Genomic DNA, 57,671 nt, shown 5'->3' with positions numbered 1-57,671 from the left:
TCAATAGGTGCAAACAACCAATACATTACGAAATAGAGTCCCATCAGTCCAATCGCAATGAATACTCTCTTTTCAACCCAGTCAGTAAAATGGAAATAAAATCCAATTGATACCAACTCTATTATATAAGTGATCTTTCAGCGGGAATTCAACATGCTGTAAGCAAGGTCGTGAATTGCTCCTGCATTAACAGACAGTCCCACCATCCATGGCGGTCGCGGATGATTGAAGCTAATAGTGATTCTATATCGAAAGCATCTAACGTAGCATAAAGTATATTGAAGCCCGCACTTTGTGAGCTTCTCAGACATTCCACTTCAGCGTTGCATTCATTTGAAAGGGATCACCATTACAGCATAAATGCGCCTTGAATTGAAAAGCCTGAGAAGCTCTGAATTGATCATCTATATAATAGAATTGGTATTACACCAATAACAACCGCAAGCATTTATACATCCTTGTTCTGGATAAAAATCAACATGAAATGATAGAGCTAAATCAATATAAAATGATACATTCTCCTGATTTTAATTCAAATATTAAGATTTCACAGCTGGATCTCGGCCACGCCAAGACATACCGACTGCCGCCATAAAAATGAATAAAAAACCCACATATGCATGCCATTGCAAGCTTCTATCATAAACAAACCAATCTAACAGAGCCGAAAAGACAATTGAAACATAGTAAAATGGCGTTAAACTGGCAGGCTTATTCACGTAACCGTAGGCCTTAGTCCGTAAAGATTGATTACTAATAGTAAATACGGCCAGTCCAAGAAGAATAAGCCATTGAACCTCAACATTAGGTGATACAAAAACATGCGCTAATGGCGTCAAATGACCAAACATAAGTACAATCATTAATGTATAAAAACTTGAAAAAGCAAACATCATTAGTGTCACATCAAAAGCCGATCCTTTTTTAGAAGAATAGTGCATTGTGACTTGTGAACATGCATTTAAAAAACCGGATAATAACCCTATAAACATCACCCAATTCATCTCACCCGAGGCTTGTAAAATAAGACTCACACCGATAAAACTGACCAATGTGGCCACTAACGTTTTCACTTTTATTGCGGTTCTAAAACATAAATAACTAATAAAAGGCAAAAAAAGTCCCGAAGTCGTAAAAAGTAAAGTGCCATTCAATAGCGAACCATGAAATAAATAAAAAAATAAACAATACTGAGAAGACACCGTCAGTAATGCGCGAAACAAATGCAGCCGCCACTGGCTCAAATCCCATTTTTCTTGTAATAACACAATCGCTATCCACAATAAAATAAGAAAAGGAATGAAAAACCGTAAAAAAATCAAAACAGGAAAATCAATTAACCCCGTTAACTCTTTACCCAGTAACGCGACTACCGACAAAGAAAAAGCCGCAAATAACATTAAAACGACACTGATTAAGAAATCATGATTTGAAATACGCTGTTCTGTCATATCGTCAGCTCCATTGCCCATTAAAATGATCCATATTTAATCATTATAAGAGCGTATTATGCTCTCAACCTGCTATAACGTCATTCACAGTGCTTAACTGAGCAAACCGAGATAAAAAACGCAAACTGGCTTTTTGCTCCTCATCCGTATTCGTTTCACATGCATCGGTCACAACCGTCACGTAATAATCTCTATCGTGTGCTTCTCGTGCGGTTAACTCAACGGCATTATTGGTCGACACACCGCATAAAATTAACCGTTCAATGCGATTTGCCCGTAACAGCACATCCAGCTCAGTACCATAGAAAGCACTCACGCGATGCTTAATGATACCCACATCCGTGACGTCGCGATTCAATGACTCACAAAATGCCCCTCCCCAGCTATCCAATACCAATGCATTATTCACCTTAGCACCAAGAAACAAAGGCGAGGCAGATGACACTTCTTTATGATTGGCTCGAAACCCCACACGCACATGACAAATTAAGTGCTCTTGTTCACGCCCCCATTGCGTCAATTGATTCGTATTGGCAATAATATGACGCGCTTCAATACGATCGGCATATTGAGCCAACTTCCCCTTTTCATGACAAATTTCATTGATTAAATCCAATGTGATAATAGCTGTTTTCATAATATCTCTTCCTATTTATTATTCATTAGAAACCGTCAAATAAAGTCATCACTAAGATGACATCGAACCCAATGAGGTAAAAATAAATTTCACTCTTTCTTCCACGCTTACAAAAGGAACTTCTATTAATGTATACCCAAAATAAGTATACGCTGCATACATTGCTTCATAGGTTTTTATCGCTTCTTTAAACCCTTGCTTTCTTTCTGTATCATTAACATAAATATCTTTCCAAGGTGGGAAAATAAAAACAGCCTGATGATATTTATTTTCCTTACAAGCTTGCACAAGTTCATCGGTGAACGCTAACTGTTCAAGCAAGGAATACCCATAACAGTCAATAATACCCCTATCAAAAAAGACCTTACCTGAACTATGCTGGTTGGTTTGGTAGGAAGAAAGTTCTGCTTTCAACATCTGATCTCGAAATTGCGTTTTATTCCCCCATGGAAGTGCTTGCCCTCCCTTTAACACTTCCGATTTAATGACTTGACGACCCACTTCCACGACACACTTTTCCCCTCCTGATGTTATCGTGTTAATAATACTGGTTTTTCCTGAGCTAGGCCCACCAGTGAATACAATTAGCTGCTGTTTATCATGCATAGTAACTCCCTCGTTATTGAAATGACTTAACCGTGATAACGTTTTTAAGGATATATTTTGATTGGATTTAATTGATAAAAGGGATATACCCAAGCCACTTGAAAGTGCATGTTTTCAGAGCCCGTAAAAAGGCTTAATTCAAGGCGCATTATTGAAAGAATGCTTATTGCCTTTTGAGGTGATGCAACGTAGAAGTTAGTCTTTTTACAGGCTCCCAACGGGCTGGTTTAAAACACTTTTATTCTGCGTTATTGAATATCAACTTAGAATAACTAAGCCCTCAATTCAATGCCTTGCCTAAACGCGTTTTAATTCCAGCTGAATCCTGCATCTTCAAGTGGTTTGGGTATATATAGGAAAAAGTCTTCAAAAGATAAAAGAAAAGATGTTGAAACTGTTGCCAAAAGAAACTCTGAAGGCATTTTTATTTAATGAGTAAGCCCTATCGATGGTTCGATAGGGCTTTTAACTATATAATTTTAAAAAAATATTAACTATTTAGCTTCACTTTCCAAATAGCGGGGCCGGTTTCGTGGGCATTAACTCCTTGTGAGTCGACTGCAACGGTCACAGGCATGTCTTTGACATCAAATTCATAGATGGCTTCCATTCCTAAGTCTTCAAATGCCACCACACGGGACTTCTTAATGGCTTTAGACACAAGGTAAGCCGCGCCGCCCACTGCCATCAAATACACTGATTTGTGTTGCTTGATAGACTCAACCGTCGCAGGACCGCGCTCCGCTTTACCTATCATGCCCATTAAACCCGTTTTATCCAGCATCAAATCGGTAAATTTATCCATGCGTGTCGCCGTCGTGGGGCCGGCAGGCCCCACCACTTCATCGCCAACGGGATCAACAGGACCGACGTAATAAATAAACTTACCGGTAAAATCAACACCTTCAGGTAAACCTTCGCCGCTTTCAATTAAGCTTTGAATACGTTTATGCGCCGCATCACGGCCCGTTAGCATTTTACCACTGAGTAAAATGGTGTCACCGCTCTTCCACTCTTCCATTTCAGCTTGAGTAATCGTGTTTAAATCCACACGGCGAACACTGTCACCCACTTCCCAAGTGATTTCAGGCCAATCGCTTAATGAAGGCGGCTCAAGATCGGCAGGTCCGGTGCCGTCAAGATGAAAATGCACGTGGCGCGTTGCCGCGCAATTGGGGATCATCACCACAGGTTTTGATGCAGCATGGGTCGCTGTCGACTTAATTTTCACATCCAAAACAGTGGTCACGCCGCCTAGGCCTTGCGCGCCGATCCCCAGTTTGTTTGCTCTGTCAAAAATCTCTAATCTGAGTTTTTCATCGGTTGTTTCAGCGCCGCGCGCTTGCAGTTCATGAATATCAATGGACTCCATTAACGACTCTTTTGCCATCACAGCCGCTTTTTCTGCTGTGCCGCCAATACCTATCCCTAACATGCCCGGTGGGCACCAGCCTGCGCCCATGGTCGGCAATACTTTTTCCACCCACGCGGCAATATCATCAGATGGATTGAGCATGGCCATTTTGGCTTTATTTTCCGACCCGCCCCCTTTTGCCGCGATCATCACTTCAATCTGATCCCCTGGCACCATTTCAACATGCACCACTGACGGCGTATTGTCACGGGTATTTTTACGGCTGCCAGCAGGATCGGCAACAATCGATGCACGAAGTGGATTATCAGGGTTGGTATACGCGCGGCGCACGCCTTCATCAACCATTTCTTGTACGGTTAAATCCGATTTATCCCATTGCACGCCCATACCAATTTTGACAAACGTCGTCACAATGCCCGTATCTTGACATAAAGGACGCTTACCTTCTGCTGACATACGTGAGTTAATCAGAATTTGAGCAATCGCATCTTTTGCCGCTGTGCTTTGCTCACGCTCATAAGCATCGGCCATCGCATCAACAAAATCTTTAGGGTGATAATACGAAATATATTGCAAAGCGTCGGCAACGCTTTCAATTAAGTCACTTTGTTTAATGACAGGTGTTTCTTTACTCACAGACACTTCCTCATTCACATTCATAGGGGCGCGTTCTCGTATCCGGCTTGGCATACGTATTTTATTTATAGACATTATGATACTCTTTCGCGACTTTGAGTTAAACAGCACTTTTTGAATAGGACTAATCGATGAGCGAAACGGCACATAATGCCTTATTCTTTCAACGTTTTGATTGTAATTTAAGCACAGAAGCCCTTTTTGATTATTTTTCAGACTCACCGTGGGCCATATTACTCGATTCCGCGAACGCTAATCACTGTGATGCCCATGTTGATATTATCTGTGCGGCACCGATCGCCACCTTAACAACCCAAGGTCAGACCAGTACAGTCGCTTATTTTGATACCTCTTCTGTACATTTACGGCAAAATGTTCACCTACAGCCTGACAGTGTGCAACGCTCTAGTGACGATCCCTTTTCATTATTAGAGCAAACCTTAACTCAGCTTTTTCCTGTTAAGAAAACCGCTTCTTTTCCTTTTTGCGGTGGGGCCATGGGCAGCTTTAGTTATGATTTAGGCCGCCACATAGAACACATTCCCCAAACAGCAGTGAAAGACATCGCCTTACCCGAAATGAACGTCGGCTTTTATACTTGGGCACTGATTTTCGATTACCAAGAACAAGCTTGGTATTTACTTCATTATGAAGGTGAAGCGGCAGCTAAAGCCTTATACGATGAATTACAGACAATTTTAGCTTTTCCCCCTAAAAAGGCTGCTGCTTTCGCCTTAACATCAACTTGGCAAAGCCAACTTACAGAAAAAGAATACCAACATAAATTTGACCAAGTACAAGCCTATTTACACAGCGGTGATTGCTATCAAATCAATTTAACCCAGCGCTTTAAAGCCACTTATCAAGGTGACGAGTACCAAGCCTATCAAACACTGCGTACCAGTAATGCAGCCCCTTTTTCGGCATTTATGCGATTACCCGAACAAGCAATATTATCCATTTCACCTGAGCGATTTATTCAGCTGCGTGATCGACATATTCAAACCAAGCCCATTAAAGGGACCATGCCACGTTTTATTGATCCCATTGAAGATGCTCAATCTGCACACACCTTACGCCACTCAATCAAGGACAGGGCCGAGAATGTGATGATAGTGGACTTATTGCGTAATGATTTAGGTAAAGTGGCGCAAGCGGGCAGCGTACAAGTGCCTCAGCTATTCAATATTGAAAGCTTTCCTGCCGTTCATCATTTAGTCAGTACTGTGACCGCTAAACTCAGCGATGATGCCAATTCAGCTCAATTACTGCGCGCAGCGTTTCCAGGAGGTTCTATCACAGGCGCACCTAAAATCAGGGCCATGGAAATCATCGAAGAGCTAGAACCCTCAAGACGAAGCCTGTATTGCGGCTCCATGGGCTACCTCAGTCAAGATGGACAAATGGACACCAGCATTACTATCCGTACTTTAATCGCCGAAAAGAATCAATTATATTGCTGGGCCGGTGGCGGTATTGTTGCAGACTCTATAGCGGAAGCTGAATATCAAGAAAGCTATGATAAAGTCAGTCAAATTTTACCGATCCTTGCAAACCGATAACCCCATTTTCAAGCCATCATAATTAAAAATAGTGAAAAAAGTTACGTTGGCTTGAGCATTAATTTAGGCGATAATATAAAAGAGTAAAGCACTATTAAGTAATGAAGGATGACGGCATGAATACAATGCAAAAAAAGATCAAATTAGATCATATCAAGCTAATCAATACTGGCAGCACAGCGTTCAGTATCCGCTAATGACATTAAATGAATTTACATTGCGCTATCATGTGCACACACTCCCCTCGCCTCATCCCTTAGTCGTGAATGCCCCCTTAACACCTGCGGCGGTGCTACTGGCCTTGCAACTCATTAACAACGAACTCCACCTAATATTCACCCGCAGGCCCACTCATTTACGCGCCCATCCCGGTCAAGTCAGCTTTCCAGGCGGCAAAGTTGAGCAAAGTGATAGCAACCTGATTGACACGGCCTTAAGAGAAGCAAAAGAAGAAATTGGTCTCTCAGCAGCGAATATTGACGTGATTGGACAGTTTCCGCCGCAACATACCCTCACAGGGTTTGAAATCACCCCCGTACTTGGGATCGTTAAAGCCCCTTTTACACCTCAAATCGATGCAGCAGAAGTCGCTGAATATTTTACTGTGCCTTTATCCTATTTACTGAATAAAACCCACAGAAAAATGCAGCCTTTTTCTCGAAAAGGGCATACTTACCCTGTCTATTTTATTCCTTATCGGCATCATCTCATCTGGGGTGCAACGGCGGCCATCATTGAGCTATTGTGCCAACATTTAGACACGCATTAACGAGAGCCTTGTTCATTTTGCTCATACTCTCATTTATCTCTGAATATAACCAAACAACAAATAAACGATAATGAATGAGAAAAGTACAATATGTCCTCTGTTTTATTGCAGTTTTTTGAACCAATCACCGCTTTAAACCTAATATCTGTCCTCTAATTGCAACTTACCTCAGTTTACACTTGAGAAAAGTCCTCAGCAGGGTAAGATGGACATCCTAATTTTAATTAACACTTTTCGTTGGAGAACTGAGCAACAATGAGCATTACATCTGTCGCTTCTGTATTTAAGGGTGACTTTGCGATTGGATCGCAAATCACGGTACGCGGATGGGTAAGAACCCGTCGTGATTCTAAAGCTGGAATTTCATTTTTAGCCGTCTATGATGGTTCCTGCTTTGACCCTATTCAGGGTGTAGTGCCTAATAATTTAGTCAATTATAATGACGAAATTTTAAAATTAACGGCCGGTTGCTCTGTTGTTATGACAGGAGAAGTGGTTGACTCACCAGGTAAAGGCCAGTCTTTTGAATTACAAGTGACAAGCATTGAAGTCACTGGCTGGGTGGACGATCCAGATACGTATCCAATGGCGGCCAAACGTCACTCGATAGAACATTTACGCGAGCTAGCTCACCTACGTCCAAGAACCAACATTATTGGCGCCGTTGCGCGTGTGCGCAACTGTTTATCACAAGCCATTCATCGTTTTTATCATGAGCAAGGCTTTATTTGGGTGTCGACGCCACTTATCACCGCATCCGATTGCGAAGGTGCCGGTGAAATGTTTAAAGTCTCAACCTTAGACTTTGAAAACTTGCCCCGTGATGAGCATGGCAAAGTCGATTACAGTGAAGATTTTTTCGGTAAAGAATCTTTCTTAACGGTTTCAGGCCAGCTAAACGGCGAAACCTATGCCAGCGCCCTGTCGAAAATCTATACTTTCGGTCCCACTTTTCGCGCTGAAAACTCAAATACGAGTCGCCACTTAGCTGAATTTTGGATGGTTGAACCTGAAGTCGCCTTCGCCGATCTTGAAGATGCTGCCGCCCTTGCTGAAGCCATGCTGAAGTATTGCTTTAAAGCCGTATTAGAAGAGCGTCGTGACGATCTTGAATTCTTTACTCAACGTGTCGACAAAACCGTCCTTGAACGTCTTGAGTCATTTGTCAGCAGTGATTTTGCTCAAGTGGATTACACTGACGCGGTAGAAATATTGAAAAACTGCGGTAAACAGTTTGAGTTTGATGTTGAGTGGGGTATCGATCTGCAATCTGAGCATGAGCGCTACTTAGCCGAAGAGCACTTTAAAGCACCTGTTGTCGTGAAAAACTATCCAAAAGACATCAAAGCCTTTTATATGCGCTTAAATGATGATGGCAAAACCGTTGCCGCAATGGACGTGCTCGCACCCGGCATTGGTGAAATCATTGGCGGGGCGCAACGTGAAGAACGTTTAGACGTACTGGATGCACGCCTTGCTGAAATGGAGCTGGATCAAGAAGATTACTGGTGGTATCGCGATCTTCGTCGTTATGGCACTGTGCCTCACGCAGGCTTTGGTTTAGGGTTTGAGCGTCTTGTCTCATATGTGACAGGTGTAGCCAATATTCGCGATGTGATCCCTTTCCCTCGCGCAGCAAAATCGGCTAATTTCTAAACACTCATATCTTAACAAAGATAAGCTAAGTCGATTACGAATAAAAACAGCTGTGCTTCCCAGCTGTTTTTATTTCTCCATTTACCGGCTATTTTCCTTGTTCAACCATGATCAATTCACGGGTATCAAAACCCAGAGCTTTAGATTGAGCAATGAAATCAGTCAATACCGCAGAAGGCACGGTTGGCGTCCGCGATAATAACCATAAATAAGAGAGATCCGGCCCAGACACAAAGGCATACTGATAATCTTGCTGACTCACTTTTTCGGGCAATAAATCAAAAATCACGTAAGAGCCATAAAAAGGCCCAAAGAAAGAGACTTTTAAATAGCCTTCATCGGTTGCTCCCACAAAATAGGCCTTACCATCCGCTTCTTTCCATTCATCACTTTTAGGTGAGAATCCGCGATTGATGACATTAACGCCACCATCATCACGTAAAGCATATTGCGCAGTCACTTGGGTTAACCCTCGCTCAAAGGAATGATCTAACCTTGCAATTTCATACCAAGTCCCCACATATCGATTCACATCAAAATTTTTCACCGGCGTCATATTTTGCGGCATGCCTAAACAACCATTGAGTAAAAACAATACGACCAATATCCATATTTTCTTCATGATAGCCTTTCAATCCCGTGAATTAAAATAATTGATAATATTAACATGTTAGCAGTCCAAAACGAGAGAACAGTAATGGTATAAGCATAGGCGCAATCACGAATAAAAAACCAATCCAATAATCGATAAAAAACTCAACGGCAATCAGACTTTCACCTCAATATCATCATATAAAGACAATTAAGAATATTGTGAACTAGGGCCTGTTGATCTTTGGTGATGTTTTCTGCAGCAGTTTGTGGGTTTTTATACAAGGCAGAGCTTGTGCGGTGTAGTTATTCTCGGCTTTAGTTCAAACATCGCTCTACCTCCCCCATCCATGGGGTCGTACATAAACAAGCGATAACGCCGTAGAAAGAAGCCACAAACGCTGTCCTCATTCTTTTATAAAGCAGGATCCGGCTAAACGTGTTTTACTCTTTGTTGGGAGAAATTTGCTTAGATTACTAGGCGTCATCCCTCTCGTCGCGATTAAAACACGTTTATCTCGGACATAATTCAACCACCAAAGATCAACAGGCCCTAATCATATCCTCCAGAAATGGCTCTTTTAGCCAACTGGAAGTAAAGCGGATCTTGATATTGTTGATATTCACAAAAACAGGTATAAACCAGCTTAATAACATGGGGCTCACAAGATAATATTACCTGAGCAATAATCGTCTCAAAGTCTACCTCTATTGGTTCTGCAGCGTTTTTAAGAGGATAAGCTGTCACATCAAAATAATGCAATCCAGTGCTTAAATAGGCTACCAATATGGCTTTCCATAATATTCTGACACTGCCTTCAATGTCGGTAAGATAAGGCATGATCGTTGAAAAAGCCTGGCACGTCGTCACTGTGTGCAACAGCGTAAAATCATTTTGGGCGTAAAATGCACCAACACAAAATTGCCTGACATCATCAAAGTCGATTTTTTTGGGCATACATACTGCTTTTCTTTGTCGCAATAAACTGACCATTTCATCCACTCTATTGACAATAATTCTCGGTTTAAAGCGATGCTCAGCACCTACGGGTGCCAATCTTGTCATAATAGAGCTTAATGTTTCAGAAGTGGTGCTATCACCCAGTTCTATAGCTTGAAACTCAGCGCACCAATACGCTAAAGCCATCGCCACTTCATGGTCATTATTGACTTGAATAGCATAAGATAATCGAATTAACCCATGGAAAGCTGAAGCCGCCAGCCCCGGTATTAATTGAGGTAAGAAACGATGTAATACTGTATGAGTTCCCTCTATTTGCAATTGATGTTTAAAATACTTCAAATACGCTGTAAATTCCCCCTTTCGCCTAAATGTGTCATGACATTGTCAATCACCTTGGTCTCTTCCAAACTTCCGATAAGTGTCAGCTTATCGGTACTCATCTGAAAAATTTGCTCTAATTTTTCATTTGACGCCCCTAACCCGTGCAGTGCGGTTAAAACCATAGGTAAATGAGTCGCTAATCCTCCTCGATAAACAGGGTGGTACTCCCCTGCTCGTTTAAGTAATGCATCCAATGTCTTCGATGTATTTAGCTCTCTCATAACTTCCCTTTGCTGTTAACGTCTTCTATTGACTTCCACTTAATCTCTCTGGTGCACTGTGTTTACTGCCCTATAGCAATTATTCACACATGGAATCTGATAGAATGGAGACGATAAGGCCCTATTCTTTATTACCACTGACAAGAGAAAGCTTAACCTCCCCTAAACAAGCACACTTTAAATCACATTTTCAGCCCTTTCACTTATCATTTCTATGACAAGAAAGCTCCCATTCAAACTCTCTATGTTACATATCTCATTACAAATAAAACAAGATAAAACTTAAACATTTAAGTTTATTTTCAATAGATTAGTGGAAGTTCCATGTTAGATCACAATAATAAAGCACTTAAGTACGACTTTTGGACAAAACTCTTTCATTGGCTGATGGCCAGTATTATCATTTACACTATGCTTGCAGGTTTTAGTTTGCATATTATCGAAGAAAACACACCATTGTGGCACTTCATTTCCCGCTTAAATATCTCATTAGCTTTTGTATCCTCGCTTATTTTTATCCCGAGATGGATTTGGAGTTTTTTTAGAACAGAGCCTCAGCAAGTTCCCATGCCAGCAATACAAAAAAGTGCCGCTCACATGGTTCACGCCTTATTGTATTTTTTAATGTTTCTTGTTTATATCACTGGGTTTTTCATGCTAAACAAACCTGTAACCTTATTAGGCAACATTGAATATATTAACCCCTTAATAGAACATGACAACATTTGTGACCTTTTTTTCCTCTTACATCGCTACTCATGTTATCTGCTCTTTTTTCTCATTCTCGTTCATGTATGCGCAGTCATTAAACATCAATACATAAACAAGAACAAAATATTAAGCAAGATGCTGTTTTAAATATTTTTTATGTTATTGCTAAAGAGAATAGGAAAGCTGAAAACTAAGCATTCAATATGATTGTTATACTCATATGACTTCCGTCCACTGAGGAAAAAACATGTTTGCTGTTATCTATCGTTTTAGTTTACAACCCGAACAAGAAAATATTTATCAAACATATTGGACTCAAGTCGCTCACTATTTTGTAGAGCAGCGGGGTGCAATTGGGTCTTGCCTACATAAAGGTGAAGATAATTTATGGGTTGCCTATTCACGCTGGCCCGACAAAGCGACAAGAGATAATGCTTGGCCGGGCAAGGAAGCCCCCAGCGACACCCTCCCTTTAAACATTCGCGAAGCGATTGAAAAAATGCAGCAAATCAAAAAAAGTAATCAAGACTTACCGCAATTTGACGAAATTTGCCTCGATGTCATTGAAGATCTATTATTAAACTAGCACATTGGGCGTTATCTTAGTGCATATTCAGGCAGCCAATGAACATTATACCTGTTCATTTGGCACATCAATCACGCCTTCTAAATACTGTACCGCCCGACCTGAAACAAGCACACTATCCCCCTTAACATGGCAGGTGAGCTTTCCGCCTCTTTTTGATGCTTGGTAAGCCTCAAAAGTCGATTGACTCACTCCAATTTTGCTCAATTTCAGTGCCCATAAAGGGGCTAATCCAGCGTGAATAGAGCCTGTTACTGGATCTTCATCTCCCCCATTCGCAGGCCAAAAGTAGCGTGAGATAAAATCATGTTGTTTCGATTTAGCAGTGACAACCACATCAAAAGGCGCTAATTGCATCAAACACTCTTTATTCTGCCTAACGTCGATGACATCTTTTTCATTTTCAAAAACAACAAAATAAGCTTGTTGATTAAGATAAACCTCTTGAGGAGGAATAGACAGACCACTTAATAACGCAGGTGGATACGAGGTTACTCGTTTAGGTAACTGATTAGGAAAATTCATTTGTATCTCGCCGGATGTGGTATTGATCACCGCCATCTCTCCCACAGCATCAGCAAAAAAAGTCAATTTTTCTTGTGAGCTTCCTTCATTTCTCCCTTGATTAAAAAGCACAAAAGCCGTGGCTAATGTCGCATGCCCACAAAAATCAATTTCCTTTATCGGTGAAAACCATCGAATGTGGTACCTTTCATCCGCTTGTTTAACGGCAAACGCCGTTTCCGATAAATTATTTTCCGTTGCAATTGATTGCATCAATTTCTCTGACAACTCAGTCGTTGTGATCACCACAGCGGCGGAATTTCCTTTAAATATCTCATCGGTAAACGCATTAACAAATTGAACAACTAATTTCATTTTATTTTTCTCATCTAATATCTTGGGTTAATAACAAAGTAATTTGAGTTGAACTTGTCATGCCTGACTCCCCGTAACACTTGAACTTGAACGACTTTCTTTCAACATTTCGATTCCCAAACCAATGAACCAGACTATTTGCCCTAAACCAAAAATCGCGGTCATCATTTCAAATAAAAACAACGTCGATAAAAATGATAAACCCGAAAAAAGCGTCAGTACGCCAGATATGCCTACGACTATGCCCCAGAAATGCACCCAAGCATGGAAAATTCGATATGTTAACCCCACATAACTGACAAGTAATACCCACAAAGCGCCCACGAGTTCAATACCGCCGCCCAGCGCATCAATCACTATCGATACACTTTGATAAACCGTCATAGCTTGCTCAGCATCTGCACTATAATCCTGAACTAATGCCCCTAAACCGGTTAAAAAAACCAAACTACTGGCAAGCACAATCGCTGCCCAAAGATAACCTACGGTTGTCGCAAAACTCATCAATTCGGGAGCGACAGGTTTAAAACGTCGATAAAGCGCCTGAACAAGGATGATTAAAACGAAACTGAACAGAATGCCACACACCAAATAACCTAAAAAATAACTGTCTTGATGATTAATCATAAACTCAATATTTATCTTCGATAACGTAGCTGCCGTATCATCAATACAAGGCGCAACCGCACAGCTCGCCTCCACTAGATGACTGGGATCCAAAACGGCAAAAAACCAAATAAAGCCAAATAGATAAATAACCGCTTCAGTAAACGCCGCTAAAGCGCCCCACTTTTGTATCGACATGATTAATCCTCCTTATTAATCCCAATAAATATTATCAGCCCCATAGACACTCAGCCTATTTAGGCCTGCCAACAGTCCTTAAGTGGCTTGGCGTTACCAGACCATTTGAAAGAACATAGAAGAGAAATCTAAACGATAATAAACTACACCACTTTGACCATTTTAAAATTCGTCAATGCTTCACCCCGAATACGCACCTCTTGTTGCTCATCCACTTGAAAACCAAAATGGTGATAAAACATTTTTGCGGTAAGACTCACATCAGAATAAAAACGCATGATACCCGCTAGCTGACCTTGCATAAAAATATGCTGCATGAGTGCTTTTCCCACTCCCATGCCTTGATATTCATGATGACAAAAAAAATGATCAATATAACCATCCGCTTGCAAATCTGCATAGCCAACAATAACACCTTGTATTTCAGCAATAAAAGGCGCTATCCTGTCCATTTTTTCCTGCCATATATTTAAATCAAACTCATCTGGAGCCCAAGCCGTCACTTGTTTAAGAGAATAATCCTGAATATTTACATGACGGATAGTATGGAAAAACAACTCCCACGTCGAAATAGCATCCGCAGTGCAATATTGTCTAATAGTGATAGTCGGCTTGGTGACGCCATGCGCACCTCTCATGCCTTGCTCACTTTTACAGTCCTTAATGCCATCCTTTACAGTCATTTTGTCCACTTAAATATTGTTGAGTTGAATAAAGCTAATTGCAATCTTGCATTGAAAATATACAAAATGAATTTATAAGTCAATGTATTAGGAAAAGGCTGACACAATAATATTGCTCGAATTAGCCGTCATAAAAAAACAATATGGCATTGATGAATAAAATTCATGACAAATTTCATTAACTCAAACATGCTGTCATCTAAGACAAATAATATGCCAACACCTCTTGTGCCTTAACCACATCGGCATATTTAGACTGTAATTGCTTTATTGCTAATTCATGAGAACTAGGCCAGCGATCAACCACCGCATCTTCAACCACTATCGGCCTAAACCCATACTGTATGGTATCCACTGTTGACATGTATAGACATCCACTGGTTGTTGCTCCCGTTAGAATGAGTGTGTCAATATTATGATTGTTCAAAATAGTTAACATGTTGGTTCCCATGAATACAGATGCCCCTTTCTTATTGATAAGGTGATCCGTTTTTGCATTAAAATCTATATCATCAGCAATGCCTATTTCTGGAGAACCAGGAAGAAGAGTTTGCAAACTGGGAATTTTTTTTAGCCAGAGACAATGACTAATGTCAGCGGAATTAAATACTATACGGCTAAAAATAATCGGCAAAGACAGCACACGAAAATGCTGGATCAATTGGTTAATTTTGACCTTTTGTGCAGACATATCCATCCCTCTGGGGTGAGTAGGATCGCTATACCCTTGGGTCACATCACAAACAAATAATGCCGGTTGACGCCCAAAGCCTAACTTATGCCCATAAGCCGAACTCACTGGTATTACCCTATGATCCTTGTCCTTGTCCTTGTCCTTGTCCTTGTCCTTGTCCTTGTCCATTATTGTTCCTTAATAATGTTATTCAGCCAATATTGATGACTCAGTAAAGTTGACCTTGCTATAGAGGAGTAAGATAGCTTTGCTGCATATAAAGGTTAATAGCTTTTAGCACATGGGTGCGATTAATTGTCCCTAATACACGGTCATTCTCGACGACCGGATACACTTTAGGTTTTATTCCTGTCATTTGCCCTGCCACTTCTAAAATACTGGTTTCTGGTGTCATGATTATCACATCAGTGAGCATACAATCTGCTACAGTGGCAGTCAGATCACAATGATAACTACTCTTAAGCATGACAGCTAAACAATCTTGTTGCGTTAAAAAACCAATAATGTGCTGCTCATCATCCACCACCGCTGCTCCCAGTTTATGCTTATCAAGCAACCAATCTACAGCCGTAGCAAGTGACATTGTTGGCCTCAAAAGCACTGGCTGCCTATCCATATAATCTTTCACTTTAATAGAATCCATAGCCCTTCCCCTAAAATCAAAACTCTCTTTAAGTTTAGTTAATATTTCCACTTAAGTTTATGGATGACTTACAGCCAAAATAAAACCACCTTATCAAACACCAATGACAAGTGAAAAAAGGGATAATAAAGCCTGAATTAACACTGACTAAGACAATAAAAAGGGCTTTATTCTTGTCAGCTTATTCGCTTTTTAAGCTTGATAAGTTTATATTATTATTAATTAAACTCTAACTCCAAACGACTTGAATGCTTACAAGAGATTAAAATAAGGTATGATGCTCAAGCCTTTAAAAAAGGCACCAAATGAATTGACTCTTTAGACGCGATAAACCATAAAGAGATTGATTAGAAAATGAATATGACGCAGGCAACGCCTAACCCTCATTGACTCTTAAAGTGATAAAAGGATCTTTTTTGTTCACACTTTTTCATAAAAGCATGACTGTTTGTTTACTCTTGCTATTGTGCATGTGTATTTCTATGACAGCGCAAGCCAACGACTGGCTTAAACTAAACATCACTGGTGTCAATAAGGCATTAAAAAAAAATATTGAAGCCCATCTAGGCACATTACCCACATCCAGTGTTCAACGGCGTGCTTATCTTTTTAATGCAAAAGATAATATTGATGCCGCCTTACAATCCATGGGCTACTACCATAGCATCATTAAACAAAAAACCACGCAACATGAAAAATCAGCTTGGACACTCAATATTAATGTGACCTTAGGTGAGCCCACCCGTCTACAATGGATAGATATTCGTATTCAAGGAGAGTTACTAGACGATCCCGTATTTAATCAATGGCTTAATCAATTAAAAATACGACCAGGCGATATTCTCAATCAAGGGACATACGAACAAATGAAGTCTCAGTTGGTCTCCATGGCATTAGCTCGAGGCTATTTTGATGGCAAATATACCCAATCTCAAATTATCGTTAATCGAGATTTAAACTTAGCGAAAATTAATCTTTACTATCAATCGGGTGATCGGTATCGTTTGGGCAATGTCACTTTTGAAGGCTCGACACTCGAACCTGAGTTATTAAATAGACTGATCCCATTCAAAACGGGGGCACCTTATAGCAGCAGTGCTTTGAATCAACTGAATCAAAAACTACTAAACACTGGCTATTTCTCTAATATCCAAGTGCTACCTTTAATGAGTCAAGCCAATAGCGATGTAATCCCCATTAATGTTAACCTCTCCCCTCGACCGGATCATTCCATTAAATTGGGTCTTGGCGCCGATATAGGTAACACCACAAATAATAACATCGAACCTAGGATCAGTGTCACCTGGCAAACACCACAAATTAATCGCTATGGGCATTCACAAACCACCACGGCTCAATGGTCTTTAAACCGACCTAAACTCCTCACTACATACAGTATTCCATTGACCGATCCACTGGATGATTTATTGAAAATTCGATTTGGTATTATTCGAGACTATTATGGACTCACACAAGAATACAGTACCAGCAGCGAGAAATATTACAATACGGGTCAACTTGATTCGACCCAATACCTCATTGGTGTTGCTCGTCAGCACAGATTAAAAGATAAGTGGGTTTTTTCTTACTCTGTTGAAGCCTTAAAAGAGAAATACAATCAATCCAATGTCAATTACGACCCTCAATTTATCTTATTTGGCAGTAGTCTCTCCAAAACAGTTCGAGGTGATAGCAGCCTAGATCCGAAATCTGGTACTATGCAATCTTATTCTATTGCCTATGGCGATCCTGATCTGGGCTCCACCATTCGACTGCTAAAAATGGAAGCCAAGTTCAAATGGATTGACACCTTTTTTACCAGGCACCGTTTTGTGTCGAGATTAGACTTAGGGATTAATGTCACCGATGACAGTAATCTAGCGGAAATTTCTCCTTCATTACGCTATTTTGCCGGCGGCGATCAAAGTATTCGGGGTTACAGTTACAATGAACTGGGCCCTTATATTGATTATACCGACTCAGACGGCAATCAAATAAGGGAAGTTGTTGGAGGACGTTACTTGATTGTCGGCAGCTTAGAATATCAATATTATTTTACCCCTAGCTGGCGAGGAGCACTTTTTGTTGATGCTGGTAATGCATATGACACAAGTCAGTTTGATCCCGTTGTCTCCGTCGGCCCAGGCATTGCTTGGATTTCGCCTATCGGACCTATACGACTGGATTTAGGCATAGGCTTACAAAAAAACGATACCTTAGATCGCCCTTGGCGGATCCACATTATAATGGGATCGGAACTATGATAAACAACACCCTCTCGAAAAAAAAGACCTCTCCTTCTAAGCAGGTGACTCAATCAACCTCCAGGCTAACCCAGCTGAAACGCTTTTGCTGGCGCGCCTTCAAATTCATCACTCGCAGTGCGATTTATATTCCTCTGTTTATATTAATCTGCTTTGCTGCATTAGTGGGCACCCAACCTGGCACGCGTATTGCCATTAATATCGCCAATAACTTGATCCCTGATCTCAATATCGTTTATGCCAATGGTACTCTCAATAAAGGATTGAGCTTGTCTTCAGCCCATTGGTCAATGCCCGGGATCAAGGTAGAGGTCATCGATCTTGATGTGGTTTGGCAACCCCTGTGTCTACTGCAAAACCAGCTGTGTGTAAAACAGCTTAATACAAATAAAGTCACCGTAGATATCGATACTGATGCCCTGCCAAGCTCTAGTGAAACAACCAAAAACACCGAGCAAGAAACAAACAGTGAAAGTACAATTATTTTGCCATTTGCCATTCAATTAGCCCAATCTGAACTTCATAACATACAAGTCAGGGTCAATGACATGACCTTTGATATTCAAAAGCTCAACACTCAGGCACAATGGACAAGCACAGGGATCCGCGTCAAAGATATTAGTGCAACGGATTGGAAAGTGAATATTCCTTTAGGAGACACACCGGCCAATAATTCAATCAGCTCAACCTCTTTAGCCCATTCGAGATCCGCTGGTACATCAAATTATACTCAAGCCAAAAAAGCGCAACCTAAATCAATAAACACAACTGCCAATGAGTGGGCCATGGCCAAGCTCCCACAAGTCTTCATGCCTATCCCTGTATTTGTTGACAAGCTAAGCTTACTCCAAGGCAACTTGATATTAGGTCAGCGTCAAGACTATTTTAAAAAAGTCACATTAACAGGGAGCTACCAAAGTTACCTTATTCATGTCGACACGTTTTTTGCAGTGCATACCGATGGTGAAATCAACCTTAAAGGGGATATGCAGCTCACAGAGCACTACCCTATCGATGTTCAAGCCAATGGCAAGATCACTCAACTCAAAGAAATACCCAAACTGAATAATCAATCCTTTAATTTAAATGTTACGAATGATTTTAGCGATCTACAAATTGATTTAACCGCCAACGGCCAGACCAATTTAACCCTTAAAGGACACATCAATTTAACCGCTCCGACTCTGGATTATCACGTAGACCTTAACGCACTTAGCATTATCTGGCCATTGGATACTGCACTTTATCAAGGACACAATCTTCATTTCAGTAGTCAGGGCTCTCTGACCAAACAAAAGGCAAGTTTAACAGGGAATATTATCACCCCTTTTCAGCCTGAAGCCTCCATTACCACCAATATTACTCATACCAATAGCACACTCAAAATTGATGACTTTGAAGCCAAAAGTCCGATGGGAGACGTCACATTTACAGGCTTTTTATCGTATAATAACGCCATAGAATGGCAGGCAAATGCCTCAACTAATAAACTCGACGCCAGTCAATTAGAGTTATCCCCCTTAAATATAACATTAGATTATCCCATTCCCATGAGCCAAATAACAGGCACATTTTCAACGAAAGGTAAAATTGATCTCAAGGATAAAGCATGGCAAGTCGCAATCGAAAAAGCCAAGCTAGAGGGCACAATCGATAACTACCCTTTATCACTCACCGGGGATATATCAGTCAATAATGATTTTCAGCTCAGTGCAAATCAGCTGAATTTAATCGCGTTTAAAAGTCAGTTAACCCTTAATGGCGATGTTACCAATAACTGGGCGCTTAACGGTCAATTATCCATACCGGAACTACAGCTTTGGGATCCTAATGCAGCAGGCACAATCAATGCCGATATAAAAATCACAGGAGAAGCGGGCCAACCAAAAGCCAATGCGATTTTTAATGCCATTAATCTCAGTTATTTGAATTACACGTTGGATAAAGCCAATCTATCTGCAACCATTGATTTATTTGATAATAATGCCTTTAACCTCACACTATCAGGCAACACTATCTCCCTAAACCCTCTTTCTTTGACATCAGCCAATATTCACATGAAAGGTGACTCCCAAAACCAAGAAACTCAAATCACAACCTTGGGCGACATCGCACTGAATAGTCAAATAACAAGCGATTCAAACCTAGAGAAACACCTGTTCAATATCAATATTGAACAGTTGTCATTCAATTCAAAACTAGGTAATACACAATTAAATCGACCGATTGCCATCAGTTGGGATCAGGCACGACAACGAGGTAAAGTCAGTCCTTTTTGTTTAAAAGATGCTCAAGGAGCGCTTTGTTCCACAAATCAGGCAACCTTCGGCACTAGCGGGCAGTTTTCCATTGATTATCAAGGGGATTTAGGTGCCTTAATGACGCCTTTATTACCTAGTCAAGTGTCATGGAATGGTCCTGCTAAAATGACCAGCACCCTAAAATGGGCTGAAAATACATCACCTGTAGGCAAGCTGTCATTAACCCTATCCTCAGGTAACCTGACACTCATTCAAATGAGTAATACTCAGCATACTCCTGTAGTCATGCAATATGAAGCGATAAACCTTGACGCCCTACTGGATCCTAAGCAAATATTCACCACGCTCACCCTGAAATCAAATAACATTGCCAATATCAATAGTCGGCTCAGCATCAACATTGCACCTGAGGACAGACAATTAGAAGGTTATGTCAAACTTAATCAAGTTAAACTCAGTGCCCTAGCGGACTTCCTCCCTCAATTGGATACCTTAACAGGGGAGCTCACCAGTAATTTCAGCATTGCAGGCACGCTGAGCTCACCCACACTATCAGGTCATGTGACCTTGAAAGAAGCCAGTATTTTGACTACAGCCAACCCAACATTAATTGATAATTTAAATCTAAAAGTCGCCTTAGCAGGACAAAAAGCAAACATTAACGGTCAATGGAAAATGGGAGATGGCACAGCCCGAACAGAAGGTTATATTGATTGGTCCCAAGCTCACCCCAAAGCCCACTTCACACTGAAAGGAAGTGAATTATCCATCATTCAGCCCCCTCTAGCCATTCTCAAGTTGGCACCGGATCTCGCCATTGATATTGCCGATAATACAATGAACGTCACAGGTGAACTCGATGCACCCAGTGGTGAAATTACTATCGTCAAGCTCCCTGAAGGTGGCGTTGCCATCTCCAAAGATGTGGTCTTTCAAGACAGTATCGCCACAAAAGAAAAAGCCGATAATCCGATGGTGATCACAGCGAATTTGAAAATGAAAGTCGGTGAACAATTAAGCATTGAAGGTATGGGATTAACGGGAAGATTAACAGGTAATTTAAATGTAAAGCAAACCGAACAACATCAAACTCAACTCTTTGGAGAAATTAAAATCATCGATGGTACGTACAAGTTTATGGGACAAACACTGACCATCAATACTGGCGAGTTGCAATTTGTGGGCCCGATGGATGAACCCAGTTTAAACATTGAAGCCATTCGAGAAATCAAGGCAGATGATATTACCGCTGGCGTGCGTATTACAGGCACACCTAAAAAGCCCATTGTGACCTTATTCTCTTCACCTTCAATGGAGCAAGCAGAAATCCTGTCCTATATTCTCAAAGGCACAGGCCTTGAAAGCGATAACGATTCTCTCATGCTCACCGCCGCTTTTACATTAAGTCAGCAAGCCGGTGTCGGCACAGGTACCATCGGCAATTTGACCAATACTGCCACAGGCTTGATTGAGAAACTGGGCTTCTCAAATGTCCAACTGGACACCAATGATGACGGTAAAGTCGCTATCAGTGGTTATATTGGTGACAAACTCATGGTTAAATATGGCATGGGCGTGTTTAATACAGGCTATGAAATGACGGTTCGCTATTATTTACTCTCACAGCTTTATCTCGAAACTGTATCGGGGGCACTCGAACAATCTCTCGACCTGTACTATAATTTTAACTTATAATACAGTTGGTTATTTTATAGGCTGCAACATTAATATTAAACTATTTGTCACAATAGCAATAATATTCTCAATTAAACACAAAATAACATTCGCGCTGATAAGAGGCTGTATCTAACATGAAGCATTATCATTTTTTGAAAGTTAGCTATATTCTCGCCTTAAGCTTTCTAGCTACAGTCCCCGCTGAGGCGAAACAACAAAGAATACAGCAAATCCGGTATTCAGTTGAAAACATCAATGATATTGCTAAGCTTCCAGAGCAGCGGCTTCCCATGGAAGCTTTATCCAAGGCCTTATTTTATTGGCAGCAAGTCAACCCCGGCCTCACTTTTATCGAGTCGAATAATCCCAGTATCGAGATAAAATGGCAAAAATATGCCTCAAGCACACATTTAGGATTAGCCACCTGTTTGTCAACGGGAAAAGAACAGCCCAAACACTGTGTATTAGCGATTTCCTTAGGTGCCCGTAATTGTCAAGGACAATTTGTGCAAAGCGATGAAAATATGGTGACGAACATTATTATGCATGAAATAGGACATGCATTAGGACTTGGGCACCATACCGATCCCAATCATTTGATGTATTCCCCCCAACCTGACAGCCAAGTAGATGCGAACTATAATCGAAAAGGCTACACCCTTCCCACTCAACTGAATGCACTTTACCTTGGTCAAGACGACTTGATCAGTCAAGAAAAAACCCTTAAAGCCCACATTGAGTCCCTTGATTTAGATATCGAGCAAGAAAAAATACACTATGATGATTATTATCAACAATATCAAAATTATAACAATAAAACCTTATCAGAAAGCCAATACCGTCAAGCAACAAAAATAACAGAAGAAGTCAATAAACAAGCCATTTATATCAATGAGCTGGTTAAGAAAAGAAACGCATTAACCCATGAAATTAATCAAACCATTAATGCATTAGGCTGTTACCCTAATTTTAATGTTCGCCGTTCCCCCTCTAACTAAAGGACACAGCAATGCTTTTCTTTGCATTACTGTTTATGACTGAATTAACACACTGGGATTAATGCCAAAGTGTCGTCGATACCAAGGCGGGGTTAAGTAAAACACTTGTCACAACATACTGGCCGATAATGGGCATAAAATTGACGCCAGAAAATAAGCGTTTTAAAAAACCAAAAACCCTGTGTATTGTCACACAGGGTTTTATCATTTCACTTTTTAACGAAGCATCATGCGCGATTAAAACAAAATGAGCCCATAAAAAAGCCTTAAGCTTCTGCGCCTAAATACTCAGAACTGGATAAATGCAAATAATGCAAATACCGCTCATATTGTGTGACCACATCGGCAAGCAATTGCTCTTCGGTGTAGCCCATCACATCGTAATGCTGACCACCGTGTTCTAAGAAAACTTCAACCCGATAATAACTGTGCTCTCCTTCTTTAATCTCACTTTCAATGGGATTGGGAATAGAATGTTCTCGAATACGTAAACCATACACGAAATCATGTTGTTCATCTTCTTTAATCACAAAACGCACCCGATCGCCAATATAGCGCATCTCAGCATGAATATTACGCTTAAGAAAGCTCTCACAGGCTTTAGATAACGCAGGAGCGGCTATCTCTTTTAAGAAAGCTTGCGCCTCTTCATTGCTAGGATGGCAGACGAGCACATCAATACGTTCTTCCCAACTCACATTGGTTTTTGCATATTGCACGCTAGTATTATGAGATTGCACACTATTAAGCTTAAGCCAATCATCTTTAAGTGCTTTATACAACCCTAAGCACATCAGTAACATAACCAATAAGAAAGGCAATGCACTGGCAATAGTCACCGTCTGCAATGCTTGAAGTCCCCCTGCAAGTAGCAACACAGATGCCACCACACCTTGCAGTAATGCCCAGAAAATACGTTGCCACACGGGCGCTTCAGTATCTCCTCCGGATGTCAGGTTATCAATAACCAAGGAACCTGAATCCGATGACGTCACAAAAAAGGTAACAACCAAACACAAGCCTATAGCTGATAACAAGGTTGGCATAGGTAAATATTCAAAAAAGCGAAATAACGCCACTGACACATCCGACGAAACCGCCTCTTTTAAATATAACGCGCCATGGTTACTGATGGCATCAATAGCGGTATTACCAAATACCGTCATCCATAAAAAAGTAAAAGCCGAAGGCACAAAGAGTACCCCAACAAGAAACTCTCTTATTGTACGACCTCTTGAAATACGTGCGATAAAAGTCCCCACAAAAGGTGACCATGAAATCCACCAGCCCCAATACAATAGTGTCCAGCCACCTAACCAATCATTTTTTTGCTCATAAGCATATAAATTGAACGTTTTACCCACAATATCACTTAAATAGCCCCCTGTGTTTTGCACAAAAGCCCGTAGCAAATCAACCGTTGGACCAAATAAGAGAACAAAAACCAATAACAAAAAGGCTAACCCTAAGTTAAGTTCACTGAGTCGTTTAACCCCTTTATCCAACCCAGAAAAAACAGACAAAGTCGCAATTAAGGTTATGGCAATAATAAGCACCACTTGCACTGTTGTTGAAATCGGCCAACCGAATAAATAATTCAACCCAGAGTTTAACTGTAAGACACCAAAACCTAGAGACGTCGCTACACCAAACATGGTTCCCAATACCGCAAAAGTATCAACCGCATGACCAATGGGCCCGTATATCCGCTCACCAATAAGCGGATAGAGCGCACTTCGAGGTAATAAAGGCAACTTATGACGATAAGAGAAATACGCCAAACTGAGTGCAACAACAGCATAAATCGCCCATGCATGGATCCCCCAATGAAAAAAGGTGATCTTCATGGCTTCTTTTGCCGCGGCAATGGTTTCAGGTGAAGTATCTGGCGGCGCAAGATAATGCATTACCGGCTCTGCAACACCAAAAAACATCAAGCCAATACCCATGCCCGCAGAAAATAGCATAGCAATCCAGCTTTTATAGCTATAATCAGGCTCAGCATGATCTGGGCCCAATTTGATATCACCAAACCGACTGACCATTAAGAAAATAATAAAAATAAGGAAAACAGCGACACCCAGAATATAAAGCCAACCTGTTTTAACTTCTAGCCACTGTTGCATTGATTTGAAAACAGCTTGGGATTGTTCAGGCCAAAATGCCCCAATCGATACCATTAAAAAAATAAGCAATACAGATGAAAAAAATACAGGAGCATTGATGCTCGACTTAATCATTTTAACCTCTCAGAATCATTCATACATGACTAGCATGCTGAATTGAGTCTTCAACTCCAGCGTAACAACACATGAAAAAAACAGCATTTTTTCTATTAAAATACTATCAGTAAGTTAAATTGATATAGGAGCGAATACCAAACTAACTCAATAAAGGATATTCGATAACGTTACTCGCCTCTCTAATGGGAGGAACTGCCACACAACCTAACGCTATTGAATCGCCTTTCTTTCCACACAACAAGGCGCAATGTTAACACAGACGTAAGCGCGAAAGTGATTCATTATATACAAAAATTAATCATCCGATGAGTTATTCCCCCTCATTACGCCATGAAAATCTATTCTCGCGCAACAAAAAGCCGCCTCATTAAAGGCGGCTTATCAATCCATTACTGGTTCATCTTAAAAATAAAAATTCACGAGACGAACATGACTTCAGTCGCTATGTATTACTCTGCCCTAAATCAAGCGGCATATCATCGCGTAAACTTTGCCACATAACACCGCTGTTAATCCCATAATTACGCATTAAAGAAGTGACTTCATGATAATTATTATCTTGTGCCAATACTTTCAGTTGCTTATAAAAATCGAGTGCAAGCGCTCTGGCATCACTGCTTGAAAAATAATATCGTCCGACACGACTGTAAAGACCTTTAAACCCATTTAAAATAAGGACATATAATGGATTTCCAGAAGAAAACGCCAGAGTATGCTGTAACTGGTAATCAAAGTCAGCATAAGCTTGTGCCGTATCTTCTAATGTGTGGATCTGTGCCAGAATGTCGACCGCTTTTTCAGGGTTGTTGCGTATCGCCCCTTTGAAATAAATCGCACTGACATTACTTCTTGCTGACAGTAATTGATCGACGAGTTCAGGAAAGCCATCAGGGTTCAGTTCTGCAATGGTCTCTAAAATATTGAGCCCAGACGTTTCCCAAAAATTGTTAACCCGAGTGGGTTTACCATGTTGAATCGTTAACCAGCCATCACGGGCAAGACGCTGCAGTACTTCTCGCAATGTGGTTCGAGTGACGCCAATTAACTCAGACAACTCTCTTTCGGCGGGTAAAATGGAACCTGGGGGGAACTTATTGTCCCAAATGGACCGTACAATATACTTTTCTGCAAAGCTTGCAGGACCTTTGGCATTGATTATCATCAGCCCGTGTCATCCCATTATTAGCATTAACTTGTCTACTGATCATACCAGAGCCATAAAAAATGGAAACCTTATCTCTCACATTTCTCTCACCCAAATCAACATATTGACGTTAAAATGAACGTATTTGACTCAAAATCACGTTTTTTTGAAAAATTTCCCAATTAAGATTCCTTAATCTAAAACTTCCCTGTATTTTACGTGAGACAAATTTTTTGAGCCCTGACTTTGATTTTAGCTACTTCAACGTTAAAAATGTTGTTAAAATGTTTTTCATTGTAAATCAAAGTAATTATTATCTGAGAAAAATTTATGACTACGACTATGAGTCAAGCTTTTATTCATAACTTCTTAGGCCAATCGCCTAAATGGTTTAAGCTCGCCATCTTGTTCTTCCTCATCATTAATCCCATTATCTTTTATATCGATCCCTTTAGCGCTGGTTGGTTGCTGGTCATCGAATTTATTTTTACCCTGGCCATGGCTCTAAAATGTTATCCTCTACAACCAGGCGGCTTGCTGGCCATTGAAGCCGTAGCCATAGGCATGACCTCCCCGAGTCAAGTGCTCTATGAAATAGAAGCAAACTTAGAAGTCTTATTATTGCTTATCTTTATGGTCGCAGGCATTTATTTCATGAAACAGCTACTGCTGTTTGCCTTCACCAAAATCATCACTAAAATTCGCTCAAAAATCGCCGTCTCTTTAATGTTTTGTGTGGCTTCAGCTTTTTTATCGGCCTTTTTGGACGCTCTAACGGTGATTGCCGTGATTATCACGGTTGCCGTTGGTTTTTACAGTGTCTACCATAAAGTGGCTTCGGGCAAAAACTTCACCGACAATCACGATCATACCAGTGACAGTCACGAACAGTTATGTGAAGAGGAATTGGAATCTTTCAGAGGTTTTTTACGTAACTTACTCATGCATGCCGGCGTTGGCACCGCACTCGGTGGCGTAGCGACTATGGTGGGCGAGCCACAAAACCTCATTATTGCAGCGCAAGCCAATTGGAGTTTTGGGGAATTTTTCTTACGTATGGCCCCTATTACCATGCCAGTATTAGTCGCTGGCGTGATCACTTGTGTCTTGGTTGAGAAGTTCAAAATATTTGGTTACGGCCAGCAACTACCCAGTTCAGTTCATAAGATTTTATCTGAATTTGCCGCCTATGAAGATGCTCACCGAACGCCTCATGACAAAATGAAACTTGTCATTCAAGCATTAGTTGGCGTGTGGCTCATCGCTGGATTGGCACTGCATTTAGCTTCTGTCGGTCTAATTGGCCTATCGGTGATCATTATAGCTACTGCCTTTAACGGAATAACAAACGAACATTCCCTAGGGAAAGCTTTTGAAGAGGCCTTGCCTTTTACCGCGCTGTTAGCCGTCTTTTTTGCCATTGTAGCCGTTATTATCGACCAACAACTGTTCGCTCCTGTCATTCAATGGGCCCTGAGTTTTGAAGGCAATACCCAATTAGTGATCTTCTATATTGCCAATGGTTTACTTTCTATGGTCAGTGACAATGTTTTCGTCGGCACCGTTTACATTAATGAAGTGAAAACCGCCTTATTGGATGGCAGGATCAGTCGAGAACAATTTGATTTACTCGCCGTTGCCATTAATACCGGTACTAACCTGCCTTCTGTCGCAACTCCTAATGGCCAAGCTGCTTTCTTATTCCTACTGACTTCAGCGATTGCCCCCTTAGTGCGTTTGTCCTATGGCCGTATGGTATGGATGGCACTGCCCTATACTATAGTGCTATCCATTATTGGGATCTTGATGATCCAATTAGGAACATTAGAGCATTTCACCCAAATGCTCTATGATAATCAGCTTATTTCAGAGGCGTCAGATATCGTAAACCAAGCGACATCTAAACACTAATAATGATACACTTACGCAGTATTTAGGCTTTAACTAAGACGCACTTTCACAGTGCGTTTTAATTAACAGGAGAACGCTTTTGAACACATTGATTCATTTTTCACAATCCCGCCTAGCTTGGTTAACCTTGACCTTAAGTGCAGCATTACTGCTTATTATCGCCTTATTTTTTCAATATGGCATGTCGCTTAATCCCTGCGTCATGTGTATTTACCAACGACTCGCTGTTATCGGACTCATTGTTGCAGGCATTGTGGGCACCCTAGGTTATCGCTCTCGATTCATCCGCTTAATGGCTGTTATCCTCTGGGGGATCAGCAGTATTTGGGGACTCAAATTCGCCATTGACTTGGTGGATCTTCAAATGAATCCTTCTCCCTTCGCCACTTGCGCTTTTTTGCCTGAATTTCCAAGCTGGATGCCATTACATGAATGGTTGCCAAGTGTATTCATGCCATCGGGAATGTGCACCGACGAGCCATGGATTTTTGGCGGACTATCCATGGGCCAATGGATGATTGGCATTTTCAGTGTCTATTGTATCGCATTAGTGATTTTCATCATTCCTACACTGATGAAAAGCAAGGACATTAAATAAGATACAACGCGACATCTTCAATCAATGTAAAAGCTTACCCCTTTATCTATTCAAAGAAATAACAATGCGGCAAACTTGTAGGCCGCATTGTTATCAATAAAGCCATGCCTAAAAAACGAAAAAATATTCTATTCTCATCCTACTTTTCAATATAAAGATTATAATTAATTATCATTGTTGTCAGACTTTGAACAATGATAATTAAAAAGTGGCCTTTTTATTGTGAGATTTTTTAGCAATATGACACATGTTGATTATCACAGAGGATAAAAAATGTACTCCGTGTTTTCAGAAATATCACCGTTGAAAAAAGTTATTTTACATAGACCTAACCTATCTTTACGTTATTTAACCCCTAGCAATTGCCAATCGCTACTGTTTGATGATGTATTATGGGTAGATAAAGCGAATGAAGAACATAGGGCATTCTCCTTAAGCCTAACAAAAGAAGGTGTTGAGGTTTTTTTACTGCACGACTTAATGGCAGAAACACTGTTGATTAATCATGCTAAAGAATGGCTACTCGCAAAAATATTCAACGCTATTTCATTACCACCTTCCATGACTCAACTGGTTCTTGAATATTTAACTCATTTGGATATAAAAAAACTGAGTATGTATCTCTTAGGTGGACTGACTTTGCACGACCTATCCGACCCCACTCTAAAAAAGCAACTCCAACCGTATTTTTATCAACATAATGACAAGGATATTAATCACTTTATTCTAGCACCGCTACCTAATCATTTGTTTACTCGAGATACGTCTTGCTGGATAGGTAATGGATTATCGATTAATCCCATGCATTACCCTGCTAGGCAAAGAGAAACCTATAACATGGCCGCCATTTATAAATTTCATCCTATGTTTAAAAATAGCGAGTTTGATATATGGTATGACGGCAGTAATGAAAAAGATAATTTACCCAGTATTGAAGGGGGAGATGTCTTGGTTATAAGCAATAAATGCCTTCTAATTGGACTAAGTCAACGCACAAGCTTACAAGCCATCTCCTTACTCGCAAAAAAGCTGTTATCAATTGAAAAATTTGAAAAAATTATCGCTGTTGATATTCCCAAACAGCGCGCTTCAATGCATTTAGATACCCTCTTTACAATGGTCAATTACAATACTTTTTGCTCAGCATTACCCAGCGAAGCATTTAGAGCATGGAGCATCGCTTTAGGCGATTCAAAGGATGCATTGATCATTAATCAAGAGAAAGATTTTTTTACCTACCTTGCTAGATCATTAGGCGAAAAAAAGCTGCATATAATCCCGTTAGCCGGTGATATTTTTACCCAACAACGTGAACAATGGAATGACGCAAGTAATGTTCTCACTATTGCTCCAGGTAAGATCCTTGCCTATGAACAAAACACTGAAATGAATAAAAAATTGCTTTCTTTAGGATTAGATGTCATTGAAATAGCAGGCTCAGAGTTAGGCCGAGGACGAGGAGGAGCCCGCTGCATGTCATGTCCGATAGAACGTGAAATAACATAAAGAAGGATAGCGTAAAATGAGAATTGTTGTAGCATTAGGCGGTAATGCACTTTTACAACGTGGTCAAATATTAAGTGCAAATAATCAATCAGACAATATTATCATTGCCGCTCAGACATTAGCACCTCTGGCTCTGCAACATCAACTCATCATTTGCCATGGAAATGGTCCTCAGGTCGGTCTCCTTCAACTTGAAAATGAAAATTATCACGACGTCCCTACTTATCCATTGGATATTCTCGTTGCTGAAACACAAGCTATGATTGGTTATCCATTACAACAAGCATTAGGCTCCTTAGTTAACTCCTCTATAGCCACCTTAATTACACAAGTCGAAGTCGATAAAAATGATCCTGCTATGTTAAATCCAACAAAGATGATCGGACCTGTCTACACAAAATCTGAAGCCAAAAAATTGCAACAACAAAATCATTGGGTTATGAAAGTAGATGGCCAGTCAATGCGGCGAGTCGTCCCCTCACCGCTTCCAAAGTCGATTATAGAAATCGATTTAATTAGGGCATTGTTAGCACAAAACACCATTGTCATTTGTGCTGGCGGCGGTGGAATTCCTGTATACAAAGAAAATCATGCCTACAAAGGTGTTCAAGCTGTGATTGATAAAGATCACACGGCTGCATTACTCGCCGATACGTTGCAGGCAGACATATTATTAATCCTAACAGATGTTGAGGCTGTATACGAAAACTGGAAAGAGCCAGAAAACAAACATGCGATAAAATCAGTCACCGTGACTGAAATCAAAAAACGCACATTTGATTCTGGCTCTATGGCTCCCAAAATTGCCGCTGCGTGTGACTTCGTCTCTCAATCTAATGGCTTTGCCATAATAGGGCATTTATCACAGGCTGCTGAAATGTTACAGGGAACCAGTGGGACAAAAATTGTTAAACACATGCAATCGAATCATATTATTTTTTATTAAAGATAAATAGGGGATAAATATGGGGTTCAACTTACGCGGGCAATCTTTTTTAAGTCTAAAGTCTTTATCATCGGAAGAAATACAATATCTCTTAAATTTGTCCTTAAACTTAAAAGACAAAAAGCGTTCCGGCATTCAAGGGAATACGTTATCTGGAAAAAATATCGTTTTAATTTTTCAAAAAAGTTCAACCCGTACTCGTTGTGCTTTTGAAGTCGCTGCTTATGATGAAGGTGCCAATGTCACTTTTCTGAATAATAGCCAAATGGAGACGAAAGAATCAATTGAAGATACAGCAAGAGTATTAGGCCGTTTATATGATGGTATTGAGTTTCGTGGCTTTGAACAACAAACCGTAGAATGTTTAGCGAAACATGCTGGGGTGCCTGTATGGAATGGCTTAACGAATAAATATCACCCCACACAAATTATTGCGGACTTTATGACCCTCATTGAGCATACCCATAAAAAGCTCGATGACACAAAACTAGTCTTCGTTGGTGATACTCGAAGCAATATGGGAAACTCACTCATGATTGGCGCCGCTAAAATGGGAATGCACTTTGTTGCACTGGCGCCTTCTAAACTCTTTCCTGATAAACAGTTAATAACAGAAATGCAGTCTCTCGCAAAACAAACGGGGGGGAGAATTGAGCTCACAGAATCCATTGATACCGCTGTTCTTCATGCCGATGCTATTTATACTGATGTATGGTTCTCGATGGGAGAAGAAGATAAAACCGCAGAAAGAATTCAATTACTGCGAAACTATCAAGTCACAATGGACATGTTGGCTAAAACTAAGAACCCCCACGTCCTTTTCATGCATTGTTTACCCGCTTGCCATAATACAGACACTCATATGGGGCAAATAGCGACAGAGTATGGACTAAATTCACTGGAGGTGACTGATGAAGTCTTTAACAGTCGCAATAGTATCGTTTTCGACCAAGCTGAAAACCGGCTACACAGTATTAAGGCCGTCATGGTTGCTACCATAGGAAATACCTGAGATGAAAAACCACCGTTCCTGCAAGAAAAAAAATAAAATGGGGCTATGGATGCTAACAGCATTAGTTGCTGGAAATATGATAGGCTCTGGTATTTTCCTTCTTCCTTCAAGCCTAGCAAGATTAGGCAGTATTAGTTTATATGGTTGGATAGCCACGACGCTTGGTGCGTTTTTACTGGCAATTTTATTTGCAAAAATGAGTCTATGGATCCCAAAAGCGGGAGGCCCCTATGCTTATGCTGAAGCAATATTAGGCCGCTATATGGGCTTTCAGACCGCATACAGTTATTGGATAGCAATCTGGGTCGGTAATGCTGCAATTGCGCTTGCATTCGCTGGATATATGCAAGTATTCATTCCCTTTCTATTATCACCATTGCAAAGTTGTTTACTCGCAATTACTGCTGTATGGATCGTCACCTTGGTCAATATTTTTGGCGCAAGAGCAGCAGGTTTTCTTCAACTAGTCACCACCATCTGTAAACTCATTCCTATTTTTCTCGTCGCGATTATTGGATGGTTTTATTTTAACCCCTATTACATCACACAAAGTTTTAACGTTTCTGGTCAATCTAATTTCTCTGCCTTCTCGAGTTCAGTATCATTAACATTATGGGCCTTTATTGGAGTAGAATCGGCAACCGCTTCTTCTAACGCTGTAAGCAACCCGCGCTTCAATGTTCCCGTTGCCACTCTCCTCGGCACAGCTATTGCCGCCCTTGCTTATATTTCGGGATCGATTGCCATCATGGGAATGATCCCAAATAGCGAATTAGCACAATCCAGCGCCCCTTTTGCATTAGCCGCGGCACAGATATTTGGACAAGGTGGCGAATATATTGTCGCTATTGGCGCTGCACTTTCTTGTTTTGGTTGCCTTAATGGTTGGGTATTATTGCAAGGTCAAATTCCAATGAATGCAGCAGAAGATCGGCTTTTCCCCACATTATTCGCCAAACGAAACCGCCATGATATTCCCGCAAATGCAGTCATATTAACATCTGTTTTCATTAGTTTATTATTACTGCTCACGATTTCTCCCAGCCTAGTCAAACAATTTGAAATTGTTATTCTCATTGCCGTCCTCACTAACCTTCTTCCCTATCTTTATACTTCAATAGCCGCTTTAGTCACTATTCACCTCCACCATAAATCCAATCATAAATATTGGCTATATCAAATTATTGCGTTTCTTGCGGGGTTATATGCCTTGTATGCGATTGCCAGTTGTGGAACTCAAACCTTGTTATTTGGACTAGCCTTTTTAGTGACCAGCATTCCTTTATATTATTATTTAAAAAAACATAACCAATAAAGGTAACAGTTAAGCCAAGGCTTTATCTCATTACAAAATTAACCCGTACATTCAGCTAACAGACATCGCCAATTTAGGGATCCCATGAGAAGGTGTCCACCTTCTATATTCGATAAAACCATGTTTTTTGTATAATTGAATGGCTGGAAAGTTACCCACTGCCGTTTCAACAATCGCCGTCAAATAATCCTTATTGTCAAGCACATAGCGAATCAGCTGATTAGCAAACCCTCTTCTAAAATACTCAGGATCCACCGTTAAACTATGAATATCCAGTTGCTGATCGGTTAACTCAATTTCTATCACCGCCGCGATACAATGCTTGTCAAATACGCCATAAAACAGCGTTGTTGCCTGTTGAATAACATCAATTGCGCGCGACAATGGCGGAAAATCACTCACGCCAAGCAATTGCGCTTCAATTTTATAGGCATGTTGAAATACTTTATGGATTTGCCTAGCCACCGCTTCATTTTCATGTTCAAGTTTTTCTATCATATTGTTCTTATCATTGAGGATCCCTTACCAATAATATAGCGCTGACAAGCGACCACACAAAAGTGATTGATTGGCATGAATGATATTAGTACCCCTCCCTATTTATCGCTTATTTTAATAACAAATTCAAAGATATAATTCACATATCGCCTTCTCATTTGTTAGCTTTGTAGTTATGGTCAATGTTAATCTATCATCATGTCACCAAACCAATCTGGTTTCAAATTGAACCTATCTTGGCTTTGATGAAAATGAATATATTTACCCTGAATGTTACTAAGCTTAATACACTCATCGACTGCCATAAGATTGTCGTTATGCTGAAGACATGCGTCGTTAAGTAAACTTTTTATGGCTTTACCTTTCGCTTAGGCCTCACTTTTGGTAACAAATAAAGCAAATTATCCAGACGATTAAAGGTTTATTGAACGGTGTGGCAAGTATGACTATATATTATGCTTTACTAGGGATAACGTTATAATTTTTATTTTAAAACAGTCTTCGCAACCACGACTATCCCATTGTTACAAGCACTATTGATCTTAGAATATAAAGTGAGAATATCGCTCATACGTTAGATTTATCAACAGGAACGACAGTAATAAAACACTGTCACTCTTAGCTACAATAAGTTAAATAAGTTAAATAAGTTAAATAAGTTAAATAAGTTAAATAAGTTAAATAAGTATCAATCCACATCCTTGAGTGGCCATAATACAATATGATCGTCAAGATACTCCACCTGTTTTTCATCAATGACACGACCGTTAATGCCGATACCAGCTTGTTGCATCGCGTCTTTTGACCCTGTGATTAAAGGATGCCATGAAGGCAGTTCTCGCCCTAAATACAATCGCCGATAAGCACAACTATTAGGTAACCAGGTCAGCTCAGCAATATTATCCATGCTGACTTTTGTGCAGCTTGGCACTTTTGAGAATCGATGAGCATAATCTTGACACCCACCTTGTTGATGCTCTAATAATTCACAGGCCACATTCGTGTAATACAGTGTTTCCGTTTCATCATCAATAATCTTATTTAGGCAGCATTTCCCACAGCCATCGCACAAAGATTCCCATTGTGACTGACTCATTTCAACTAAAGGGATAGTTTTCCAAAACGCCATAATACTTCTTCATTTGTCTCAATCTTTTATCGGTCTATTTTACATGAAACGACCCACTATACCTAACAAACGGCTGACACCTTATTCGATTACCTTTGCAGGCTCCAAAAAGTGCTTTAATAACGTGTTCAGCCGGGGCGGGGCTAATTCAGGAGATTTATTTAACAATATTAATAACAGATGCGATATGTCGGCAGGCGAAATAGGAAAATGCTCGTTCAACTCACCAACAGCGCGAATATTAGGTCCCATTGCTACAAACCATAATGGGTAATACCCCTTAACCGTTTTTTCAGTTGCAGTGCGAGAGACACGTTTTAAGTGATGACTGTTCACCACCACCATAATCGTATTATCTTTATATTGTGGCAGCGATTGGAGCAATGCCCACAAGCGTGCAATGTAACCGTCAATGCGCCTTGCTGCATATAAATACTGTCCATAATTCCCTTCATGCAAATACATATCCGTCGCACCAAAAGAAACATAGGTCACTTTTTGATAATGAGCGCGCAAAGACTGGGCTGCATAATAATAAGCCTTTGAGTCAAAACGATTTTCTTTCCAATAGCTGGACTTTTGATTCACAATATGCTTGAAAAAAACAGGCGTAAGTCTAACGCCAAAGGGCATAGAAAGAGACCCAAATGGAAAAGCACTTTTAAGCCACTGAATAATGTCACTATCCTGTTGTGTATCAGTAGACGACATTGCAAGACAAGCATCAATAGCAGGAAATAGATTACAGTCTCCTTCCTTTGGCTCAATATCAGCAATATAATCATGACCCGTGCCAATAAGTACACCTTGAGTCACCATTTTCTGCCATAAAAATGGCATAATCTTTTCCCGCCTCTTTTCTTTGCCTTCAGTCCAGAAATCATGCTTTACCTGATTGATATCGAGTACCCAATGAGGAGAATTAATCAGCCTTAAATTCGCCCCATCAATCATTTCATTCCATCTTAAACCATCAATCGTCACTAATACTAAGTTAGGCGAATGAGATGAAGATCCTGACGAAGAAACAATCTCTTGCTCTTTTATTACACTCAATGCACAAGTCAATTTGGGGAACAATAATAAGGGCAATAATAACAAAATTGCTTTCATAGAATACCTTCAGAACACTGTTTATAGTGCCCAGTCATAGTACCCAGTAGACATCTAATGGGCCTAAAACAACAGCATAAAATCCCCTCACGAGCCATACAGGTGAAACTCGAGAAAAGGTTTTCTTAAAAATATGGTATTGCCAGTCTATTAGAAAACCTTCAAGCTGACTATTCATTAACTTTCATTCATCTTTCAAGATATCGATAGCAAACAAATAAGAAGCAAAATTAAACCATAAAATAAACAAACTCACCTTTAATTCCAACAAAAATTAAACACAGATGAAGTGTATAAGCAATTATGTATCAAATAATGCAGTCAAACCTCCACTAGAATCTTACAATGCCCGCTTCTCCATGACTATCCATAAAATTGATAACAAACCAATATGGCGGCCACGACTCCGGCTAAATCAGCCCCTAAACCACATGCAATCGCATGACGGCCATTACGGATCCCTACCGCACCAAAATACACGGCGAGTACATAAAAAGTGGTTTCAGTACTGCCTTGAAAGATAGCGGCTAATCGCCCACTAAATGAATCAACCCCATATTGGTTCATGGTTTCTAACATCATGGCACGGGCACCTGAGCCACTAAAAGGTTTCATGATAGCGGTAGGCAAGGCCTCAACAAATCGGCCATCTCCCCCCATTAACAATACCACTTGACGGATCATATCCAGACAATACTCTAATGCACCTGACGCTCTGAGTAACCCTATGGCCACTAACATGGCTAACAAATATGGAATAAGTTGAATCGATTGAGAAAATCCCTCTTTAGCTCCTTCAATAAATTCATCATAAACAGCCACTTTTCGATACCCTGCTATCAGTATAAAACTCAATATTAAGCCAATAAGCACACCGTTACCCAACAAGCTTGAGAAACTCCCCATCGCTTGCGCACTTAAGGTGCCAAGATACCAAACAAACGCCACTAATAATGCAAACATCACGCTAAAATAGCTCAGTAACACGGTATTGAGTAATGAGATCCTTTGCACAAACGCCACTAACAATACGCCCGCAATACTGGAAGCTGACGTGGCCAATAGAATGGGTAAAAAGATCTCCGCAGGATCCACAGCCCCTTGCTGAGCGCGATACAAAAAAATCGTCACAGGAATAAGAGTCACAGACGAGGTATTTAATACCAAAAATAGAATTTGGGCATTCGTTGCCACTGATTTATTCGGGTTTAAACTTTGCAAATCATGCATCGCCTTTAAGCCCAGCGGGGTTGCAGCATTGTCTAACCCTAACATATTCGCCATCAAATTCATGGTGATACTGCCATAAGCTGCATGGCCTCTTGGTACTTCAGGCATTAAACGGCTTAATAAAGGCTCTAACACTTTCGCCAAAGCACCCACCACGCCAGCCCGCTCACCCACCCGCATTAATCCCATCCATAACGCCAATACGCCGATGAGTCCCAGTGATATTTCTGCCGCCAATTTGGCACTATTAAAGAGCGACTCAACAGTCAATGATAATACTTGGGTATGCCCATTAGCTAACTGTAATCCCATTGCCAAGGCGATAATAACGAAAAAAAACAACCAAATTTTATTAAGCACATCAGTCCCTATTATGTTTAATCATGCCATTGGGCCCAAAATGGGGTGGAGGGTATAATCGATAGACAGGAAGTCGGCCCCATTCTTATGATATACTGGTTTTTTTCAGCATCATACCCTGAATATGGTCCAATTAAATCAAAATTTTATTAATAGCATCGCTCAAGATCTTCCAAGCCACCTCAGCCTTGACGACTTTATTCACTTTTGCGGTCAGCCTTTAAGACTATCTATTCGAGTCAATACATTAAAAATCAGTTGTGCACACTTTATAGAAAGAATGACCCCCTTTGGCTGGTCTTTTGAACCCATACCTTGGTGCAAAGAAGGCTTTTGGTTAACCTTTAATAAAAACTGTCAACTGGGCAACACCATAGAGCACTTACAAGGCTTGTTTTATATTCAAGAAGCCAGCTCAATGTTACCCCCAACCGCCTTATTCCAAGGGTTTGATTTCAATGATACCGATACACTGCTAGACATGGCATCGGCACCGGGGTCAAAAACCACACAAATTGCCGCCATGATGAACAATCAAGGGCTATTGATCGCCAACGAATACTCGGCGAGCCGTATAAAAGTGCTTCACGCAAACGTATTACGAATGGGGATCAGCAATACAGCACTCACCCATTTCGATGCACGAGTTTTTGGTGAATATCTCTATGAAAGCACAGAAGCTATTTTATTGGATGCCCCTTGCAGCGGTGAAGGCACGGTGAGAAAAGATCCTGATGCGCTGACCCATTGGGATCCCGATAAAATTGATGACATAGCAACCACACAAAAAGCATTGATCCAATCCGCTTTTCTGACTTTAAAACCCGGTGGTAGCTTAGTGTACTCTACCTGTACATTGAATAAAGCAGAAAACCAAGCCGTGTGTTTATATCTTAAAGACTTGTATCCTGATGCGGTTCACTTTGATGACTTGTCTCAACTCTTTCCCGAAGCAAATAAAGCGATAACTGAGGAAGGTTTTTTACATGTTTGGCCGCAAGTGTACGATAGTGAAGGCTTTTTTGTTGCAAAAATCACAAAAAAACAATCAGTACCACGATTAGTCCCTCAGCCGAATAAGCAAAAGAACTTTCCTTTTTCCCCAGCAAGTCAAAAACACACTCAAGCGCTAATGGATTACTTTCACCATACTTTTGACATTGATCTCTCAGGTCAAGGCACTATCATGCAACGAGAAAATGAATATTGGCTGTTTCCAACCCCCTTTATTCCCTTTATCGGTTCAATGCGCTTTCAACGCATTGGGGTCAAATTAGCCGATAGCTTTAAACAAGGATTTAAAGCTAAACATGAAGCCTTAATGGCACTGGGGAACGGTAAAGCCAGCATTACATTACCCCAAGAAGAGGCAGAACAATTTCTAATGGGTCGCGATATCTTTTTAAGCAGTAAAACCAAAACACAAGGCGAAGTATTAGTGAGTTATGAAGGGCAACTACTCGGCATGGCAAAACACCTAGGTAATAAGTTAAAAAACAACTTACCGAGGGACTTAGTCAAAGACAAAGTCGTTCCACTATAATTAGATATTACTAATAAACCTTGCCCTTATTCAATATCCTCTACTACACTTAAGTACCAGTTAGATGGAATGACTTAAACACATTAGCGCATGGCTCCACCCTAGGAGCCCTTCCCCTAGACCCAAAACCTCACGGATCATTTTGGGTCTTTTTTTATGCTTTATTTAAGCCCTTGACGGGCATCTTTAAATAAATTGAAGAAGTTTTCGGACGTATAAGCGGCAAGCTCTTCGTAGGTTTCACCTCTGAGCTCCGCCACAAACTCAGCCACATCACGCACAAAAGCCGGCTGATTTTCTTTACCTCTATGAGGAACAGGCGCTAAGTAAGGCGAATCGGTTTCAACCAGTAATCTGTCTTTAGGAATTTTACGTATGGTTGTGCGTAATTCAGCCGCATTTTTAAAGGTCACAATACCAGAAACCGAAATATAAAAGCCCAGCTCCATAGCTGATTTTGCCATTTCATAACTTTCGGTAAAGCAGTGCAATACCCCCCCCACCTTATCAGCCTGTCCCTGTTTTAAAAAATCAATGGTATCTTTTCGAGCATCACGAGTATGCACAATGAGCGGCTTATTCACATCGACAGCAAGGGCAATTTGCTTCTCAAAACATTGCTGCTGAAGTGATTTTGTCTCATCGGCATAGAAATAATCTAATCCGGTTTCACCAATAGCAACCACTTTGGGATCCTTAATGAACCCATGCAATTCATTAATATCTAACCCTTCTTGCACATCTAACGGATGAACACCAGCAGACATAAACACTTGTGCAAATTCACCCACACGTTCTTTCATGGCTTGAAAGCCATTCTGCCGAACATTCACACAAAGAAAATATTCGACTCCCCGTGCTTTTGCCTCATTAATCATTTGGCGTAAACTGGCTTGATCTGGCGCCGCTTTTAAGCGGTCAAGATGGCAATGAGAATCTATCAGCACAACAGGTTTCCTAAGAGTCATATTTTTAAAAGGCAAGCATAACCATAAGCGACACTAACAACAAGTGATTCAACTTACTTAACAATCTGTTGATAATCGTCAATATAGCTACTAAACAATGCCGAAACATTGATATTGGGCATCAGTTTTAGTTGATGATATTGCTGCATTATATCAGCAGATAAATCGACAATTTTCATTCGAACAATGGCATCTAAGTCCGTTTGTTTAACAAGCTTCTGTTTCAAGACTAAATACAGAATAGTGATAGCATCGAGGACTTGTGGATCATCTAATGCCATTAATTCCGTTGACAACCGCCCGCTGGCTAAGCTCTGCGCCCAAGCTTTACGAAAACGCAATAATGCGTCATAGTCTCCCGTTTGAATAGACTGTGCCAATGCAATAGGCCCGCCAACAACAGGTAAACACCAAGTCGCATCTTGCTCAATACCTAACGTATTCATCAACCAAGTTCTAATAACTTGCAAAGTGGGTAAAAGGACTTTTACACGTTGGCAGCGACTGCTAATCGTCGCCATTAATCGACTCGGTGTATCTGACTGTAATAATAACACTGTCTCTTTACCGGGTTCTTCAAGGGTTTTCAGTAATGCATTGGCCGCAGCAAGATTAAGTCGTTCACTGTTAAATAAAACTGCAACTCGCCGCCCACCTTGTTGAGCGGTCGCCGTGAGCTGCCGACACAGTTCACGAACTTGATCCACTTTAATTTGATGACCATCCGCCTCGATACGATAAAAATCAGGATGATTATTGGCTTTAAATAACAAACACGCTTTACAAAAACCGCAGCCACCTCGAGGAGTGGCTTTTTGGCAAAGCAAGGCCTTGGCCATTCCTAATGCCAGCTCATCGCCACCATAGCCTTTATCTAACCCAATAAGATAGGCATGACCATGGAGCTGATGTGTGAGCTTGTCACTAAACTGGCTCAGTGCAGTATCAACCCAAGGGATTGAATTTTTAGCCATATTACCAACCTTGCGCTTGTAGTACAGCAATAATGTCTTTATGTACTTCTGCCATTGATTGACTGGCATCGATGACCACTATGCTATCATCAAGTGCCGCTAACGTTAAATAAGTGCGGCGTGCTCGTTCAAAAAAATCTAACGCTTGCTGTTCTATCCTATCTAACGCTCCCCTCGCCGCCGCTCGTTGCAACCCTAACTGAGGCGCAATATCTAAATACAAGGTTAAATCAGGTTTAAAACCGTGCAGTGTTGCCTCGCTCACCGCCTCGACTAACGGCATCAATTGACGTCCGCCCCCTTGATAAGCCAAAGATGACAAGTTATGTCGATCACCTAATACCCACAAACCTTTCCCAAGTGCAGGTTTTATTACATTTGCAATAAGTTGTGCTCTAGCGGCATAAATAAGTAAGCATTCAGCTTCATCACAAAGAGGATCGCTCTCATCGGCAACTTTAACAAGATCGCGCATTTTTTCTGCCAGTGGTGTCCCACCCGGCTCTCGAGTACAGATAGGCACTGAGCCCACTTTCTTTTCAATAAAATCTCTGACTAAAGCAATGGCACTCGACTTTCCTGCCCCTTCTAGTCCTTCAATCACAATAAACTTCGCCATGTCTCTTTATCTTCTCTACATCGTTAAGCTATTCGTTGCATCAAAAACAATGATGATGCCATTAAATAATGCTGGGTCACTATCGGTTTCGCTGGTATTTATTCACGGCTCGATTGTGCGCTTTCAGGGTAGTAGAAAACACATGACTGCCATCATTACGTGAGACAAAATACAAATAATCCACTTTTGCAGGGTGCGCTGCAGCTTGAATGGCTGCTAAACTTGGCGCAGCAATAGGCGTTGGAGTTAACCCTTTAATTCGATAAGTATTAAAAGGAGTCTGCTCACGCAGATCTTTTCGAGTAATATTGCCTTTATAACGCTCTCCCATACCATAAATAACCGTCGGATCCGTTTGTAAACGCATGCCTTTACGCAAACGATTCATAAACACAGCTGCGATTTGTGGGCGCTCCTGCGCTTGAGCCGTTTCCTTTTCAATAATAGAAGCCAATATTAATAATTGATATTTCGAGGTCAAAGGCAAGTCGAGATCACGATCATTCCAAGCAGCGGTTAATGCTTGCTGCATTTTTAAATAACTGGCATTTAACACATCAAATAAAGATTCACCCGCTCGGTACTGATAAGTATCAGGGAAAAACTTGCCTTCGGGTAATTGAGAATCATCACCATTGGCCAGCAATACTTTATTGAACACATCGGGATCATAGCTCATATGCTGCGCGTTTTGTAATTGCGCGCTCCACTCTTTTACTGTGAGTCCATCTATTAAGGTCAATGTGAAGACTTTTTCTTGATTTTTAGCAATTTTAAGCAGCAAACTATCAATACTATCAGTGGGTTCGACTTGATATAGCCCTGAACGAATGTGGGCGATACCAGGTTTTATACGCGCCAACCAGCGTAATTTTTGGGCATCATCGATTAAGCCTTGAGCTTGTAATTGCTCTGCCAATTCATAAAAAGATGTGCCTCTTTTGACTTGTAATTCGACGGGAACCGCTGTTTCTATCGAACGACTTCCATAGTCCAATAATGTCTGATAGGCCCAATACGCCCCCATTGCAGCTAACAGTAATACAACCAGACTACTTGCGATAAATCCTAGCGCCATTTTTTTCATTATTACAACCTACAATACAATTACAACCTATAATACTTGCCCGTTCACTGCCCCAGTTTCAACACAGTACGCAAAGTGTGTGTTAATGGACTCTTACTCATCACCACGTCATTGATACGTACCACATCTACAACACCCAATAAACTATTAGTGACAAATGCTGAAGAAAAATCGTTCAACTGGCTCATGGGGATAGGTGTCACATTGACCGAAAAACCTAACGCTAACACCGCATGCATGACTTGCTCACGCATCATGCCAGCAACACCGCTGTGACTCAATGCAGGCGTATAAATCACCTGATGATTATCCATAAAGAAAAGATTGGCCATAGAAGATTCTATCACTAAACCTTGTTCATCAAGGACCAAATAATCATCAAAACCTAAAGGCACAGGCGTTGACTTTATCAATATTTGTTCAAGACGATTACAATGTTTGATGCCCGCTAATCTTGGCTGTCGACTCAGTACCACATCACTGCTAACCAATGAAATACCTTGCTGTTGCCAACGTTTGTAATGATCGGGAATGGGGTGTACGGACATCACTTCTGTGATCTGTATTTGGGTAGGCGCAGCATACCCTCGACCACCACAGCCTCGGGTCAATAATAGCTTAATACAACCTTGCCCTAAACTCGCGGCTTGCTGAGCTAACCTTTCTTGCAATGTCTGTGATGCTTGCCAGTCAAACCCTAAACGCTTGGCTCCTTGAGATAGTCGCTGTAAATGTGCAGCTAAAAACTGTATCTCATGATGGCTCACACGCATGGTTGCAAATAACCCATCACCATAAGCCAGCCCCCTATCAAAAGGCATCACTTGGCCACTTTCAACCCCATTCACCCAGACTGTCGCCATACCTCAACCTTGCCTTTGTTTTTCTTTGGCTTTATTGACCTACCTTAAAATAAAGCCGCTGAAATCATCACCCCATTGCTTTCTTGATTAGTTATCCTGACTAATACGACTGGCAACGGCTTCTTGCTGATCTTTATATTTCGCACTTTTTCGTGTGTTATAAGGCTTCGCCACCGCATGCCTTAATCGCTCAAAATTAAGCGCTCCAATTGTCATTAAGGGCTTTAAAGCTAATGGCAATTTACCACTATTATAAAACTCCAGTACAATTTTCCCTTGCCAACCGGGATCAATACGATGTGCCGTCACATGTACCATTAAGCCTAATCTCGCTAAGGATGAACGCCCATCTAACCAACCCACAATATCCGCAGGTAAAGTCACATTTTCATGGGTAATGGATAGCGCAAGCTCGCCAGGATGCAGGAAAAAAGACTCATCATCAGCAATGACTATGGTATCACTCATCACTCTATCTAACGCCGCTTGCACTTGAGTGCTTGGGCCGCTCAAATCAATAAAGGGAGCAGTATGATCTTTAAACACGCGAAACTGATTACCCAGTTTAACATCGACGCTAACGCCACTGATGGCATCTGAGCTGGGACGAGGCTCCATGATGATGGTGCCATCGTCTAAACACGCTTCTATTTCAATATCGGTTAAACGCATATTTTATTATCCTCTAAAATCACTCTTAGCCGCTATTTTGCGAGTAAATGCTGAATTCTCGCTTTCAAGATATCGGTCGCAATACGGTTTTTTCCACCACGAGGTACAATGATGTCTGCATACTGTTTTGATGGTTCAATAAACTGTAAAAACATCGGACGAACGGTTTCTGTATACTGTGACATCACCGACTGCATAGTCCGGCCACGCTCTGCAACATCACGAGATAAGCGACGCATAAAGCAAATATCTAAAGGCGTATCCATAAAAACAGTCGCATCCATAATCCCCCGCAGGGCAGGATCAGTCAGCAATAAGATCCCTTCTAAAATAATCACCTTTTTAGGTGTCAGGGATAAGGTTTCATCAGTGCGAGTGTGTTCTTTATAACTGTAAACGGGAATATCGGCAGAATCACCCTTTTTAAGTTGCTGTAGATGGCAACACAATAACTCATGATCTAGGGCTTTAGGGTGGTCGTAATTGGTTAAAATACGCTGTTCCATCGACAAATGGCTTTGATCTCGATAATAAGCGTCTTCAGAAATCACACCTATTTGATCTGTGCCTAAATCACTGCATAATTCTTCAAAAATCGTTTTAGCAATTAAACTTTTACCTGATGCAGATGCCCCTGCAATCCCAATAATCACACACTGCTGTGAATTCATTTGTATTCTAAACCCTTATTCATTCGACATACTAATAGAAACGGTTGGTTGCGCTTTAGACAGCGCTAATTCTGCGCCCACTTGCCTAGCTATCGCTAGATACAACTGAGCAATATCATTATCTGGTGTCGCCACCACACTGGGTAAGCCTTTATCCAGATCTTCTCGGATCGCTAAGGTTAATGGCAGTTGCCCAAGTAACGGCAATTCATGACGTGCCGCCATTTTTTGACCGCCATTTTGGCCAAATGGGTACTCTTCATGGCCACACTCACTGCACACATGAAAACTCATGTTCTCAACAATCCCTAATACGGGCACATTCACTTTTTGAAACATATTGATGCCTTTTTGGGCATCAGCCAGCGCGATATCTTGTGGTGTTGTCACAATAACAGCACCGTTAAGCGGGACTTTTTGTGACAAGGTTAACTGAATATCCCCCGTCCCTGGTGGTAAATCAATGACCATATAATCCAATTCTGGCCACTGGGTTTCGTTAATCAATTGTACTAACGCTCCCGCAGCCATCGGGCCTCGCCACACAGCCGCTTCTTCGGTATCAACAATAAAACCGATTGATTGTGCCGCAATACCGTGAACTTCGGCAGGTAGCATTACCTTACCATCTGGCGAAACGGGTTTAAAATCGGGGATCCCAAGCATAATGGGAATAGAAGGGCCATAAATATCCGCATCTAATAATCCCACCTTCGCCCCTTCAGCCGCTAAAGCCAGTGCTAAGTTCACTGCTGTGGTTGATTTCCCCACGCCCCCTTTGCCTGATGCAACAGCAATCACTTGCTTAACATTTTCAATAGGTGGCTTTGTTGGCGCAGATTGTACAGTAAATTCAAAGTCAATGTGACATTTCACCGCATCAATTTCAGTTATTGAACATAATGTCGTCTTTAATGCTTGTTCAATTGCCGTTTTTTGCGAAAGGCAGGGGTACGGAAATACAAGGGTTATTTCAAGACAACGGCCATTAAGCTCCACATTCTTAACAATATCCGCATCGAGGAAATTCAACCTAAGGTGCGTATCAATCATCAAGGCTAAGCGGCTTAAAACAGACGTTAATATTGGTTCTTTTAGTGAAAATGCTCGGCTATTTGAAGGCAAAATATCGCTCCCTAAAATAAAAGTTGTGCAATTGTAGCAGATATTAAAGCAAACATTAGTCTGAATTTAATCCACTTACATCAGCTTTTAATGAAAGTCTTCAACGGATCGGTTAGTATCTACTCCATACTTTCTAAGCATCACACAATTTAGAGACAAGATGGCGAATTCACAACGTAAAATATTAGTGACAAGTGCACTTCCCTATGCCAACGGCCCAATACATTTAGGGCATATGTTGGAATATATTCAAACAGACATCTGGTCACGCTACCAAAAATTACGTGGTCATGAATGTTATTATATTTGTGCCGATGATGCCCATGGCACCCCAATCATGCTCAAGGCACAACAAATGGGAATTGCGCCAGAAGCCATGATTGCCCAGGTACAACAAGAGCACCAGCAAGATTTTGCCGATTTCAACATTCAGTTTGATAACTTTCACAGCACGCATAGTGAAGAAAACAAAGCCCTTGCTAGCGACATTTATTTAAAACTACGTGAGGGTGGTTACATCAAAACCAAAACCATCTCACAGTTATTTGATCCTGAAAAATCCATGTTTTTACCGGATCGTTTTGTTAAAGGCACTTGCCCTCGTTGCCACTCGGACGATCAATACGGCGATAACTGTGATAATTGTGGTGCCACTTATAGCACCACAGATTTGATCAACCCAAAGTCAGCAGTATCGGGTGCAACGCCCATCATGAAAAACTCTGAGCATTTCTTTTTTGACTTACCTGCATTTGAAAGCATGTTAAAAGAGTGGATAAATTCTGGCTCTTTGCAGGCTGAAATGGCCAATAAGTTAGGCGAATGGTTTGAACAAGGCCTACAACAGTGGGATATTTCCCGCGATGCGCCTTATTTCGGTTTTGAAATACCCGATGCACCAGGTAAATTCTTTTATGTATGGTTAGATGCACCTATCGGTTATATGGGTTCCTTTAAAAACCTGTGTGATAAACGCGGCGATATTAGCTTTGATGATTTTTGGGCCAAAGACTCAAGCGCAGAAGTCTATCATTTCATCGGTAAAGACATTGTCTATTTCCACAGCCTATTTTGGCCTGCCATGCTAGAAGGTGCAGGCCTTCGTAAACCGACGAGTGTTTATGCTCACGGCTATGTCACCGTTAATGGCGCCAAAATGTCTAAATCAAAAGGCACTTTTATTAAGGCCCGCACTTATTTAGATCATTTAAATCCAGAGTACTTACGTTATTATTACGCAGCCAAGCTCAGTAGTCGTATTGATGATTTAGATTTAAACCTTGAAGATTTCGCTCAGCGCGTTAACTCCGATCTTGTGGGTAAGCTCGTCAATCTCGCCTCTCGCACTGCTGGGTTTATTAGCAAACGTTTTGAAGGCAAATTGGCATCAGTCACAGACAATAGCCTCACAGAAACCTTCTTAGCGAAACAAGACACCATCGCCGAGCTTTATGAAACCCGTGAATACGGCAAAGCCATGCGTGAAATTATGGCACTGGCTGATTTAGCCAATGCCTATGTGGCTGAAGCCGCACCTTGGCAGCTGATCAAACAAGAAGAAACACAAACACAAGCTCATCAAGTTTGTAGTCATGCACTGAATTTATTCCGCATTTTGTGTACTTACCTGAAACCCGTGTTACCTAAGCTGGCCAGCGATGTGGAAGCCTTTTTACAACTAACACTCACTTGGGATAGCTTAAATACCGATCTCACTGGGCATGAAATTAAATCCTTTAAGGCCTTGATGCAGCGCGTTGATATGAAAAATATTCAAGCTATCACCGATGCATCGACGGAAAACCTGCAAGTGACCACAAACAGTGAGCAGACGGCCTCTAAAGAGGCAACAGACACGGCCTCAAGTGTATCGCCGCTAGAACAAGAGCCTATTAGCCCAGAGATCAGCTTTGATGACTTTGCTAAAATTGACTTACGCATTGCCCGTATCGCCAAAGCAGAGCATGTAAAAGAAGCCAAGAAGTTACTGCGATTAGAGCTGGATTTAGGCGGCGAAACCAAGCAAGTCTTTGCTGGCATAAAATCAGCTTACGCGCCTGAAGATTTAGAAGGCAAGCTCACCGTAATGGTTGCCAACCTTGCGCCGCGTGAGATGCGCTTTGGCACCTCAGAAGGCATGGTATTAGCCGCAGGCCCTGGCGGAAAAGACTTGTGGATCATGGAGCCCCATGAGGGCGCCCAGCCTGGCATGAAAGTGAAATAGTCTCCACTTGATTTCACGCATAAAAAAAGCCGCTTTTTATTAAAGCGGCTTTTTTGATCGCAATATCTAATATTCCGCAGCTATCGACCCTAGCTCAATTGCGTGCTGTTTTCTTCTATCATCTTTAAAGTCGAACATCACACAACTTTAGTCGAAAAAGTAAGATATTATTATTCAACAATAACACCTCACCAATCGAGTCTACTCTAACACTGCGACTCACCTTTAAACCAACAAGTCATTCTAGACCGGATTATCAATATCGATAAAGTGATGCGTTAAACCAAATTGTGCCTCTAAATGCCGTCCCAAAGCTTGGATCCCATAACGTTCAGTCGCGTGATGTCCCGCAGAAAAATAGTGAATATGTTGCTCAATGGCACAATGAAAAGTACGCTCAGATGCTTCACCACTAATAAAGGCATCTACGCCTAACTGCGCCGCTAAATCAATATAATCTTGAGCGCCTCCTGTGCACCATGCAACCGATGCTATCATTTGATTTTCATCCCCCAAATGCAATGCTTTACGATCTAATACCGCTTCTAGCAACCCAGAGAACTCTGTGGCAAGCATCTTTTCGGGCAATGTCCCTTTCCATAGCAAACCAGGCGTAGATAAACCCGCAATATTGTCAACCGCTTCAATATTATCAAATTTCAATTGTCGGCCTAACTCAACATTATTTCCCACCTCAGGATGTGCATCTAAAGGCAAATGATACCCATATAAATTAATGTTATTTTCAAGCAAAGCTTTAATACGTTTTTGCTTCATGCCCGTGATCACTTCAGGCTCATTTTTCCAAAAAAAACCATGATGCACTAAAAGTGCATCGGCTTTTAATGCAATAGCTTCATCAATTAACGCCTGACAAGCCGTCACTCCAGTCACAATAGTGTTGACTTCTTGACCCCCCTCTACTTGCAACCCATTAGGTGCGTAATCTTTAAACGTATTGATATTTAAAAATGAAGACAAATAATTAGTTAATTCAGTACGTAACATAAAGCGGCCATAATTCCTAAGACGGTGCGTAAACCCTTATTGTAACCGATCTATTTGATTGTTCCATGACTTACCCGACACTTTGCCTTTATCGCTCAAAAACTCTACAAAACAAGCTAAAAGTCACGAATTTCATCGAAAATTGGACATGAGAGTGCTTTACCCTATAAAATCACGCCAATTCGTTATGTACACACAAAAAATTAACAGGTTACAACTATGTCTAAACTGACCAAAGAAGAAGTTATCAGCCAACTTGAGGGCTTTTTATCAAGCCAACAAGGCCAAAAGGTCTCTATTGAGCAAAAAGGAAGCTGGTACAAAATCGATGGCGGTAAATCTTTACGTTTCAGTGAATTAGAATCTATGTTTGCAGAGTTTAACACCGAGGAAACGACTAAAAAAGCTGAAACGCCGACACCAATCGTCGAAAAAGTACAAGCAGCGCCTAAAGCAAAAACAATCAAGGTTGCCAAAACACAAACAACAGCAAAGGCAGCAGGGCAAACGCCAAAAGAACTATGGCGCCAAAAATTGGCTGGACAAGGCCAATTACCCCGCGGTTTTTAATCCGCATTTGACACTCCCTCTCCTGATAGCTCCATCATTATTGCAATAACGGAGCTATCAATATAAACAAAGCATCTCCTTTCCCAGACGCTTTCATATTTACCTTCCACTCAGTTGATAAACACTGGTACTGCCGCTCACTTCGTTCGCAATAATCAATAATGCGTCTGCGGAAGGACTCTTATCCGCCGGTATAAAGCGCATGCCTTCAGGCCCTAAATCACCCACCACACCCGGTGAGCCATTAATCTCCTTCCCATCTATGTCAAAATCAATGCTCATGTCTCGATTATTGACATAATCCACAAAAGACACATCAAAAGGATTGGTAATGTCATACACCATCACGCCACCGACTCGCTCCAAGCCAATAAACGCATAATGACGGCTGCCCACCTGACCTAGTGCTAACGCTTCAGGCTCAGCCCCTTTATCATCACTGCGGCTATCGCCTTTATTTTTCTCATTATTATTATTGAAATCTTCTCCTAGTACAGCCGCCGTTATTCGCGCAAAATCGCTACCACTGTCAAAAACGAGTAACCCATTTTGATCCCAAATCGAAAATGAACGCCCGCCGAAACTCATGAATTGCTCATACTCACCATCATCATTTTCATCACCCATACTGGTGGTGACTTTCAAACGCCCTAACTGGGTCTTATCTTGCGCAGACAAGTATTGAGGATGTTCTGCAATCAGTGATAAATCCTCTGCCCGAACTTCTTCAGAGAACCCTTCATAATCACGCGCGTCCCCCTCGTTAGCCGAGACAATAAAATCTGCGTTATTCCAACGATAGCTGGCAATCGTATCCGGTTGATATAGCCCATACACACCACTGTAAGACTGAATATTAATGCCATCATCTTTATCGCTGGCATCGATTTCATTACCTTGAATGCCAAAATCCTTTAACCCTAAGGGCCATATTGCCTCAACCGTCATACTCGATAAACGTATTTTTGCAATCGCATTATTTTCTTGCAGGCTGACGAAAGCCATTAGCCCGTCCTCACTAATGCTGATGTATTCAGGTTCTAAATCCTGCGCCACGCTGGCATTAGGACCATTGATTTTAACCAAAGAACTCAGTTCATCAAAACGCGCCTCTCCTTGATTAAAGTCTGTAAAATGAATATGAGTCGCCTGTGTACTAGGGGTATTGTCGACAATATCAATCACTGAAATGCTACCGACGGGATCTACGGTATAATCATCATTGGGCTCACCTTCATTGGCAATCAATAACTGAGCACCATTGGGCGTAAACACGACATTATCAGGTAAGTAACCCACTTCAACGCCATGAAGAAATACCACGCTTCCCCCCTCTGTTAGCCGATAAAAAGCAACTAAGCCCTTACCTTGCTTAGGATGACCTTGTTCATTCCCCCGCTCAAGTGCAACCGCTAACAAATTTTGATAAATTGCCACACTATTCACCCCACCGACATAGGGTAAATTAACATCACTGGCTACATCAATTTCACCGATTTTTGTCATATTTTCAAGTATGAATGACGCTTCACCACTCACAGCTTCTGCGCTTTCAAGTAATGACGCATCCAAAATATCCACTTTTACACTTTGCGCATTAATCACGAAGATTTGCGCCGTCTCTGGGTGATAATCGACAATTTCAGCGGCACTAACCCCAAATTCATGACTGGCATATCGCGCAATAAGCTGCATTGAAAATTCACCTGACTGAATACAATGATTACCGTCAATAATGAACTCATCATCACATGACTCATTTGAAGAAACCTCAGAGGTCACAGGCGTAAGCGCGCTCAAAGACACACTGCTTTCATCGCTAGCAGTGTTACCTTCATCACTATCAAAGCAGGCCATTAATAACAGGCTCGAAAGCAAGAGCGGTAATATCAGTCTTAATGATTTCATTTATGTGCCATTCCTTGAATATAATTTGTGGTTATTATGAATCTTTCATCCATCACGCTTTGAAGCGCCCTTAAAAAGCGCCCTTAAAAAGCGCCCTTAAAAAGCGCCCTTAAAAAGCGCCCTAAACTCAGCATAAAACATAACAAAGAAGAAAATATGACAACGAAATAACAATTAAATGAAACGTAACAACTACATTTAAATGAAATTTATAGTAATTTAAAATGAAATGGCCATGAGAACTTGTATTTTCATCAAGGTCCCTTTTATTGTGGAATACCTGAAAAATTGCACAGACAAACGATAAATAACAATGAAACTTAATGCATTGAAAATCCGCATGACATCATCCTTTTGATGTACAGCCCACACGTCTAACCCAGACTAACAACTAAAATGAAGGAATAGCCATGCTCGGGATTATCGGCTTTATCACCATTCTCACTATTGTTGGATTATTACTCACCGAAAAAACTAGCCCAATTACGGCATTAATTATTATACCCATCATAGGTGCACTGGTAGCAGGTACCAGTATTCACGATATTGGCCTTTACTTCAATGAAGGAGCCCAAAAAGTCTTTCCTATTGTTATCATGTTTATTTTTGCCATTATTTATTTTGGGATCATGAATGATGTGGGGTTATTCACACCGATGATCAATAAAATGGTCACGCTGTCTCATGGGAGTATTCAATCGGTTGTCATCGGCACCGTCTTTATTGCGGCTATTGCACATCTAGATGGCTCGGGTGCCTCCACTTTTCTCATCACTATTCCGGCTTTACTGCCTTTATATCGACGTTTACGCATGAGTCCTTATTTACTGCTGTTATTGGTTGGTGCCAGTGCGAGCATTATGAATATGCTTCCTTGGGCTGGCCCCATTGGCCGCGCAGCGGCATTACTGTCCATGAACCCCACCGATCTTTGGCGTCCACTGGTGCCATTACAATTCATTGCATTAATCATGCTGGTCCCTATGGCAATGGTATTGGGTGTTAGAGAAAAGCGCCGTATCGCCAATTTACCACCGATTTCCCCCATCGAAGGTGAAAATACTCATACATGCGACACATTCATTGCCCCGATGACTTCAATGTCATCCAATACACCTTTGCAAAAACTCGGGATTAATCTTTTACTGACCATAGGTGTCATTGCTCTGCTCGTCTGGGGCATTATTCCTTCAGGATTCACTTTTATGATAGGCGTGAGTTTAGCCTTATCTCTGAATTATCCTAAGGTCAGTGAGCAAATGGATAGGATCAAAGCCCATGCACCCAGTGCAGTCCTTATGGGATGTATTATTCTCTCCGCTGGGGCTTTTTTAGGGATCTTAACAGGTACAAAAATGCTTGATGCCTTGGCTCTTGATATTGTGGCTATTCTGCCTAATACTATTTTGCCCTATTTGCACATCATAATTGGTATTCTCGGCGCTCCTTTTGAACTCATCTTAAACACTGATGCTTATTATTTTGCATTAGTCCCCGTTGTTGAACAAATCACGTCCAGTGTTGGGATCAGTTCACAATCGGCTATTTATGCCATGATCATCGGGAATATTCTAGGTACCTTCATTAGCCCTTTCTCCCCCGCACTTTGGCTTGGCCTCGGCCTTGCTGAACTTAAAATGGGTAAACATATTCGTTATTCATTCTTTTGGATCTGGGGCTTAAGCGTATTGCTACTGATTATTGCCATATTAATGGGTATTGTTTAGCGCTAAGAACAATCAAACATAAAAAACCAGAACATGCGTTCTGGTTTTTTAGTTCGTTTATTCACACCTTAATGACTTACTTTTTTGTCCAGCGGTTAAGCCAACCTAATACATTGGCATACCATTGCTCTAAATTATTTGGGTTTAAAATCCAGTGATTCTCATCGGGATAAATTAACAATTCTGAAAGGATCCCTTTACGCTGTAAAAAACCAAATGCGGCAAGACCTTGATCGTAAGGCACTCGGAAATCTTTTTCACCGTGGATCACCAACATAGGCGTTTTCCAATTATCGAGATAATTCACAGGATTAAATTTTTCATATAAGGCTTTATTATCATTATAAGTGCCGCCAAATTCATATTCGGGGAACCAACGCTCTTCAGTCACATAGTACATGGAGCGCATATCAAAAAGACCCGCATGATTCACCAAGCACTTAAAACCATCAGGCCAATTGCCTTCAATCCAATTCATCATATAACCGCCATAGGATCCCCCTAAGGCACAAGCACGGTTTTTATCTAGCCAAGGTTGTTGCTTAACCACAGCATTGAGGCCTTTTTGTAAATCTTCAAGGGGTTTTCCGCCCCAATCTTGGCTAATGGAATCAGTAAAGGCTTGCCCATACCCTGTCGAACCATGAAAATCAATCATGACCACACCATAACCGGCACCCGCCCATAACTGAGCATTCCAACGACTGCTGAAATTATTACCAAATGATCCTTGGGGGCCACCATGAACCAAAAAGGCAATAGGATAGCTGTCACCTTTTTTATAATTAACAGGCTTTATCCAATAACCATAAACCGTTTCATTATTCCAGCCTTTAAAATTAAACTGCTCAAATTCACCAAATTGTATTTTAGCCAGCTTCTTTTGATTCACTTGGGTCAATTGCTGTACATTTTGACCATCCAGATTGATAGAGAATAGATCGCTGGGTTGCACTAAACTTTTATGAGTAAACACCATTTTATCCGCCGTGATCCCCACAATGCCATTATAACCTTCATTATAAATCGCACGCACATCACCAAATTGGGTATTTACTTCAAACAATGACACTTGTCCCAAATCTTGAGCTGTCACATATAACGTCTTATCATCAACGCCAAATTGTAAAGATTGCGGACTTCTGTCCCAAAGCGGGGCAACTTCTTTCTCTTGCCCTGTCACAGTATCACGGAGCATAATTCGATTTCTGTCGGCCTCAAACCCCGGTTGCTTCATGGCGAGATAAGCCAGATAACGCCCATTTGACGAAAACACAGGATGAGAATCCCACGCTTTATTTTTTTCTGTTAAGTTAACGCTCTCTCCTCCCTTAACAGACACTTTCCATAAATCATAATTCGTCGTCCACGCTTGGGTATGACTGGGGGCTTTCGAACTATAAACAACGTATTGACTATCAGAGGTAAACGTCGCTTCCTCCAAACCTGAAAAAGGTTTTGGCGGCGTTTCAGTATCCAACCCTTTAGTAATATCGATGGCATCCGTTATTGTTACATCATTCAGTTTTGCGATGAATAAATGGCTTCTGGCATGATCAAACCAAGTATCCCAATGACGTACCATTAACTGATCATACACTTGCCCCGTCGATTTACGGGTCTTTTCAACATCAAATTTCTCTTTTGAGCAAATAAGTGTGTCACATTCAGGTACCACACGCATGCTTAATAGCACTTGCATGCCATCCGGCGCTAACTTAAAACCTTCAACATCTAAGGGTAAATCAGATACTGGCATGGCTTCGCCACCCGCTAACGACAAGCGATATAATTGATTGGAGCCCGTTCGATTAGCAATGAAGTAAATCGCCTTGTCATCTTTTGCAAAAGCAACATTATGTTCAGTACTTTGTGATGAGGTTAATTGAATCACTTGATGCACTGATTTTTCACCCGCACCTTCTGCTGATAAGTTTTGCAAATACAGATTTGATTGAACAGAACCATCGCTGCCTTGTTTTTTGACACTATAAACCAACTTTGTCCCATCATGGGACAATGCAGGCGAGCCTAACTTATTGAGTTTAACTAAGTCTTGTACCGTAAAAGGAGCTGGAACAGATGGAGCACTCGAAGCGGCACTAATGTTATTCGTTGCAAAGGCTGACATCATGCTAAGGGAGCTAATGGATGCTAGAGCCAAAAGTAAACATTTTTTTTTCATAAACAAAGATCTTTGTTGGCTAGATGTAAATATTATCCCGCAACACTAGCCAAAAAAAACCACTAGAGCAAGATAAAGTCACTATTCGTCACTCATTCCTCTGATTTTTAATGCTAGTATCAAGATCCATTCATCTCATTTTTCACCGTATTTATCCTCAAGTGAAAATAAAATGAGGAGAGAATAATATGAAATACATCACCCCCTAATTCGGCATCGCATTCACGGCTTTTAAATGAAGTTGTAAAATATCGTGATTAATATGCCAGCCTTTAATGTGTATGGTAATATCCCAAGAGCCATCAATATTTTTCACACCTTCTTCGATAAATTTATCATAACAAACCTCAGCCGCGAGCCGACGTAATCGGTGAAACGCATCGTACTTTTGAGTATCGCACTGCTGCGGGTACGCTAAGTCCGACAAGGCTTTTTGTGCTTCTTCTTGATGGACACCATAAAAAAAATCTGCAATATGCTCCCACATACTACAAGTTGGAGTATGACTTGTGTGTCTCCAACTCACATCAAACTTTTCTGAGTTTAATCGATGTAATGTGCGTCGTTTAAACCATGCGAACATGACTCTCTTTCCCCTTTCTCCTCTATTTAAGCTTTTTATACCAATAAATTGTCTGTATCGCTGTCAAAAAAAGACAAACTTATCGAAATAACATCAATCTTTTGTCATCTTTACTTTTATGACGTGAAATGATGACGAATTTTAATCATTCATTTTCATTGGTGCCATTAATTATTAACTCAAGCCTTAAAGAAAAAAGCCCATCATGCTTTATTGGGAATGGCGTAAAAGAGCAAACAAACATGAATAATAATTAATCTAAATGATTAAGAATGGATCAATTTGTCGCTTTCTACTTACAAGGTGTTGATTTTACAATTTATAAAATAGAGTTATTACACTAAAGTATAAGCGCATGAGTTTTAAGGGGAATAATCCATACTCAGGTATACACCTGATATGTAGTAAGCCATTTTCGTTATAAATTAATTAAAGAATGAACAATAACGCTGCAGGACTCCTTAATTCACCTGTGCCCACTCACTCTGAAATAGACAATAAATAATATGGATAGCCAAATTCGCAATATGAACGACTTCAATTCTATGATCAATATTCGTGGTACAGGCATTGCCTTACCCGAGCATGTCATTCAATCAGTGCATATTGATGCAACACAAGATTGGCCTGAAGGACAAACAGAAAAAACCACAGGGGTCGCTTCACGTCATTATGTCACTCATGAAACCCCAACTAGCATGGCCGTAGCCGCCATTGAACAGGCAATAGATAATAGTGACATTACACTTGATGATATCGATTGTATTATTTCCGCCAGCAGCACCTTAGAACAGCTTATTCCTTGCAGTGCAGCCAAAATTCATAAACAGCTACCGTTAACTCACCCTATCCCTGCTTTTGATATCAATATGACTTGCCTAAGTGCAGTC

The 57,671-nt window shown here is 41.0% G+C and carries 51 protein-coding genes (2 of these 51 cut by a window edge); 19 read left to right on the top strand and 32 right to left on the bottom strand.

The features are described 5' to 3' along the window. The 5 genes from Q0779_RS04780 to Q0779_RS04760 all read right to left on the bottom strand — a co-directional run. On the bottom strand, nt 1–26 hold the 5' end (the start) of the coding sequence (locus Q0779_RS04780) for a hypothetical protein (protein ID WP_298770062.1). The gene continues 178 nt to the left of window position 1, outside the view; 26 of the gene's 204 nt are visible here — the first part of the coding sequence; it begins with the start codon at nt 24–26; the stop codon falls past the left edge of the window. A 513-nt stretch (nt 27–539) separates the two neighbouring features. Beyond that, nucleotides 540–1,472 (bottom strand): DMT family transporter, encoded by a 933-nt coding sequence (locus Q0779_RS04775; protein ID WP_298770060.1) that lies wholly within the window; start codon nt 1,470–1,472, stop codon nt 540–542. A 43-nt stretch (nt 1,473–1,515) separates the two neighbouring features. After that, a complete protein-coding gene (locus tag Q0779_RS04770; protein ID WP_298770058.1) occupies nt 1,516–2,088 on the bottom strand; it encodes a cysteine hydrolase family protein in 573 nt (190 codons plus the stop codon). Nucleotides 2,089–2,139: 51 nt separating this feature from the next. Next, on the bottom strand, nt 2,140–2,694 hold the full coding sequence (locus tag Q0779_RS04765) for an AAA family ATPase (protein ID WP_298770055.1): 555 nt from the start codon (nt 2,692–2,694) through the stop codon (nt 2,140–2,142). Nucleotides 2,695–3,184: 490 nt separating this feature from the next. Continuing rightward, nucleotides 3,185–4,729: a fumarate hydratase gene (locus Q0779_RS04760; protein ID WP_298770220.1), complete on the bottom strand. Its 1,545-nt coding sequence runs from the start codon at nt 4,727–4,729 to the stop codon at nt 3,185–3,187. Nucleotides 4,730–4,836: 107 nt separating this feature from the next. Here Q0779_RS04760 and pabB point away from each other — a divergent pair, with 107 nt between their 5' ends. The 3 genes from pabB to asnS all read left to right on the top strand — a co-directional run bounded on the left by pabB (nt 4,837) and on the right by asnS (nt 8,692). After that, entirely contained in the window at nt 4,837–6,267 is a 1,431-nt protein-coding gene (gene pabB / locus Q0779_RS04755) for an aminodeoxychorismate synthase component I (RefSeq protein WP_298770053.1), read from the top strand. A 196-nt stretch (nt 6,268–6,463) separates the two neighbouring features. After that, complete coding sequence (locus tag Q0779_RS04750; protein WP_298770051.1) at nt 6,464–7,036, top strand: CoA pyrophosphatase; 573 nt, start codon at nt 6,464–6,466, stop codon at nt 7,034–7,036. 255 nt (nt 7,037–7,291) lie between these two features. Further along, entirely contained in the window at nt 7,292–8,692 is a 1,401-nt protein-coding gene (asnS, locus tag Q0779_RS04745) for an asparagine--tRNA ligase (RefSeq protein ID WP_298770048.1), read from the top strand. An 88-nt stretch (nt 8,693–8,780) separates the two neighbouring features. On the opposite strand, the gene Q0779_RS04740 is transcribed toward asnS, so the two are convergent. From Q0779_RS04740 to Q0779_RS04730, 3 genes are all read right to left on the bottom strand, one after another. Beyond that, the gene (locus Q0779_RS04740) at nt 8,781–9,314 is read right to left on the bottom strand and encodes a lipocalin family protein (RefSeq protein WP_298770045.1); all 534 of its coding nucleotides are present in this window, start codon (nt 9,312–9,314) and stop codon (nt 8,781–8,783) included. A gap of 522 nt (nt 9,315–9,836) precedes the next feature. Beyond that, complete coding sequence (locus tag Q0779_RS04735; RefSeq protein WP_298770043.1) at nt 9,837–10,586, bottom strand: questin oxidase family protein; 750 nt, start codon at nt 10,584–10,586, stop codon at nt 9,837–9,839. Then, nucleotides 10,583–10,849 carry a hypothetical protein gene (locus Q0779_RS04730; RefSeq protein WP_298770041.1) on the bottom strand — a complete coding sequence of 89 codons (267 nt, stop codon included), beginning with the start codon at nt 10,847–10,849 and terminating at the stop codon, nt 10,583–10,585. Before Q0779_RS04730 ends, Q0779_RS04735 begins: the two co-directional genes overlap by 4 nt. Before the next feature lie 324 nt (nt 10,850–11,173). Between Q0779_RS04730 and Q0779_RS23985 the strand changes: the two genes are divergently transcribed. Further along, nucleotides 11,174–11,707 (top strand): cytochrome b, encoded by a 534-nt coding sequence (locus Q0779_RS23985; RefSeq protein ID WP_367180778.1) that lies wholly within the window; start codon nt 11,174–11,176, stop codon nt 11,705–11,707. 100 nt (nt 11,708–11,807) lie between these two features. Then, complete coding sequence (locus Q0779_RS04725; protein WP_298770038.1) at nt 11,808–12,146, top strand: antibiotic biosynthesis monooxygenase; 339 nt, start codon at nt 11,808–11,810, stop codon at nt 12,144–12,146. A 45-nt stretch (nt 12,147–12,191) separates the two neighbouring features. Here the strand turns inward: Q0779_RS04725 and Q0779_RS04720 are convergent, their stop codons facing one another. From Q0779_RS04720 to Q0779_RS04700, 5 genes are all read right to left on the bottom strand, one after another. Continuing rightward, nucleotides 12,192–13,025: a PhzF family phenazine biosynthesis isomerase gene (locus Q0779_RS04720; protein WP_298770036.1), complete on the bottom strand. Its 834-nt coding sequence runs from the start codon at nt 13,023–13,025 to the stop codon at nt 12,192–12,194. 57 nt (nt 13,026–13,082) lie between these two features. After that, the gene (locus Q0779_RS04715; RefSeq protein WP_298770034.1) at nt 13,083–13,829 is read right to left on the bottom strand and encodes a DUF4386 family protein; all 747 of its coding nucleotides are present in this window, start codon (nt 13,827–13,829) and stop codon (nt 13,083–13,085) included. Nucleotides 13,830–13,972: 143 nt separating this feature from the next. Beyond that, a complete protein-coding gene (locus tag Q0779_RS04710; protein WP_298770033.1) occupies nt 13,973–14,512 on the bottom strand; it encodes a GNAT family N-acetyltransferase in 540 nt (179 codons plus the stop codon). 199 nt (nt 14,513–14,711) lie between these two features. Next, complete coding sequence (locus Q0779_RS04705) at nt 14,712–15,374, bottom strand: isochorismatase family protein (protein ID WP_298770031.1); 663 nt, start codon at nt 15,372–15,374, stop codon at nt 14,712–14,714. Nucleotides 15,375–15,432: 58 nt separating this feature from the next. Next, nucleotides 15,433–15,849 (bottom strand): CBS domain-containing protein, encoded by a 417-nt coding sequence (locus Q0779_RS04700; protein WP_298770029.1) that lies wholly within the window; start codon nt 15,847–15,849, stop codon nt 15,433–15,435. Nucleotides 15,850–16,289: 440 nt separating this feature from the next. Here Q0779_RS04700 and Q0779_RS04695 point away from each other — a divergent pair, with 440 nt between their 5' ends. The 3 genes from Q0779_RS04695 to Q0779_RS04685 all read left to right on the top strand — a co-directional run bounded on the left by Q0779_RS04695 (nt 16,290) and on the right by Q0779_RS04685 (nt 23,049). After that, nucleotides 16,290–18,113, top strand: coding sequence for an autotransporter assembly complex family protein (locus Q0779_RS04695; RefSeq protein WP_298770218.1), 1,824 nt, complete (start codon nt 16,290–16,292; stop codon nt 18,111–18,113). After that, on the top strand, nt 18,110–22,069 hold the full coding sequence (locus Q0779_RS04690; RefSeq protein ID WP_298770027.1) for a translocation/assembly module TamB domain-containing protein: 3,960 nt from the start codon (nt 18,110–18,112) through the stop codon (nt 22,067–22,069). The genes Q0779_RS04695 and Q0779_RS04690 overlap by 4 nt, the downstream gene beginning before the upstream one ends. Before the next feature lie 116 nt (nt 22,070–22,185). Beyond that, nucleotides 22,186–23,049: a matrixin family metalloprotease gene (locus Q0779_RS04685; protein ID WP_298770025.1), complete on the top strand. Its 864-nt coding sequence runs from the start codon at nt 22,186–22,188 to the stop codon at nt 23,047–23,049. A gap of 58 nt (nt 23,050–23,107) precedes the next feature. Here Q0779_RS04685 and Q0779_RS04680 read toward each other — a convergent pair whose 3' ends face one another. The 3 genes from Q0779_RS04680 to fadR form a co-directional block, all read right to left on the bottom strand. After that, nucleotides 23,108–23,242: a hypothetical protein gene (locus Q0779_RS04680; protein ID WP_298770023.1), complete on the bottom strand. Its 135-nt coding sequence runs from the start codon at nt 23,240–23,242 to the stop codon at nt 23,108–23,110. Nucleotides 23,243–23,315: 73 nt separating this feature from the next. Beyond that, the gene (locus tag Q0779_RS04675) at nt 23,316–25,289 is read right to left on the bottom strand and encodes a BCCT family transporter (RefSeq protein ID WP_298770022.1); all 1,974 of its coding nucleotides are present in this window, start codon (nt 25,287–25,289) and stop codon (nt 23,316–23,318) included. Nucleotides 25,290–25,734: 445 nt separating this feature from the next. After that, entirely contained in the window at nt 25,735–26,454 is a 720-nt protein-coding gene (gene fadR / locus Q0779_RS04670; RefSeq protein WP_298770021.1) for a fatty acid metabolism transcriptional regulator FadR, read from the bottom strand. A gap of 312 nt (nt 26,455–26,766) precedes the next feature. Here fadR and nhaB point away from each other — a divergent pair, with 312 nt between their 5' ends. From nhaB to Q0779_RS04640, 6 genes are all read left to right on the top strand, one after another. Continuing rightward, nucleotides 26,767–28,347 carry a sodium/proton antiporter NhaB gene (gene nhaB, locus Q0779_RS04665; protein WP_298770019.1) on the top strand — a complete coding sequence of 527 codons (1,581 nt, stop codon included), beginning with the start codon at nt 26,767–26,769 and terminating at the stop codon, nt 28,345–28,347. 79 nt (nt 28,348–28,426) lie between these two features. Next, entirely contained in the window at nt 28,427–28,945 is a 519-nt protein-coding gene (dsbB, locus tag Q0779_RS04660) for a disulfide bond formation protein DsbB (protein WP_298770016.1), read from the top strand. A gap of 273 nt (nt 28,946–29,218) precedes the next feature. Further along, nucleotides 29,219–30,451 carry an arginine deiminase gene (locus Q0779_RS04655; RefSeq protein ID WP_298770014.1) on the top strand — a complete coding sequence of 411 codons (1,233 nt, stop codon included), beginning with the start codon at nt 29,219–29,221 and terminating at the stop codon, nt 30,449–30,451. 16 nt (nt 30,452–30,467) lie between these two features. Beyond that, nucleotides 30,468–31,397: a carbamate kinase gene (gene arcC / locus Q0779_RS04650; protein ID WP_298770011.1), complete on the top strand. Its 930-nt coding sequence runs from the start codon at nt 30,468–30,470 to the stop codon at nt 31,395–31,397. Between the two features lie 19 nt (nt 31,398–31,416). Then, nucleotides 31,417–32,409, top strand: a complete 993-nt coding sequence (gene argF / locus Q0779_RS04645) for an ornithine carbamoyltransferase (RefSeq protein ID WP_298770010.1) — start codon at nt 31,417–31,419, stop codon at nt 32,407–32,409. Nucleotides 32,410–32,458: 49 nt separating this feature from the next. Then, entirely contained in the window at nt 32,459–33,724 is a 1,266-nt protein-coding gene (locus Q0779_RS04640; protein ID WP_298770008.1) for an amino acid permease, read from the top strand. Nucleotides 33,725–33,775: 51 nt separating this feature from the next. Here the strand turns inward: Q0779_RS04640 and Q0779_RS04635 are convergent, their stop codons facing one another. The 4 genes from Q0779_RS04635 to Q0779_RS04620 all read right to left on the bottom strand — a co-directional run bounded on the left by Q0779_RS04635 (nt 33,776) and on the right by Q0779_RS04620 (nt 38,054). Further along, nucleotides 33,776–34,222 carry a GNAT family N-acetyltransferase gene (locus Q0779_RS04635; RefSeq protein ID WP_298770006.1) on the bottom strand — a complete coding sequence of 149 codons (447 nt, stop codon included), beginning with the start codon at nt 34,220–34,222 and terminating at the stop codon, nt 33,776–33,778. A 688-nt stretch (nt 34,223–34,910) separates the two neighbouring features. Then, nucleotides 34,911–35,351 carry a YcgN family cysteine cluster protein gene (locus Q0779_RS04630; RefSeq protein ID WP_298770004.1) on the bottom strand — a complete coding sequence of 147 codons (441 nt, stop codon included), beginning with the start codon at nt 35,349–35,351 and terminating at the stop codon, nt 34,911–34,913. 81 nt (nt 35,352–35,432) lie between these two features. Then, the gene (locus Q0779_RS04625; protein ID WP_298770002.1) at nt 35,433–36,464 is read right to left on the bottom strand and encodes a hypothetical protein; all 1,032 of its coding nucleotides are present in this window, start codon (nt 36,462–36,464) and stop codon (nt 35,433–35,435) included. A gap of 363 nt (nt 36,465–36,827) precedes the next feature. After that, nucleotides 36,828–38,054, bottom strand: a complete 1,227-nt coding sequence (locus Q0779_RS04620) for a nucleoside recognition domain-containing protein (RefSeq protein WP_298770000.1) — start codon at nt 38,052–38,054, stop codon at nt 36,828–36,830. A 124-nt stretch (nt 38,055–38,178) separates the two neighbouring features. Between Q0779_RS04620 and rsmF the strand changes: the two genes are divergently transcribed. Continuing rightward, entirely contained in the window at nt 38,179–39,597 is a 1,419-nt protein-coding gene (gene rsmF, locus Q0779_RS04615; protein ID WP_298769998.1) for a 16S rRNA (cytosine(1407)-C(5))-methyltransferase RsmF, read from the top strand. A gap of 161 nt (nt 39,598–39,758) precedes the next feature. Here rsmF and Q0779_RS04610 read toward each other — a convergent pair whose 3' ends face one another. From Q0779_RS04610 to apbC, 8 genes are all read right to left on the bottom strand, one after another. Then, nucleotides 39,759–40,544 carry a TatD family hydrolase gene (locus Q0779_RS04610; RefSeq protein WP_298769996.1) on the bottom strand — a complete coding sequence of 262 codons (786 nt, stop codon included), beginning with the start codon at nt 40,542–40,544 and terminating at the stop codon, nt 39,759–39,761. Nucleotides 40,545–40,618: 74 nt separating this feature from the next. Beyond that, nucleotides 40,619–41,539, bottom strand: a complete 921-nt coding sequence (gene holB / locus Q0779_RS04605; RefSeq protein WP_298769994.1) for a DNA polymerase III subunit delta' — start codon at nt 41,537–41,539, stop codon at nt 40,619–40,621. A 1-nt stretch (nt 41,540) separates the two neighbouring features. Further along, a complete protein-coding gene (gene tmk / locus Q0779_RS04600) occupies nt 41,541–42,158 on the bottom strand; it encodes a dTMP kinase (RefSeq protein WP_298769992.1) in 618 nt (205 codons plus the stop codon). A gap of 79 nt (nt 42,159–42,237) precedes the next feature. Further along, nucleotides 42,238–43,245 carry an endolytic transglycosylase MltG gene (mltG, locus tag Q0779_RS04595; RefSeq protein ID WP_298769990.1) on the bottom strand — a complete coding sequence of 336 codons (1,008 nt, stop codon included), beginning with the start codon at nt 43,243–43,245 and terminating at the stop codon, nt 42,238–42,240. A 44-nt stretch (nt 43,246–43,289) separates the two neighbouring features. Further along, nucleotides 43,290–44,108 (bottom strand): aminodeoxychorismate lyase, encoded by an 819-nt coding sequence (gene pabC, locus Q0779_RS04590; RefSeq protein WP_298769988.1) that lies wholly within the window; start codon nt 44,106–44,108, stop codon nt 43,290–43,292. 87 nt (nt 44,109–44,195) lie between these two features. Beyond that, the gene (gene dcd, locus Q0779_RS04585; RefSeq protein ID WP_298769986.1) at nt 44,196–44,780 is read right to left on the bottom strand and encodes a dCTP deaminase; all 585 of its coding nucleotides are present in this window, start codon (nt 44,778–44,780) and stop codon (nt 44,196–44,198) included. 32 nt (nt 44,781–44,812) lie between these two features. Then, nucleotides 44,813–45,451, bottom strand: a complete 639-nt coding sequence (gene udk / locus Q0779_RS04580; protein ID WP_298769984.1) for a uridine kinase — start codon at nt 45,449–45,451, stop codon at nt 44,813–44,815. Between the two features lie 15 nt (nt 45,452–45,466). Continuing rightward, a complete protein-coding gene (gene apbC / locus Q0779_RS04575) occupies nt 45,467–46,576 on the bottom strand; it encodes an iron-sulfur cluster carrier protein ApbC (protein ID WP_298769982.1) in 1,110 nt (369 codons plus the stop codon). 160 nt (nt 46,577–46,736) lie between these two features. On the opposite strand from apbC, the gene metG reads away from it, so the two are divergent. Then, nucleotides 46,737–48,800, top strand: coding sequence for a methionine--tRNA ligase (gene metG / locus Q0779_RS04570; RefSeq protein WP_298769980.1), 2,064 nt, complete (start codon nt 46,737–46,739; stop codon nt 48,798–48,800). A gap of 243 nt (nt 48,801–49,043) precedes the next feature. On the opposite strand, the gene Q0779_RS04565 is transcribed toward metG, so the two are convergent. Then, nucleotides 49,044–49,808, bottom strand: a complete 765-nt coding sequence (locus tag Q0779_RS04565; protein WP_298769978.1) for a Nif3-like dinuclear metal center hexameric protein — start codon at nt 49,806–49,808, stop codon at nt 49,044–49,046. A 219-nt stretch (nt 49,809–50,027) separates the two neighbouring features. On the opposite strand from Q0779_RS04565, the gene Q0779_RS04560 reads away from it, so the two are divergent. Continuing rightward, nucleotides 50,028–50,378: a hypothetical protein gene (locus Q0779_RS04560; RefSeq protein ID WP_298769976.1), complete on the top strand. Its 351-nt coding sequence runs from the start codon at nt 50,028–50,030 to the stop codon at nt 50,376–50,378. A 99-nt stretch (nt 50,379–50,477) separates the two neighbouring features. On the opposite strand, the gene Q0779_RS04555 is transcribed toward Q0779_RS04560, so the two are convergent. Next, nucleotides 50,478–52,286, bottom strand: a complete 1,809-nt coding sequence (locus tag Q0779_RS04555; protein ID WP_298769974.1) for a choice-of-anchor I family protein — start codon at nt 52,284–52,286, stop codon at nt 50,478–50,480. Between the two features lie 410 nt (nt 52,287–52,696). On the opposite strand from Q0779_RS04555, the gene Q0779_RS04550 reads away from it, so the two are divergent. After that, nucleotides 52,697–54,013 (top strand): citrate:proton symporter, encoded by a 1,317-nt coding sequence (locus Q0779_RS04550; protein ID WP_298769972.1) that lies wholly within the window; start codon nt 52,697–52,699, stop codon nt 54,011–54,013. Between the two features lie 76 nt (nt 54,014–54,089). Here Q0779_RS04550 and Q0779_RS04545 read toward each other — a convergent pair whose 3' ends face one another. Together Q0779_RS04545 and Q0779_RS04540 are read right to left on the bottom strand one after the other, a co-directional pair. Further along, complete coding sequence (locus Q0779_RS04545) at nt 54,090–56,198, bottom strand: S9 family peptidase (RefSeq protein WP_298769970.1); 2,109 nt, start codon at nt 56,196–56,198, stop codon at nt 54,090–54,092. 205 nt (nt 56,199–56,403) lie between these two features. Further along, nucleotides 56,404–56,781, bottom strand: a complete 378-nt coding sequence (locus Q0779_RS04540) for a hypothetical protein (RefSeq protein ID WP_298769968.1) — start codon at nt 56,779–56,781, stop codon at nt 56,404–56,406. A 506-nt stretch (nt 56,782–57,287) separates the two neighbouring features. On the opposite strand from Q0779_RS04540, the gene Q0779_RS04535 reads away from it, so the two are divergent. Beyond that, nucleotides 57,288–57,671: the beginning of a 3-oxoacyl-[acyl-carrier-protein] synthase III C-terminal domain-containing protein gene (locus Q0779_RS04535; RefSeq protein WP_298769966.1), read on the top strand. It continues 639 nt past the right edge of the window; the window shows 384 of its 1,023 coding nt (coding positions 1–384); it begins with the start codon at nt 57,288–57,290; the stop codon falls past the right edge of the window.

Source organism: uncultured Shewanella sp. (assembly GCF_947491715.1).
Lineage (GTDB): Bacteria > Pseudomonadota > Gammaproteobacteria > Enterobacterales > Shewanellaceae > Shewanella.
Note: the sequence above shows the minus strand (reverse complement) of the source record. Positions and strands in the feature narration are given on the sequence as shown.

Excerpts from the sequence above, each read along its gene's own strand:
- Q0779_RS04540 (WP_298769968.1), bottom strand. The coding sequence starts at position 56,781 with ATGTTCGCATGGTTTAAACGACGCACATTACATCGATTAAACTCAGAA.
- Q0779_RS04750 (WP_298770051.1), top strand. The coding sequence starts at position 6,464 with ATGACATTAAATGAATTTACATTGCGCTATCATGTGCACACACTCCCC.
- Q0779_RS04545 (WP_298769970.1), bottom strand. The coding sequence starts at position 56,198 with ATGAAAAAAAAATGTTTACTTTTGGCTCTAGCATCCATTAGCTCCCTT.
- Q0779_RS04655 (WP_298770014.1), top strand. The coding sequence starts at position 29,219 with ATGTACTCCGTGTTTTCAGAAATATCACCGTTGAAAAAAGTTATTTTA.
- metG (WP_298769980.1), top strand. The coding sequence starts at position 46,737 with ATGGCGAATTCACAACGTAAAATATTAGTGACAAGTGCACTTCCCTAT.
- rsmF (WP_298769998.1), top strand. The coding sequence starts at position 38,179 with ATGGTCCAATTAAATCAAAATTTTATTAATAGCATCGCTCAAGATCTT.
- Q0779_RS04715 (WP_298770034.1), bottom strand. The coding sequence starts at position 13,829 with ATGTCGATACAAAAGTGGGGCGCTTTAGCGGCGTTTACTGAAGCGGTT.
- Q0779_RS04675 (WP_298770022.1), bottom strand. The coding sequence starts at position 25,289 with ATGATTAAGTCGAGCATCAATGCTCCTGTATTTTTTTCATCTGTATTG.
- Q0779_RS04685 (WP_298770025.1), top strand. The coding sequence starts at position 22,186 with ATGAAGCATTATCATTTTTTGAAAGTTAGCTATATTCTCGCCTTAAGC.
- Q0779_RS04625 (WP_298770002.1), bottom strand. The coding sequence starts at position 36,464 with ATGAAAGCAATTTTGTTATTATTGCCCTTATTATTGTTCCCCAAATTG.
- Q0779_RS04630 (WP_298770004.1), bottom strand. The coding sequence starts at position 35,351 with ATGGCGTTTTGGAAAACTATCCCTTTAGTTGAAATGAGTCAGTCACAA.
- Q0779_RS04720 (WP_298770036.1), bottom strand. The coding sequence starts at position 13,025 with ATGAAATTAGTTGTTCAATTTGTTAATGCGTTTACCGATGAGATATTT.
- udk (WP_298769984.1), bottom strand. The coding sequence starts at position 45,451 with ATGAATTCACAGCAGTGTGTGATTATTGGGATTGCAGGGGCATCTGCA.
- fadR (WP_298770021.1), bottom strand. The coding sequence starts at position 26,454 with ATGATAATCAATGCCAAAGGTCCTGCAAGCTTTGCAGAAAAGTATATT.
- Q0779_RS04710 (WP_298770033.1), bottom strand. The coding sequence starts at position 14,512 with ATGACTGTAAAGGATGGCATTAAGGACTGTAAAAGTGAGCAAGGCATG.
- Q0779_RS04700 (WP_298770029.1), bottom strand. The coding sequence starts at position 15,849 with ATGGATTCTATTAAAGTGAAAGATTATATGGATAGGCAGCCAGTGCTT.
- asnS (WP_298770048.1), top strand. The coding sequence starts at position 7,292 with ATGAGCATTACATCTGTCGCTTCTGTATTTAAGGGTGACTTTGCGATT.
- dcd (WP_298769986.1), bottom strand. The coding sequence starts at position 44,780 with ATGCGTTTAACCGATATTGAAATAGAAGCGTGTTTAGACGATGGCACC.
- Q0779_RS04690 (WP_298770027.1), top strand. The coding sequence starts at position 18,110 with ATGATAAACAACACCCTCTCGAAAAAAAAGACCTCTCCTTCTAAGCAG.
- Q0779_RS04550 (WP_298769972.1), top strand. The coding sequence starts at position 52,697 with ATGCTCGGGATTATCGGCTTTATCACCATTCTCACTATTGTTGGATTA.
- argF (WP_298770010.1), top strand. The coding sequence starts at position 31,417 with ATGGGGTTCAACTTACGCGGGCAATCTTTTTTAAGTCTAAAGTCTTTA.
- pabC (WP_298769988.1), bottom strand. The coding sequence starts at position 44,108 with ATGGCGACAGTCTGGGTGAATGGGGTTGAAAGTGGCCAAGTGATGCCT.
- Q0779_RS23985 (WP_367180778.1), top strand. The coding sequence starts at position 11,174 with ATGTTAGATCACAATAATAAAGCACTTAAGTACGACTTTTGGACAAAA.
- holB (WP_298769994.1), bottom strand. The coding sequence starts at position 41,539 with ATGGCTAAAAATTCAATCCCTTGGGTTGATACTGCACTGAGCCAGTTT.
- Q0779_RS04555 (WP_298769974.1), bottom strand. The coding sequence starts at position 52,286 with ATGAAATCATTAAGACTGATATTACCGCTCTTGCTTTCGAGCCTGTTA.
- Q0779_RS04695 (WP_298770218.1), top strand. The coding sequence starts at position 16,290 with ATGACTGTTTGTTTACTCTTGCTATTGTGCATGTGTATTTCTATGACA.
- arcC (WP_298770011.1), top strand. The coding sequence starts at position 30,468 with ATGAGAATTGTTGTAGCATTAGGCGGTAATGCACTTTTACAACGTGGT.
- Q0779_RS04635 (WP_298770006.1), bottom strand. The coding sequence starts at position 34,222 with ATGATAGAAAAACTTGAACATGAAAATGAAGCGGTGGCTAGGCAAATC.
- Q0779_RS04730 (WP_298770041.1), bottom strand. The coding sequence starts at position 10,849 with ATGAGAGAGCTAAATACATCGAAGACATTGGATGCATTACTTAAACGA.
- Q0779_RS04560 (WP_298769976.1), top strand. The coding sequence starts at position 50,028 with ATGTCTAAACTGACCAAAGAAGAAGTTATCAGCCAACTTGAGGGCTTT.
- Q0779_RS04725 (WP_298770038.1), top strand. The coding sequence starts at position 11,808 with ATGTTTGCTGTTATCTATCGTTTTAGTTTACAACCCGAACAAGAAAAT.
- nhaB (WP_298770019.1), top strand. The coding sequence starts at position 26,767 with ATGACTACGACTATGAGTCAAGCTTTTATTCATAACTTCTTAGGCCAA.
- pabB (WP_298770053.1), top strand. The coding sequence starts at position 4,837 with ATGAGCGAAACGGCACATAATGCCTTATTCTTTCAACGTTTTGATTGT.
- tmk (WP_298769992.1), bottom strand. The coding sequence starts at position 42,158 with ATGGCGAAGTTTATTGTGATTGAAGGACTAGAAGGGGCAGGAAAGTCG.
- Q0779_RS04760 (WP_298770220.1), bottom strand. The coding sequence starts at position 4,729 with ATGAATGTGAATGAGGAAGTGTCTGTGAGTAAAGAAACACCTGTCATT.
- Q0779_RS04740 (WP_298770045.1), bottom strand. The coding sequence starts at position 9,314 with ATGAAGAAAATATGGATATTGGTCGTATTGTTTTTACTCAATGGTTGT.
- Q0779_RS04565 (WP_298769978.1), bottom strand. The coding sequence starts at position 49,808 with ATGTTACGTACTGAATTAACTAATTATTTGTCTTCATTTTTAAATATC.
- mltG (WP_298769990.1), bottom strand. The coding sequence starts at position 43,245 with ATGAAAAAAATGGCGCTAGGATTTATCGCAAGTAGTCTGGTTGTATTA.
- Q0779_RS04770 (WP_298770058.1), bottom strand. The coding sequence starts at position 2,088 with ATGAAAACAGCTATTATCACATTGGATTTAATCAATGAAATTTGTCAT.
- Q0779_RS04765 (WP_298770055.1), bottom strand. The coding sequence starts at position 2,694 with ATGCATGATAAACAGCAGCTAATTGTATTCACTGGTGGGCCTAGCTCA.
- Q0779_RS04705 (WP_298770031.1), bottom strand. The coding sequence starts at position 15,374 with ATGGACAAGGACAAGGACAAGGACAAGGACAAGGACAAGGACAAGGAT.
- Q0779_RS04640 (WP_298770008.1), top strand. The coding sequence starts at position 32,459 with ATGCTAACAGCATTAGTTGCTGGAAATATGATAGGCTCTGGTATTTTC.
- Q0779_RS04775 (WP_298770060.1), bottom strand. The coding sequence starts at position 1,472 with ATGGGCAATGGAGCTGACGATATGACAGAACAGCGTATTTCAAATCAT.